At 70.4% G+C, this 56,326-nt stretch carries 51 protein-coding genes and 1 riboswitch (2 of these 52 running past the window's edge); of the genes, 33 read left to right on the plus strand and 18 right to left on the minus strand.

Translation table 11 applies throughout. The features are described 5' to 3' along the window. Positions 1-904: the 3' portion of a cyclic dehypoxanthinyl futalosine synthase gene (gene mqnC / locus ACZ3KP_RS23315; protein ID WP_467501584.1), read on the plus strand. Its footprint begins 311 nt before the window's first position; only the last 904 of its 1,215 coding nucleotides appear in the window; its start codon lies beyond the left edge, outside the window; its stop codon occupies positions 902-904. Positions 905-911: 7 nt separating this feature from the next. Continuing rightward, positions 912-1,361, plus strand: a complete 450-nt coding sequence (locus tag ACZ3KP_RS23320; RefSeq protein WP_132890287.1) for an imidazolonepropionase-like domain-containing protein — start codon at positions 912-914, stop codon at positions 1,359-1,361. Between the two features lie 60 nt (positions 1,362-1,421). On the opposite strand, the gene ACZ3KP_RS23325 is transcribed toward ACZ3KP_RS23320, so the two are convergent. Next, a complete protein-coding gene (locus tag ACZ3KP_RS23325; protein WP_467501585.1) occupies positions 1,422-2,378 on the minus strand; it encodes a chitinase in 957 nt (318 codons plus the stop codon). 305 nt (positions 2,379-2,683) lie between these two features. Here ACZ3KP_RS23325 and ACZ3KP_RS23330 point away from each other — a divergent pair, with 305 nt between their 5' ends. The 4 genes from ACZ3KP_RS23330 to ACZ3KP_RS23345 are packed head-to-tail and all read left to right on the plus strand — an operon-like array spanning position 2,684 to position 7,233. Beyond that, positions 2,684-3,055: a hypothetical protein gene (locus tag ACZ3KP_RS23330; RefSeq protein WP_467501586.1), complete on the plus strand. Its 372-nt coding sequence runs from the start codon at positions 2,684-2,686 to the stop codon at positions 3,053-3,055. A gap of 21 nt (positions 3,056-3,076) precedes the next feature. Next, entirely contained in the window at positions 3,077-5,323 is a 2,247-nt protein-coding gene (locus tag ACZ3KP_RS23335; RefSeq protein ID WP_467501587.1) for a bifunctional polysaccharide deacetylase/glycosyltransferase family 2 protein, read from the plus strand. Next, positions 5,323-6,513, plus strand: coding sequence for an acyltransferase family protein (locus ACZ3KP_RS23340; RefSeq protein ID WP_467501588.1), 1,191 nt, complete (start codon positions 5,323-5,325; stop codon positions 6,511-6,513). Before ACZ3KP_RS23335 ends, ACZ3KP_RS23340 begins: the two co-directional genes overlap by 1 nt. A 24-nt stretch (positions 6,514-6,537) precedes the next feature. Next, complete coding sequence (locus tag ACZ3KP_RS23345) at positions 6,538-7,233, plus strand: demethylmenaquinone methyltransferase (RefSeq protein ID WP_467501589.1); 696 nt, start codon at positions 6,538-6,540, stop codon at positions 7,231-7,233. Positions 7,234-7,248: 15 nt separating this feature from the next. Here ACZ3KP_RS23345 and ACZ3KP_RS23350 read toward each other — a convergent pair whose 3' ends face one another. Together ACZ3KP_RS23350 and ACZ3KP_RS23355 are read right to left on the minus strand one after the other, a co-directional pair. Continuing rightward, on the minus strand, positions 7,249-7,557 hold the full coding sequence (locus tag ACZ3KP_RS23350; RefSeq protein ID WP_132890283.1) for a PASTA domain-containing protein: 309 nt from the start codon (positions 7,555-7,557) through the stop codon (positions 7,249-7,251). A gap of 120 nt (positions 7,558-7,677) precedes the next feature. Then, positions 7,678-8,205, minus strand: coding sequence for a GNAT family N-acetyltransferase (locus ACZ3KP_RS23355; RefSeq protein WP_467501590.1), 528 nt, complete (start codon positions 8,203-8,205; stop codon positions 7,678-7,680). Positions 8,206-8,253: 48 nt separating this feature from the next. Here ACZ3KP_RS23355 and ACZ3KP_RS23360 point away from each other — a divergent pair, with 48 nt between their 5' ends. Next, positions 8,254-9,588 carry a geranylgeranyl reductase family protein gene (locus ACZ3KP_RS23360; RefSeq protein ID WP_358981252.1) on the plus strand — a complete coding sequence of 445 codons (1,335 nt, stop codon included), beginning with the start codon at positions 8,254-8,256 and terminating at the stop codon, positions 9,586-9,588. Positions 9,589-9,594: 6 nt separating this feature from the next. On the opposite strand, the gene def is transcribed toward ACZ3KP_RS23360, so the two are convergent. Together def and ACZ3KP_RS23370 are read right to left on the minus strand one after the other, a co-directional pair. After that, the gene (gene def / locus ACZ3KP_RS23365) at positions 9,595-10,221 is read right to left on the minus strand and encodes a peptide deformylase (protein ID WP_467501591.1); all 627 of its coding nucleotides are present in this window, start codon (positions 10,219-10,221) and stop codon (positions 9,595-9,597) included. A 230-nt stretch (positions 10,222-10,451) separates the two neighbouring features. After that, positions 10,452-11,258 carry a C40 family peptidase gene (locus tag ACZ3KP_RS23370; protein WP_358981254.1) on the minus strand — a complete coding sequence of 269 codons (807 nt, stop codon included), beginning with the start codon at positions 11,256-11,258 and terminating at the stop codon, positions 10,452-10,454. A 766-nt stretch (positions 11,259-12,024) separates the two neighbouring features. Between ACZ3KP_RS23370 and ACZ3KP_RS23375 the strand changes: the two genes are divergently transcribed. The 14 genes from ACZ3KP_RS23375 to nuoN are packed head-to-tail and all read left to right on the plus strand — an operon-like array spanning position 12,025 to position 28,038. After that, positions 12,025-12,384: an NADH-quinone oxidoreductase subunit A gene (locus ACZ3KP_RS23375; protein ID WP_007383963.1), complete on the plus strand. Its 360-nt coding sequence runs from the start codon at positions 12,025-12,027 to the stop codon at positions 12,382-12,384. Between the two features lie 13 nt (positions 12,385-12,397). Next, positions 12,398-12,952 (plus strand): NuoB/complex I 20 kDa subunit family protein, encoded by a 555-nt coding sequence (locus tag ACZ3KP_RS23380; protein ID WP_055635348.1) that lies wholly within the window; start codon positions 12,398-12,400, stop codon positions 12,950-12,952. Then, positions 12,949-13,692: an NADH-quinone oxidoreductase subunit C gene (locus tag ACZ3KP_RS23385; protein ID WP_467501592.1), complete on the plus strand. Its 744-nt coding sequence runs from the start codon at positions 12,949-12,951 to the stop codon at positions 13,690-13,692. Before ACZ3KP_RS23380 ends, ACZ3KP_RS23385 begins: the two co-directional genes overlap by 4 nt. After that, entirely contained in the window at positions 13,689-15,011 is a 1,323-nt protein-coding gene (locus ACZ3KP_RS23390) for an NADH-quinone oxidoreductase subunit D (protein WP_467501593.1), read from the plus strand. The genes ACZ3KP_RS23385 and ACZ3KP_RS23390 overlap by 4 nt, the downstream gene beginning before the upstream one ends. After that, positions 15,008-15,874 carry an NADH-quinone oxidoreductase subunit NuoE gene (gene nuoE, locus ACZ3KP_RS23395; protein WP_467501594.1) on the plus strand — a complete coding sequence of 289 codons (867 nt, stop codon included), beginning with the start codon at positions 15,008-15,010 and terminating at the stop codon, positions 15,872-15,874. Before ACZ3KP_RS23390 ends, nuoE begins: the two co-directional genes overlap by 4 nt. After that, positions 15,874-17,220 carry an NADH-quinone oxidoreductase subunit NuoF gene (gene nuoF / locus ACZ3KP_RS23400; protein ID WP_132890275.1) on the plus strand — a complete coding sequence of 449 codons (1,347 nt, stop codon included), beginning with the start codon at positions 15,874-15,876 and terminating at the stop codon, positions 17,218-17,220. The genes nuoE and nuoF overlap by 1 nt, the downstream gene beginning before the upstream one ends. After that, positions 17,217-19,721 carry an NADH-quinone oxidoreductase subunit G gene (locus tag ACZ3KP_RS23405; protein WP_467501595.1) on the plus strand — a complete coding sequence of 835 codons (2,505 nt, stop codon included), beginning with the start codon at positions 17,217-17,219 and terminating at the stop codon, positions 19,719-19,721. The genes nuoF and ACZ3KP_RS23405 overlap by 4 nt, the downstream gene beginning before the upstream one ends. After that, on the plus strand, positions 19,718-21,082 hold the full coding sequence (gene nuoH / locus ACZ3KP_RS23410) for an NADH-quinone oxidoreductase subunit NuoH (protein ID WP_467501596.1): 1,365 nt from the start codon (positions 19,718-19,720) through the stop codon (positions 21,080-21,082). Before ACZ3KP_RS23405 ends, nuoH begins: the two co-directional genes overlap by 4 nt. After that, positions 21,075-21,716: an NADH-quinone oxidoreductase subunit NuoI gene (nuoI, locus tag ACZ3KP_RS23415; RefSeq protein ID WP_132890272.1), complete on the plus strand. Its 642-nt coding sequence runs from the start codon at positions 21,075-21,077 to the stop codon at positions 21,714-21,716. The genes nuoH and nuoI overlap by 8 nt, the downstream gene beginning before the upstream one ends. Next, positions 21,713-22,558 carry an NADH-quinone oxidoreductase subunit J gene (locus ACZ3KP_RS23420; protein WP_467501597.1) on the plus strand — a complete coding sequence of 282 codons (846 nt, stop codon included), beginning with the start codon at positions 21,713-21,715 and terminating at the stop codon, positions 22,556-22,558. The genes nuoI and ACZ3KP_RS23420 overlap by 4 nt, the downstream gene beginning before the upstream one ends. Next, positions 22,555-22,854: an NADH-quinone oxidoreductase subunit NuoK gene (gene nuoK, locus ACZ3KP_RS23425; protein ID WP_046726439.1), complete on the plus strand. Its 300-nt coding sequence runs from the start codon at positions 22,555-22,557 to the stop codon at positions 22,852-22,854. The genes ACZ3KP_RS23420 and nuoK overlap by 4 nt, the downstream gene beginning before the upstream one ends. A gap of 14 nt (positions 22,855-22,868) precedes the next feature. Beyond that, positions 22,869-24,815, plus strand: a complete 1,947-nt coding sequence (nuoL, locus tag ACZ3KP_RS23430; RefSeq protein WP_358981260.1) for an NADH-quinone oxidoreductase subunit L — start codon at positions 22,869-22,871, stop codon at positions 24,813-24,815. Positions 24,816-24,820: 5 nt separating this feature from the next. Beyond that, positions 24,821-26,392 (plus strand): NADH-quinone oxidoreductase subunit M, encoded by a 1,572-nt coding sequence (locus tag ACZ3KP_RS23435; RefSeq protein ID WP_467501598.1) that lies wholly within the window; start codon positions 24,821-24,823, stop codon positions 26,390-26,392. Continuing rightward, positions 26,389-28,038: an NADH-quinone oxidoreductase subunit NuoN gene (gene nuoN, locus ACZ3KP_RS23440; RefSeq protein ID WP_467501599.1), complete on the plus strand. Its 1,650-nt coding sequence runs from the start codon at positions 26,389-26,391 to the stop codon at positions 28,036-28,038. Before ACZ3KP_RS23435 ends, nuoN begins: the two co-directional genes overlap by 4 nt. Positions 28,039-28,128: 90 nt before the next feature. On the opposite strand, the gene ACZ3KP_RS23445 is transcribed toward nuoN, so the two are convergent. Next, on the minus strand, positions 28,129-28,647 hold the full coding sequence (locus tag ACZ3KP_RS23445; protein WP_467501600.1) for a hypothetical protein: 519 nt from the start codon (positions 28,645-28,647) through the stop codon (positions 28,129-28,131). Positions 28,648-28,915: 268 nt separating this feature from the next. Between ACZ3KP_RS23445 and recQ the strand changes: the two genes are divergently transcribed. Next, complete coding sequence (gene recQ / locus ACZ3KP_RS23450) at positions 28,916-30,949, plus strand: DNA helicase RecQ (RefSeq protein WP_467501743.1); 2,034 nt, start codon at positions 28,916-28,918, stop codon at positions 30,947-30,949. Between the two features lie 52 nt (positions 30,950-31,001). Here the strand turns inward: recQ and ACZ3KP_RS23455 are convergent, their stop codons facing one another. Both ACZ3KP_RS23455 and fahA read right to left on the minus strand, forming a co-directional pair. Beyond that, positions 31,002-31,940 carry a M56 family metallopeptidase gene (locus ACZ3KP_RS23455; protein ID WP_467501601.1) on the minus strand — a complete coding sequence of 313 codons (939 nt, stop codon included), beginning with the start codon at positions 31,938-31,940 and terminating at the stop codon, positions 31,002-31,004. A gap of 315 nt (positions 31,941-32,255) precedes the next feature. Further along, entirely contained in the window at positions 32,256-33,467 is a 1,212-nt protein-coding gene (gene fahA, locus ACZ3KP_RS23460) for a fumarylacetoacetase (RefSeq protein ID WP_358981300.1), read from the minus strand. Positions 33,468-33,742: 275 nt separating this feature from the next. Here fahA and ACZ3KP_RS23465 point away from each other — a divergent pair, with 275 nt between their 5' ends. After that, positions 33,743-34,987: a carboxylate--amine ligase gene (locus ACZ3KP_RS23465; protein ID WP_467501744.1), complete on the plus strand. Its 1,245-nt coding sequence runs from the start codon at positions 33,743-33,745 to the stop codon at positions 34,985-34,987. Positions 34,988-35,353: 366 nt separating this feature from the next. Further along, positions 35,354-36,160: an HAD family hydrolase gene (locus tag ACZ3KP_RS23470; protein ID WP_467501602.1), complete on the plus strand. Its 807-nt coding sequence runs from the start codon at positions 35,354-35,356 to the stop codon at positions 36,158-36,160. Between the two features lie 15 nt (positions 36,161-36,175). On the opposite strand, the gene ACZ3KP_RS23475 is transcribed toward ACZ3KP_RS23470, so the two are convergent. Next, complete coding sequence (locus ACZ3KP_RS23475) at positions 36,176-36,658, minus strand: transglycosylase SLT domain-containing protein (RefSeq protein ID WP_467501603.1); 483 nt, start codon at positions 36,656-36,658, stop codon at positions 36,176-36,178. Positions 36,659-36,661: 3 nt separating this feature from the next. Next, a riboswitch (cyclic di-AMP (ydaO/yuaA leader) is annotated at positions 36,662-36,859 on the minus strand. Positions 36,860-37,541: 682 nt separating this feature from the next. On the opposite strand from ACZ3KP_RS23475, the gene ACZ3KP_RS23480 reads away from it, so the two are divergent. The 4 genes from ACZ3KP_RS23480 (at position 37,542) to ACZ3KP_RS23495 (ending at position 42,158) form a co-directional block, all read left to right on the plus strand. Further along, on the plus strand, positions 37,542-38,552 hold the full coding sequence (locus ACZ3KP_RS23480; protein WP_358981269.1) for a polyprenyl synthetase family protein: 1,011 nt from the start codon (positions 37,542-37,544) through the stop codon (positions 38,550-38,552). A gap of 353 nt (positions 38,553-38,905) precedes the next feature. Continuing rightward, positions 38,906-40,162, plus strand: a complete 1,257-nt coding sequence (locus tag ACZ3KP_RS23485; protein WP_467501604.1) for a LolA family protein — start codon at positions 38,906-38,908, stop codon at positions 40,160-40,162. Positions 40,163-40,225: 63 nt separating this feature from the next. Beyond that, positions 40,226-41,239, plus strand: coding sequence for an ABC transporter ATP-binding protein (locus ACZ3KP_RS23490; RefSeq protein ID WP_467501605.1), 1,014 nt, complete (start codon positions 40,226-40,228; stop codon positions 41,237-41,239). Further along, positions 41,226-42,158: an ABC transporter permease gene (locus ACZ3KP_RS23495; RefSeq protein WP_467501606.1), complete on the plus strand. Its 933-nt coding sequence runs from the start codon at positions 41,226-41,228 to the stop codon at positions 42,156-42,158. Before ACZ3KP_RS23490 ends, ACZ3KP_RS23495 begins: the two co-directional genes overlap by 14 nt. A 22-nt stretch (positions 42,159-42,180) precedes the next feature. Here ACZ3KP_RS23495 and ACZ3KP_RS23500 read toward each other — a convergent pair whose 3' ends face one another. Further along, positions 42,181-42,768 carry a flavodoxin family protein gene (locus ACZ3KP_RS23500; RefSeq protein WP_467501607.1) on the minus strand — a complete coding sequence of 196 codons (588 nt, stop codon included), beginning with the start codon at positions 42,766-42,768 and terminating at the stop codon, positions 42,181-42,183. A gap of 213 nt (positions 42,769-42,981) precedes the next feature. On the opposite strand from ACZ3KP_RS23500, the gene ACZ3KP_RS23505 reads away from it, so the two are divergent. Then, positions 42,982-44,148 (plus strand): tetratricopeptide repeat protein, encoded by a 1,167-nt coding sequence (locus ACZ3KP_RS23505; RefSeq protein ID WP_467501608.1) that lies wholly within the window; start codon positions 42,982-42,984, stop codon positions 44,146-44,148. 26 nt (positions 44,149-44,174) lie between these two features. On the opposite strand, the gene ACZ3KP_RS23510 is transcribed toward ACZ3KP_RS23505, so the two are convergent. From ACZ3KP_RS23510 to ACZ3KP_RS23520, 3 genes are all read right to left on the minus strand, one after another. Beyond that, positions 44,175-44,639: a VOC family protein gene (locus ACZ3KP_RS23510; RefSeq protein WP_467501609.1), complete on the minus strand. Its 465-nt coding sequence runs from the start codon at positions 44,637-44,639 to the stop codon at positions 44,175-44,177. A 31-nt stretch (positions 44,640-44,670) separates the two neighbouring features. Continuing rightward, positions 44,671-45,573: an EamA family transporter RarD gene (rarD, locus tag ACZ3KP_RS23515; RefSeq protein ID WP_467501745.1), complete on the minus strand. Its 903-nt coding sequence runs from the start codon at positions 45,571-45,573 to the stop codon at positions 44,671-44,673. A 211-nt stretch (positions 45,574-45,784) separates the two neighbouring features. Next, the gene (locus ACZ3KP_RS23520; RefSeq protein ID WP_467501610.1) at positions 45,785-46,639 is read right to left on the minus strand and encodes an SDR family oxidoreductase; all 855 of its coding nucleotides are present in this window, start codon (positions 46,637-46,639) and stop codon (positions 45,785-45,787) included. Between the two features lie 92 nt (positions 46,640-46,731). Here ACZ3KP_RS23520 and ACZ3KP_RS23525 point away from each other — a divergent pair, with 92 nt between their 5' ends. Beyond that, positions 46,732-47,100 carry a winged helix-turn-helix transcriptional regulator gene (locus tag ACZ3KP_RS23525; RefSeq protein ID WP_467501611.1) on the plus strand — a complete coding sequence of 123 codons (369 nt, stop codon included), beginning with the start codon at positions 46,732-46,734 and terminating at the stop codon, positions 47,098-47,100. 61 nt (positions 47,101-47,161) lie between these two features. Here ACZ3KP_RS23525 and ACZ3KP_RS23530 read toward each other — a convergent pair whose 3' ends face one another. The 5 genes from ACZ3KP_RS23530 to ACZ3KP_RS23550 form a co-directional block, all read right to left on the minus strand. Beyond that, a complete protein-coding gene (locus ACZ3KP_RS23530) occupies positions 47,162-48,223 on the minus strand; it encodes a 2-oxoacid:ferredoxin oxidoreductase subunit beta (protein WP_467501612.1) in 1,062 nt (353 codons plus the stop codon). Beyond that, positions 48,216-50,156: a 2-oxoacid:acceptor oxidoreductase subunit alpha gene (locus ACZ3KP_RS23535; RefSeq protein WP_467501613.1), complete on the minus strand. Its 1,941-nt coding sequence runs from the start codon at positions 50,154-50,156 to the stop codon at positions 48,216-48,218. The genes ACZ3KP_RS23530 and ACZ3KP_RS23535 overlap by 8 nt, the downstream gene beginning before the upstream one ends. Before the next feature lie 199 nt (positions 50,157-50,355). Beyond that, a complete protein-coding gene (locus tag ACZ3KP_RS23540) occupies positions 50,356-51,063 on the minus strand; it encodes a LuxR C-terminal-related transcriptional regulator (protein ID WP_360562959.1) in 708 nt (235 codons plus the stop codon). Positions 51,064-51,228: 165 nt separating this feature from the next. Continuing rightward, positions 51,229-52,635, minus strand: a complete 1,407-nt coding sequence (locus tag ACZ3KP_RS23545; protein ID WP_467501614.1) for a sensor histidine kinase — start codon at positions 52,633-52,635, stop codon at positions 51,229-51,231. A 153-nt stretch (positions 52,636-52,788) separates the two neighbouring features. Beyond that, on the minus strand, positions 52,789-53,979 hold the full coding sequence (locus tag ACZ3KP_RS23550; protein ID WP_467501615.1) for a sensor histidine kinase: 1,191 nt from the start codon (positions 53,977-53,979) through the stop codon (positions 52,789-52,791). 253 nt (positions 53,980-54,232) lie between these two features. Here ACZ3KP_RS23550 and ACZ3KP_RS23555 point away from each other — a divergent pair, with 253 nt between their 5' ends. The 3 genes in view from ACZ3KP_RS23555 to ACZ3KP_RS23565 are tightly spaced (each overlapping or abutting the next) and all read left to right on the plus strand, a layout consistent with a single transcriptional unit that may run on beyond the window. After that, complete coding sequence (locus tag ACZ3KP_RS23555; RefSeq protein ID WP_467501616.1) at positions 54,233-54,643, plus strand: NADH-quinone oxidoreductase subunit A; 411 nt, start codon at positions 54,233-54,235, stop codon at positions 54,641-54,643. Then, positions 54,634-55,287 carry an NADH-quinone oxidoreductase subunit B gene (locus ACZ3KP_RS23560; RefSeq protein WP_467501617.1) on the plus strand — a complete coding sequence of 218 codons (654 nt, stop codon included), beginning with the start codon at positions 54,634-54,636 and terminating at the stop codon, positions 55,285-55,287. Before ACZ3KP_RS23555 ends, ACZ3KP_RS23560 begins: the two co-directional genes overlap by 10 nt. After that, positions 55,284-56,326 carry the 5' portion of an NADH-quinone oxidoreductase subunit C gene (locus ACZ3KP_RS23565; RefSeq protein ID WP_467501618.1) on the plus strand. 427 nt of this gene lie beyond the right edge of the window, so only the first 1,043 of its 1,470 coding nucleotides appear in the window; it begins with the start codon at positions 55,284-55,286; its stop codon lies off the right edge, out of view. Before ACZ3KP_RS23560 ends, ACZ3KP_RS23565 begins: the two co-directional genes overlap by 4 nt.

Genomic DNA, 56,326 nt, shown 5'->3' on the forward strand with positions numbered 1-56,326 from the left:
CCGCTGCGCGGAGACGGTCGAGCTGGGCGGCACCCAGATCATGTTCCAGGGCGGCCACCACCCGGACTACGGCGTCGAGTACTACGAGAAGCACTTCAGGGCGATCAAGGACGCGTTCCCGCAGCTGGTCATCCACTCCCTCGGCGCGTCCGAGGTCGAGCACATGGCCCGGATCTCCGGCGTCTCCGTCGAGGAGGCCATCACCCGGATCCACGAGGCGGGCCTGGACTCCTTCGCGGGCGCCGGCGCGGAACTCCTCCCCGCCCGCCCCCGCAAGGCCATCGCGCCCCTCAAGGAGTCCGGCGAGCGCTGGCTGGAGATCATGGAGACGGCGCACGGGCTGGGCGTGGAGTCGACCTCGACCATGCTGATGGGCACCGGGGAGACCAACGCCGAGCGCATCGAGCACCTGCGCATGATCCGGGACGTCCAGGACCGCACCGGCGGCTTCCGGGCCTTCATCCCGTACACCTACCAGCCCGAGAACAACCACCTGAAGGGCCGCACCCAGGCCACCCTGTTCGAGTACCTGCGGATGATCGCGATCGCCCGCCTCTTCCTCGACAACGTCCAGCACATCCAGGGCTCCTGGCTGACCACCGGCAAGGAGGTCGGCCAGCTCTCCCTGCACTACGGCGCGGACGACCTCGGCTCGATCATGCTGGAGGAGAACGTCGTCTCGTCGGCGGGTGCCAAGCACCGCTCCAACCGCCTGGAGATCATCGACCTGATCCGCAAGGCGGGCCGGGTCCCGGCGCAGCGTGCCACGACGTACGAGCACCTCGTCGTCCACGACGACCCGGCGAACGACCCGGTCGACGAGCGCGTGATGTCGCACATCTCCTCGACGGCGATCGCGGGCGGCACGGCCCACCCCGAGCTGAAGCTGCTCAGCGCCAACTGACGCGGCCGTGCTGACGATCCACGCGGCGGACGAGGTCCGGCACGACTGGGACGGTGCCGCCCTGGAGGACGGCGCCGTCGTCGTCGAGGGCGGCCGGATCGCCGCGGTGGGGACCCTGGCGGACCTGCGGGACCGCTTCCCGACCGCCCGGGTGCGGAACTGGCCCGGCGTACTCGGCCCGGCCCGCGTCCACGACGGCCCCCTCCCGGCCGCCCCCAGCCCGCGCGAACGCGTGCACGAGGTACTGAAGCTGGGAGCCACGGCGGTCCTGGAACGGTACGCCGACTCGCCCGACCTGCGAACGGCGGCGGAACGCAACGACGTGGCGGTGCTGCGGGGGACGGCCGGGACACCGGCGCTCGTGGCGGCGGGCCGGGCCGACCTGGCGGTGTTCGACGAGACGGGCGCGTGCATCGCGACGGTGTGCGCGGGCCGCCTCGTCCACAGACGCAGGTGAAGCGCGCAGGTGAAGCGCCGTCAGGGGCTCGGCAGACCCCCACCGGCCCGCAGACGACACTCAGCCGGCGAACGCCTTCCCGAACGCCCCCGAACTCTGCGCAACCCCACTGCAGTTCGTCGCGGCGTCCTGCGCAGCCGAACCACGCGCACACGGCACGTCCCGAAACGTCGACCACATCGACACCCACGCCACCCCCTTCTCCTCCGCGAACGCCCGCACCTCCTCGGCGTCGGCGAGCGTCAGCGTCTCCCCGTCCACGTCGTTCACCCCGATCATCGAAGTCAGCGCCAACCCGCCCCACGCGCCCGCGTCCGACAGCCCGAACACCTGCTTCAGCTGCTTGTGCGTGGCCTTCGCCGAGGTGACCGCGTAGTCGCCCATGTCCCCGTCGTAGGACTCGCTGTAGTTCATGGTCATGATGTTGACCGTCGAGACCTGCACGTCGTACTTGTTCGCGGACTCCAGCAGCGCGAGGCCGGCGGAGTCGAGCCCCGACGGCATCACGGGCAGCGTGAAGGTGACCTCCAGGTCCGGCCGTCGCTTCTGGAGCAACGCGATCGCCGCGGAGCGCAGGGCGACCGAGCCCGAGTCGGTCAGCGTGGTGCCCTCGATGTCGAAGTCGGCCTGGCTGGACCCCGCGGCGTCCAGGGCGGCGCCGTACGCCGCGGCCAGCTCGGTCACGCTGGAGCAGGTCGTCGCCAGTTCCTTCCCGGAGGCCCCGCCGAAGGACACCCGGACCGTCGCGCCGCCCTCCGTCAGCTTCGAGATCCGTGACGCGACGGCCGAACTCCCCACCGCTGCGGTCCCGTTCCACTTCGGCGTACAGGAACCGCCACCGGCGATCACGAAGGCCAGGTTGTACGTCGACGGTGACCCCGAGCCGTCGGTGGCGGCGGCCTCCGTCGCGCTGACGTAGGGCGCGTAGGACGTGCCGGACGCGCTCGTGGAGCATCCTGTGACTGCCATGGCAAACAGGAGAGTGAACCAGATCGTCGGCCTCAGGAAACCCCGCATGAAGACGCACCCGCTTTCGTGATGTGTGTCTCAGGCTCGAAACAAAGCCTGATTCGAAAGGGCAACGTCTCACGCGCACGTGGTGTTCAACGAATCGGCCTATACATGGAAAACTCATGGAAGGAAACACGCGAACCGTGCGAATGGGACTCCACAAAAGGGGTTTTGAGGGACTTTGCGCTCCCCATCGCCCTCCGCGGGTTTTCATGGAATCTCTCAGTGAAATGACAGTCGAAGGCGTTTCTCATGGGCGTTTCACAAGAACCCTGAAGGCGATCACATAAAGCCTCCCTAATATCCGGGGAATGCAATCCGAGCCTGTCATCGAAAGCCGCACCGCCGGGCGCGGTCGCCGCCGCAAACAGGGCAACGGGTCCCCCGAGGGGCCCGTGTTCGTCGATTTCTCCGGACGCCGGTCCAGGGTGCTGCGCCGTGTCGGCCTTCTCCTCGGTGCCGTGTGCCTCGCCTACGCGGGAGTGCTCGGTGCCGCCTTCATGGGCTGGGGGACCTCGCTCACCCCCTCGCTGATCCCCGACTTCGCACGCGGCGCCGACGCCCCCGGCGGCGAACGCCCGCAGGGTGGCGTCGGCCGTCAGGTCGGCGCACCACCCACCGGACGCCCCTCGGCGCTGCCCTCCGCCTCCGCCTCTGCCTCTGCCTCCGCCACCGCCGACTGACCGGAACACAGGCCTCTCCCCATGACCACACCGACGCCCGTACGCGGCCGCAGGCGCGCCCCCTCCCGTATCGACCGGGCGGCGGGCAGGGCAGCGGCGCTGCAGAAACCACGTGTCATCCTCGCCCTGCTGCTCCTGCTGGCGCTGACCTGCGTGATGCTGCTCGACGGCTATCTGCGCGCAGAGGTCGGCGGCGACCAGCGGGTCCGCACCGACGCCGACGCGAGCAAGGTGCCCGACAGGATCCTCGACGGTGGGCCGATCCTCACCTTCCGGGGCGGCCGGGCGACCACCGTCTCGGTCCCCTCCAGGACGATCGCGCTCACCTTCGACGACGGCCCGAACCCCACCTGGACCCCGCAGGTCCTCAAGATCCTCGACCAGTACGACGTACCGGGCACGTTCTTCCTGGTCGGCTCGATGGTGTCGCGCTATCCGGGCATCGTGAAGTCGATGGTGGAGCAGGGCGACGAGGTCGGCATCCACACCTTCACGCACGTCGACCTGTCGTACCAGGGTGACTCCCGGGTCGACCGGGAGATGCGGCAGACCCAGCTCGCCCTGGCGGGCGCGGCCGGCATCACGACGACGCTCTTCCGCGCGCCGTACTCCTCGGAGACGGACGCCATCGACAACTACAGCTGGCCGGTCTACCAGAGGCTCGGCAAGGAGGGCTACACCAGCGTCTTCGTCGACACCGACAGCGACGACTGGAAGAAGCCGGGCGTCTCGAAGATCATCAAGTGGGCCACGCCGAGGAAGGACAAGGGCGCGTCGGTCCTGTTCCACGACGCGGGTGGCGAGCGCTCGCAGACGATCAAGGCGCTGCCGGCGTACATCGAGAAGATGAAGGCGAAGGGCTACACCTTCACCACCATCAGCGGTGTGATCGAGAAGCAGAACGCCGCGAACCGTGCGGCTGCCGACGAGAGTGCCTCGAACACCGCCGTCCGGCCCCTCCAGGCTGCCCATCGCACGGCCACCGGCATGACCCTCTACGAGGGCGAGGCGCTCATCGTGGCCGTCGCGATCGCCGAATGGGCCCTGCCCGTCCTCTCCTACCTGCTCCTCGTCGTCGGCATGGCGGTGCTGGGCCGCTTCGGGATGATGCTGCTCATCGCCCGGCGCCACCACAGACAGCGCAACAAACGCCGCTTCAGCTGGGGTGCGGCGGTCAACGCGCCGGTGAGCGTGATCGTCCCGGCGTACAACGAGAAGGAGTGCATCGCCAACACCCTGGAGTCGCTGGCGCAGAGCACCCACCCGATCGAGATCCTCGTCGTCGACGACGGTTCCACGGACGGCACCTCCGAGATCGCCCGTGCCGCCGCCGACAAACTGGGCATGACCAACGTCCGGGTCCTCCGCCAGGAGAACGCGGGCAAGCCCGCCGCCCTCAACAACGGCGTCCGCAACGCGACGTACGACATCGTCATCATGATGGACGGGGACACCGTCTTCGAGCCGGACGCGGTGCACCAGTTGGTGCAGCCCTTCGCCGACCCCGAGGTCGGCGCGGTCGCGGGCAACGCCAAGGTCGGCAACCGCGGCACGATCATCGGCGCCTGGCAGCACATCGAGTACGTGATGGGATTCAACCTGGACCGCCGGATGTACGACCTGCTGCGCTGCATGCCGACGATCCCCGGCGCGATCGGGGCGTTCCGCCGGGACGCGGTCCTCCAGGTCGGCGGCATGAGCGAGGACACCCTCGCCGAGGACACCGACATCACCATCGCCATGCACCGCGCGGGCTGGCGGGTCGTCTACCAGGAGCACGCCAAGGCCTGGACGGAGGCGCCGGGTTCGCTGAAGCAGCTGTGGTCCCAGCGCTACCGCTGGTCGTACGGCACCATGCAGGCCCTGTGGAAGCACCGCAAGTCCCTGACGGACAAGGGGCCGTCGGGTCGCTTCGGCCGGGTCGGCATGCCCCTGGTGGTGCTCTTCCAGATCGTCACCCCGGTCTTCGCCCCCCTCATCGACGTGTTCACGGTCTACTCCATGATCTTCGTCGACTTCCAGGCGGCCCTGCTGGCCTGGCTCGCCGTCCTCGGCATCCAACTGGCCTGCGCCGCCTACGCGTTCCGCCTGGACAAGGAGCGGTACCGCTACCTCCTGATGATGCCGCTCCAGCAGATTGCCTACCGTCAGATGATGTACCTGGTCCTTATCCACTCCTGCGTCACGGCCCTCACCGGCGGCCGCCTGCGCTGGCAGAAACTCAAGCGCACGGGCGAGGTCGGCACCCCGGCGGGGGCGAGCGGCTGATGACCTGGGACCAGCGGAACCCGTACCAGCAGAACCCGTACCAGCAGGGCTACGGCTACACCCCCCTCGTGGAACCGGAACCGGTCGCCACCGCTGTGCCCACCGCGCCGGGCACCGAAGCGACAGACGCCAGGGACACCGCCCCTCGGCCCGAGCCCCCCGCAAGGGACCGCTACTTCGACACCCTCCGCGCCGTCGCCCTCGTCCGCGTGGTCACCTACCACACCTTCGGCTGGGCCTGGTGCGGCATGGTGTTCCCCTCCATGGGCGTCATGTTCGGCCTCGCCGGCACCCTGATGGCGAAGTCCCTGGAACGCCCGGCGCCCAGGGTGGTGAAGAGCCGCCTGCGCCGCCTGCTGCCCCCGTTCTGGTTCTGGGGTCTCTTCGTCGTCCTGGCGATGCTGATTCACGACTGGATGCCCGGCTGGGAGATCGTCTACTGGATCGTGCCGCTCGGCGACCCGCCGGGCAACGCGTGGGGCGAGCAGGCCTGGGAGATCCTCTGGTACCTGAGGACGTACCTCTGGTTCGTCCTCCTCTCCCCGGCCCTGCTGTGGATCTTCCGCAAGGCCCCGGTCCCGGTGCTGCTGGCCTCGTCGGCCCCGATCCTGGTCCTGAACTTCATGTGGGCCGGCCCCGACAACCGCTTCGGCAGCGCCCTGTGGGACCTGTCGACGTACCTCTTCTGCTGGATCCTCGGCTTCGCGCACCGCGACGGCGTGCTCCAGCGGATGAAGCCGGCCCCGGTGGTCGTCGGCGCGCTCGCCGCGCTCGGCTACGGCGGCTGGTACGCCTTCTCGCACCAGGCCGACTTCGGCACCTACGACCTGGACGAGAACCCCCTCGCGCAGGCCTTCTGGTCGGCCGGTTTCGTGCTGCTGCTGATGTGGGCGAAGGCGTACTTCCGCATCGACTTCGCCTGGCTGACCCGTTTCAGGCGGCTCGACCGCACCGTCAGCGTCTTCAACGCGCGCGCGGTGACGATCTACCTCTGGCACGAGATCGCCCTGATCCTCGCGGTCCCGCTGATCGACCAGATGTGGAACGTGCCCGCGTTCGAGAAGTGGCTCCCGTTGGACAGCCAGTGGTTCATGTTCGGCGTCGGCTGGATCCTGATCGCTGTCTTCGTCCTGCTGTGCGGCTGGGTGGAGGACGTGGCCGCGAAGAAGAAGCCGAAGCTCCTCCCGTAGGGGTGTGCTGCAAGAATGGCGGGCGTGACCCGCGCCTCCCTGAACAAGCAGCCGCACGAAGTCGCCTCGATGTTCGACGACGTGGCGGAACGGTACGACCTGACCAACGACGTCCTGTCGCTCGGCCAGGACCGGCACTGGCGGAAGGAGGTCGCCAGGGCCGTCGACGCACGGCCCGCGCAGAAGGTCCTGGACCTGGCGGCCGGCACGGGCACCTCCTCCCAGCCGTTCGCCCGGGCCGGTGCCTACGTCGTGCCCTGCGACTTCTCACTGGGGATGCTCCAGGTCGGCAAGAAGCGCACCGGCTGGATGCCCTTCACCGCCGGGGACGCGACCCGGCTGCCGTTCAAGGACGGCAGCTTCGACGCCGTGACGATCTCCTTCGGGCTGCGCAACGTCCAGGACACCGACGCGGCCCTGCGCGAGATGTACCGGGTGACCCGGCCCGGCGGACGGGTGGTGATCTGCGAGTTCTCGCACCCGACCTGGGCGCCCTTCCGGACCGTCTACACCGAGTACCTGATGCGCGCGCTGCCGCCGGTGGCCCGCGCGGTCTCCTCCAACCCCGAGGCCTACGTCTACCTCGCCGAATCCATCCGTGCCTGGCCCGACCAGCCCGCGCTGGCCGCCCGGCTGCGGGGGGCGGGCTGGTCGAAGGTGGCCTGGCGCAACCTCACCGGCGGGATCGTCGCCCTGCACCGGGGCTTCAAGGAGGCCTGAGCCGCGGCCGGTGACTCAGGGGCTGCTCACCTCGAAGGCGTCCCCCGGCCGGTCCAGCTCCCGTTGCAGCCCGCCGCTCGGCGGCCGTGGCACGCGTGGCTCGCGCACGCCCCCGCCGCCCTCGCCCTCACCGAAGTCGAACCACACGTACACCATCGAGTCCCGCGGCACCTCGGCACCGGGCTGCGGGAACTGGCGCACGACGTAGTCGACGACCGTGAGATGGAAGTCCGGCCGGTCCGGCGCGTGGAGGGACAGCCCCCGCGCCTGGGCGGTCTCGCGCGCGTCCACGGCCATCAGGCCGACCAGCCGTGGCACACGCACTTCGGGTGTTTTGCGCGTTATGTGCACAGATGTCACCCCCAGCGGTACTGGAAGGGTAACTCCCTTCTCGCGACCGCCGGAAGCGGTAAGTGTCTTTCTGTGACAGATCGTTACTCTGTGTTACGGCTTTTGTGGTGTCGTCCGCAGGTCGAGCCGGAAGCAGAGCGCGTCCTCCGGCAGCCGGGGATGCGGGTACGACCCGGCAGGCTCCATCCCGAGGCGCCGGGTGACCGCGACCGACCGCTCGTTGCCCGGCCGCACCATCGCCACCACCCTCGGCACACCGGCCGCCCGCAGCCGCTCCAGGGTCAGCAGCGCCGCCGCCGTCGCGTACCCCTTCCCCCAGTGGGCCCGCCCGAGCCGCCAGCCGATCTCGATCTCGCCCCTCGGTCCCCAGCCGGGCGCCCACGGCTGCGCACCGGTGAAGCCGATGACCTCTCCCGCCTCGCCGGTCAGCGTCCACAGGCAGAAACCCAGTTCCGCGTCGTGCCGGCGCTGGCGCGCGGTGAGCTCCTCGTAGACGGACAGCTCCGCGGACCTGCCGCCGTGGAACTCCATGACCTCCGGGTCGTCGAAGGCCCGGTGCCAGGCGAACGCGTCCTCGTGCGTGGGTACACGCAGCCGTACCGCGGGGAGAGCTCGGTTCACAGGGGCAGCCCTTCAGCCGGGTGATCAGTTCCGCTGAATAGACTGCCCATGTCCAGTGCCCGTCGGCACGCAGATTTCGAGCCTTGGGGAGACCCCGTCGTGACCGAGCCCCTCTCCGAAAACACCGCCGATGTCATCGTCGTCGGCGCGGGGCCAGCCGGCTCCACGACGGCCTACCACCTCGCCAAGTCCGGCCTCGACGTCCTCCTGCTGGAGAAGACCGAGTTCCCGCGCGAGAAGGTGTGCGGCGACGGACTCACCCCGCGCGCGGTGAAGCAACTCGTCGCCATGGGCATCGACATCTCCGAGGAGGCCGGCTGGCTGCGCAACAAGGGCCTGCGCATCATCGGCGGCGGCACCCGCCTCCAGCTGGACTGGCCGGATCTCGCCTCCTTCCCCGACTACGGCCTGGTGCGCAAGCGCGACGACTTCGACGAACAGCTCGCCCGCCAGGCCCAGAAGGCCGGTGCCCGGCTCTTCGAGCGCTGCAACGTCGGCGCCCCGATCGTCGACGACCGCACCGGCCGGATCACCGGGGTGCACGCCAAGCTCGGCGAGGAGAAGCGCGAAGTCACCTTCCACGCCCCCCTCGTGGTGGCCGCCGACGGCAACTCCACCCGGCTCTCCCTGGCGATGGGCCTGCACCGCCGCGAGGACCGCCCGATGGGCGTGGCCGTCCGGACCTACTTCACCTCCCCCCGTCACGACGACGACTACCTGGAGTCCTGGCTGGAGCTCTGGGACCGCCGCGGCCCCCAGGACCGCCTCCTTCCCGGCTACGGCTGGATCTTCGGTATGGGCGACGGCACCTCCAACGTCGGCCTCGGTGTCCTGAACACCTCCGACTCCTTCAAGGAACTGGACTGGCGCGAGGTCCTCAAGGCCTGGTGCGCCTCCATGCCCGAGGACTGGGGCTACACCCCGGAGAACATGACCGGCCCCATCCGCGGCGCCGCGCTCCCCATGGCCTTCAACCGCCAGCCCCACTACACGCGCGGCCTGCTGCTCGTCGGCGACGCCGGCGGCCTGGTGAACCCCTTCAACGGCGAGGGCATCGCCTACGCCATGGAGTCCGGCCAGATCGCCGCCGACGTCATCGTCCAGGCCCACGCGCGGGCCACGCCCGGCGGGCGCGAACTCGCCCTCCAGCGCTACCCGCGCGTCCTCAAGGACACCTACGGCGGCTACTACACGCTCGGCCGCGCCTTCGTGAAGCTCATCGGCAACCCGAAGGTCATGCAGATCGCGGCCCAGCGCGGCCTGACCCACCCGCTGCTGATGAAGTTCACCCTGAAGCTCCTGGCGAACCTCACCGACCCGACCGGCGGCGATGCGATGGACCGCATCATCAACGGCCTGAGCAAGGTGGCCCCGAAGGCCTGACCGCTCCTAGGAGCCGATCGCCTCGATGTTGGCGGCCCGGCGGGCGTAGACGTCCTCCCGCCGGTCCGCCACCTGCCGCAGTGCTTCCTTCCGCTCCCGCTTGGAGAGCCGGTCGAGGTACACGCGTCCGTTCACATGGTCGGTCTCGTGCGCGAGACAACGGGCGAAATACCCCGTTCCCGCAATGGTGAGCGGATTGCCGTCCTTGTCCTGCCCGTGCACGACCGCCCGGTCCGGCCGGGGCACCTCCATGACGGCGCCCGGCACCGACAGGCACCCCTCGCTGTCGTCCAGCAGTCGCCGTTCGGCCGGGTCCTGGGCCTCCAGGACGGGATTGACGATGTGTCCGACATGCCGGACACCATCGTCGTCGGGGCAGTCGTACACGAACAGCCGCAGGTCGACTCCGACCTGGTTGGCGGCGAGCCCTGCTCCGTCGGCGACGTACATCGTGAGGAACATGTCGTCGACGAGCGCGGCGAGGTCGGGACCGAACTCGGTGACGTCCCGGCACGGCTTGTGCAGGACGTCCTCACCGGTCTCGGTGATCCGGCGCACCGAACCGCGCCGGGCCTCGGGTGCGTGCCGGGGGTAGTGGTCCACGGGGTTGCCCTGGACGAAGACGCGTGGCATCGCGGTGTCTCCTTCTCGGATCTCGGGGCCGCCGCTCCGTGCGGGCGGCCTGCACCGAGCATCCCAGGAGGCACCGGATCACGGGCCCGCCTGTGGAAAACCCTCGCGGCGACCTGTGGCCTGTGGAAAACCGGGAGAAGGGCGGGCACGCCGGAAGGGCCGCTGCCCCCGATCGGCTGCGGCCCTACCGTGCTTGTGTGATGCCTGAGTTGTCCTGGTTGCCCGGGTTGTCAGAGCACCCGCACCGCACCGGTCGGCGGGTCGTACGACAGCGGGTGCTCGCCGACGCCGCTGGAGGGGTTCTGCGCGCCGACGAACATGCCGTCGCCGACGTACACCGCCACGTGGTACGCGCTGCCGGCGCTGCCCCAGTAGAGGATGTCGCCGGGCTGCAGGTTGCTCAGCGAGACCTGGGTGCCCTGCGTCGACTGGTCCTGGGAGACGCGCGGCAGGCTGACGCCGACCGACTTGAAGGCGGCCTGCACGAGACCCGAGCAGTCCCACGAGTTGGGGCCCGTGCCGCCGGAGACGTAGGCGTCGCCGATCTGCGCCTTCACGAAGGCGACCACGGCGGCGGCCGAACCGGTCGCCGTGGACGTGCTCGTGGAGCTGCTGGAGCTCACGGAGGTGGCGCTGAGGGTGGTCCGCTCGGCACTGCGCGAAACGGCCTGCTCGGCGGCGGCCTTGCGGGCCTCCTCGGCCTTCTTCTTGGCCTCGGCCTTCTTCTTCGCGTCGGCGAGGTCCGCCTTGGCCTGCTTCGCGGCCTTCGCGGCGGCCGCGTCACGCTCGGCCTGGAGGGAGTAGTTCGCGGCTGCCTGCTGCGTGGCGTCGGCGGACTGGGCCACCTGGGTGGCCACGTCGGCCGTCAGGATGGGCAGTTCGAGCGTCTGCGTCACGGGCTCGGCGGCACTCGCCGAAGCCGCGCCCGCCGCTGCCATGCCCAGGACGCCACTGGCAACTCCGGCGCGCACGGCGATGTTCGTCGTCGCGCTGCGGCGGGGCTTCCGGTGGCTGCGTATGTGAGCGGTGTGGGACATGGGAACAACCGGTATCAGGGGCTCCTTCATATCTACAAGAAACGTGTGGTGCGCCACAGTTGTTCAATCAGGGCCCTAAATCCCCTGCGTGTCCTTCCTTATTGACGCCGTAACGGACATTGCGGACGTCCATGATCAGGCCTGTGATCACGTTCTTTCGTCATTACGCCCGAATTGCCCGCGACCTACCATCGGTTGGGGTCGTTGGCCAACCCCCGTTCTCAGCCGCCTCTCATCGATGTGGCGGAGGTCACGGAACGGTCACCGGGAGGGGCGCGTCTCGCGCGGGGAACGGGGCAGGAGTGATGCCCGCCCGAGTTCGTGAACGCGCGCACGCGTCCACACCGGGCCCCCTCCCTCCCTCCGATGTGTGAATGCGGCCCTCTATCAGGACGCTCCGCCCATCGCCAATTTGCATGCAGGGGAACTCTCTTGATATAGAGACGCCCGCTTCGGACCCCCTCCCGCCTGCACCGACGGGCGAAAATGTCACTTCTGGTGATCAGGTGAACGCTTCGGGTGTGAAGATCACTACTCATCCGACTTCATGATCGATCGTCAGGTGGTGGAGATCACAAAGCTTGTGCAATACCCCGTGTCGCAGATCACAGAGCGTCGGGCATAAGATGCGAGGCAGTTGGGCTTGTGACCTGCTTCACATGTTCGCGATCTTCGCCCGGGACGTGCGGGGTTCGTGTGACGGACGGGGCAGGTGAGCCCAGCCGAACCGCCACCAGTCAGTGCCGACTGAGAGGAGCGAGGAGCGGTGAACGCCTATGCGCCCATCCTCGTACTGGGAGCCCTCGGGGCAGGCTTTGCGATCTTCTCCGTGGTCATGGCCACGCTGATCGGTCCGAAGCGGTACAACCGCGCCAAGCTCGAAGCCTACGAGTGCGGTATCGAACCGACCCCCACGCCGGCCGGCGGCGGGCGTTTCCCGATCAAGTACTACCTGACGGCGATGCTCTTCATCGTCTTCGACATCGAGATCGTCTTCCTCTACCCGTGGGCCGTCACCTTCGACGCCCTGGGTGTTTTCGGGCTCGTGGAGATGCTGCTCTTCGTGCTCACCGTCTTCGTCGCGTACGCGTACGTATGGCGGCGCGGCGGCCTGGAATGGGACTGAGGGGCCTTTAGACATGGGACTCGAAGAAAAGCTGCCGAGCGGATTCCTGCTGACCACCGTCGAGCAGGCCGCGGGCTGGGTGCGCAAGGCTTCCGTCTTCCCCGCCACCTTCGGCCTCGCCTGCTGCGCCATCGAGATGATGACCACCGGCGCCGGCCGCTACGACCTGGCCCGCTTCGGCATGGAGGTCTTCCGCGGATCACCCCGCCAGGCCGACCTCATGATCGTCGCCGGCCGGGTCAGCCAGAAGATGGCACCGGTACTGAGGCAGGTCTACGACCAGATGCCCAACCCCAAGTGGGTGATCTCCATGGGCGTCTGCGCCTCCTCGGGCGGCATGTTCAACAACTACGCGATCGTCCAGGGCGTCGACCACATCGTCCCCGTGGACATCTACCTCCCCGGCTGCCCGCCGCGCCCCGAGATGCTGATGGACGCCATCCTCAAGCTCCATCACAAGATCCAGAACTCCAAGCTCGGCGTCAACGCCGAGGAAGCGGCCCGCGAGGCGGAGGAGGCGGCGCTCAAGGCCCTGCCCACGATCGAGATGAAGGGGCTGCTGCGGTGAGCGACGCCAACGGCCACAACGGGGTCAACCCCGAGAGGGACCTGGCCGCCGACAACCTCCCCGGCCGGCGGGGGCAGGGCGGTGAGGAGATCCGCGTCCAGCGCGGCATGTTCGGCGCCAACAACGGCGGCGACACCTCCGGCTACGGCGGACTGGTCCGCTCGATCCGCCTTCCCGGACCGGCGAGCCGTCCCTACGGCGGCTGGTTCGACGAGGTCGCCGACGAGCTGGAGGGCGCCCTGGAGGAGCAGGGCCTGCTCCCCGACAACGCCGTCGAGAAGACCGTCGTCGACCGCGGTGAGATCACCTTCCACATCGAACGCGAGCACCTGGTCCGTGTCGCCCGCACCCTGCGCGACGACCCGGCGCTCCGCTTCGAGCTGTGCACCGGTGTCAGCGGCGTCCACTACCCCCACGACAAGGGCCGCGAGCTGCACGCCGTCTACCACCTGCGGTCGATCACCCACAACCGGCTGATCCGGCTCGAGGTCAGCGCCCCCGACGCCGACCCGCACGTCCCGTCCCTGGTCTCCGTGTACCCGACCAACGACTGGCACGAGCGCGAGACCTACGACTTCTTCGGGATCGTCTTCGACGGTCACCCGGCCCTGACGCGGATCATGATGCCGGACGACTGGCAGGGCCATCCGCAGCGCAAGGACTACCCCCTCGGCGGCATCCCCGTCGAGTACAAGGGCGCCCAGATCCCGGCTCCGGACCAGCGGAGGTCGTACTCGTGAGCACGTCACACGCTTCCCCTCGCGAGACCACCGAGGGCACCGTATACACGGTCACCGGCGGCGACTGGGACGAGGTCGTCCAGTCCGCGGCCCGCGCGGACGACGAACGCATCGTCGTCAACATGGGTCCCCAGCACCCGTCCACCCATGGAGTGCTCCGGCTCATCCTGGAGATCGACGGCGAGACGGTCACCGAAGCCCGCTGCGGCATCGGCTACCTCCACACCGGAATCGAGAAGAACCTCGAATTCCGCACCTGGACGCAGGGCACCACGTTCGTGACCCGCATGGACTACCTGACGTCCTTCTTCAACGAGACCGCCTACTGTCTCGCCGTCGAGAAGCTCCTCGGCATCGAGGACGAGATCACCGAGCGCGCCAAGGTCATCCGGGTGCTCCTCATGGAGCTGAACCGGCTCTCCTCCCACCTGGTGTGCATCGCCACCGGAGGCATGGAACTCGGCGCCACCACGATCATGATCTACGGATTCCGTGATCGTGAAATGATTCTCGACCTCTACGAACTCATCACCGGCCTGCGCATGAACCACGCGTACATCCGCCCCGGCGGACTCGCCCAGGACCTGCCGCCCGGCGCCGTGGACCAGATCCGCGAGTTCGTGAAGAAGATGAGGAAGAACCTCCCGGAGTACGACAAGCTCGCCACCGGGAACCCCATCTTCAAGGCCCGTATGCAGGACGTCGGCTACCTGGACCTGTCCGGCTGCATGGCCCTCGGCGCCACCGGCCCGATCCTGCGCTCCACCGGCCTCCCGCACGACCTGCGCAAGGCCCAGCCCTACTGCGGCTACGAGACCTACGACTTCGAGGTCGCCGTCGCCGACACCTGCGACTCCTACGGCCGCTTCCTGGTCCGCCTGGAGGAGATGCGCCAGTCGCTCAGGATCATCGAACAGTGCCTGGACCGGCTGCAGCCCGGACCGGTCATGGTCGCCGACAAGAAGATCGCCTGGCCCGCCCAGCTCGCCCTCGGCCCCGACGGGCTCGGCAACTCCCTCGACCACATCAAGAAGATCATGGGCACCTCCATGGAGGCCCTGATCCACCACTTCAAACTGGTCACCGAGGGCTTCCGGGTGCCGCCCGGGCAGGCCTACGCGGCCGTCGAGTCCCCCAAGGGCGAACTCGGCGTGCACGCCGTCTCCGACGGCGGCACCCGCCCCTTCCGGGTCCACTTCCGCGACCCGTCCTTCACCAACCTGCAGGCCATGGCGGCGATGTGCGAGGGCGGCCAGGTCGCCGACGTCATCGTCGCCGTCGCGTCCATCGACCCCGTGATGGGAGGCGTCGACCGGTGACCACCTCTTCCTCGGAGCGCGGCATCAGCCTCGGCATGCCCGAGCTGCCCGCCCCCGCGTACCCGGACGACGTCCGGACCCGGCTGGAGGCCGACGCGCGCGACGTCATCGCCCGCTACCCCGACTCCCGGTCCGCCCTGCTGCCGCTGCTGCACCTCGTGCAGTCGCAGGAGGGACACGTCACCCGCACCGGGATGCAGTTCTGCGCGGACCTGCTGAACCTCACCACCGCCGAGGTCACCGCCGTCGCCACCTTCTACACCATGTACCGGCGCCGGCCCTCCGGCGACTACCAGGTCGGCGTCTGCACCAACACACTGTGCGCGGTCATGGGCGGCGACGCGATCTTCGAGACCCTCCAGGAGCACCTGGGCGTCGGCAACGGCGAGACCACCGACGACGGCAAGGTCACCCTGGAGCACATCGAGTGCAACGCGGCCTGCGACTTCGCGCCGGTCGTCATGGTCAACTGGGAGTTCTTCGACAACCAGACCCCCGCCAGCGCCAAGCGCCTCGTCGACGACCTGCGCGCGGGACGGGACGTCGAACCCACGCGCGGTGCCCGGCTCTGCACCTTCAAGGAGACCGCCCGGATCCTGGCCGGCTTCCCCGACGAGCGGCCCGGTGCCGTCGAGGAGAGCGGCAGCGCGGGGCCCGCGTCGCTGGTGGGCCTCCGTCTGGCAAGGGGAGAGACCGCGCCCGCGCGCGTGGTCCACCCGCGCGGAGGTTCCAAGGAGGTGCAGGACCGGACGGTGCACGAGCCGTCCCCGACCGAGCACCTCAGCTCCCACGACGCACCGCAGGAGACCTCGGCCTCCGACCCGTCGCACCCGGCAGGGCCTGCCGCCGAGGAGGGGGAGTGATGACGGTGGTACCCGACCTCAAGGACACCAGCCCCGAGAAGCTGCTCGCACCCGTGCTGTCGGCCTTCTGGGACGAGGACCGGTCGTGGACGCTCGACGTCTACCGCAGGCACGAAGGCTACGAGGGCCTCCGCAAGGCGCTCGCCATGTCACCGGACGACCTGATCGCCTACGTCAAGGAGTCCGGACTGCGCGGCCGCGGCGGCGCGGGCTTCCCCACCGGGATGAAGTGGCAGTTCATCCCGCAGGGAGACGGCAAACCGCACTATCTCGTTGTCAACGCCGACGAATCGGAGCCCGGGACCTGCAAGGACATCCCGCTCCTCTTCGCGAACCCGCACAGCCTCATCGAGGGCATCGTGATCGCGTGCTACGCCATCCGGTCGTCGCATGCCTTCATCTATCTGCGGGGTGAGGTCGTCCCCGTCCTGCGGCGGTTGCACGAGGCCGTGCGCGAGGCCTACGCGGCCGGCTATCTCGGCGAGAACATCCTCGGCAGCGGCCTCGACCTCACCCTCACCGTGCACGCCGGCGCCGGCGCGTACATCTGCGGTGAGGAGACCGCACTGCTCGACTCGCTCGAAGGCCGCCGCGGCCAACCGCGGCTGCGTCCCCCCTTCCCCGCCGTCGAAGGGCTCTATGCCTGCCCGACTGTGGTGAACAACGTCGAGTCCATCGCCTCGGTTCCCGCCATCCTGCACAAGGGCAAGGAATGGTTCAGGTCGATGGGGAGCGAGAAGTCACCCGGCTTCACGCTCTACTCCCTCAGCGGTCATGTCGCGAGCCCCGGCCAGTACGAGGCACCGCTCGGCATCACCCTGCGTCAGCTCCTCGACATGAGCGGCGGCATGCGCACCGGCCACCGCCTCAAGTTCTGGACGCCCGGCGGCTCCTCGACGCCCATGTTCACAGACGAGCACCTCGACGTCCCCCTCGACTACGAAGGCGTCGGCGCCGCGGGTTCCATGCTGGGCACCAAGGCCCTGCAGTGCTTCGACGAGACCACCTGCGTGGTGCGCGCCGTCACCCGCTGGACCGAGTTCTACGCCCACGAGTCCTGCGGCAAGTGCACCCCCTGCCGTGAAGGCACCTACTGGCTCGTGCAGCTGCTGCGTGACATCGAGGCCGGCAAGGGCGTCATGTCCGACCTCGACAAGCTGAACGACATCGCCGACAACATCAACGGCAAGTCCTTCTGCGCCCTCGGCGACGGCGCAGCGTCCCCGATCTTCTCCTCGCTGAAGTACTTCCGCGAGGAGTACGAACAGCACATCACGGGCCGGGGCTGCCCCTTCGACCCGGCCAAGTCGACGGCCTGGGCGGACCGCCCGGAGGTGAACGCATGACCGTGACCACGAGTTCCCCCTCCTCGGGGGGAACGGCGGCGGTCCCGCCGGAGGACCTCGTCACGCTGACGATCGACGGCGTGGAGATCAGCGTGCCCAAGGGCACCCTCGTCATCCGCGCCGCCGAACAGCTCGGCATCGAGATCCCCCGCTTCTGCGACCACCCCCTGCTGGACCCGGCCGGCGCCTGCCGACAGTGCATCGTCGAGGTCGAGGGCCAGCGCAAGCCCATGGCGTCCTGCACGATCACCTGCACGGACGGCATGGTCGTGAAGACCCACCTCACCTCGCCCGTGGCCGAGAAGGCCCAGCACGGGGTGATGGAGCTGCTGCTCATCAACCACCCGCTGGACTGCCCGGTCTGCGACAAGGGCGGCGAGTGCCCGCTGCAGAACCAGGCGATGTCGCACGGCAACGCCGAGTCCCGCTTCGACGGCAGGAAGCGCACCTACGAGAAGCCCGTCCCGATCTCCACCCAGGTGCTGCTCGACCGCGAACGCTGCGTGCTGTGCGCGCGCTGCACCCGGTTCTCCAACCAGGTCGCCGGCGACCCCATGATCGAGCTCCTGGAACGCGGTGCGCTCCAGCAGGTCGGCACCGGCGAGGGGGACCCGTTCGAGTCGTACTTCTCCGGGAACACCATCCAGATCTGCCCGGTCGGCGCGCTGACCTCGGCGGCGTACCGCTTCCGCTCCCGCCCCTTCGACCTGATCTCCTCGCCGTCCGTGTGCGAGCACTGTGCGGGTGGCTGCGCCACCCGCACCGACCACCGGCGCGGCAAGGTCATGCGGCGGCTCGCCGCCAACGACCCCGAGGTCAACGAGGAGTGGATCTGCGACAAGGGACGCTTCGCGTTCCGGTACGCGCAGCAGAAGGACCGCCTGGAGACCCCGCTGGTCCGAGGTGCCGAGGGCGTCCTCGAACCCGCTTCCTGGCCGGAGGCCCTCGAAGCCGCCGCGCGGGGCCTGGCCGCCGCCCGCTCCCGGGCCGGCGTCCTCATCGGCGGCCGGCTGACCGTCGAGGACGCGTACGCGTACAGCAAGTTCGCGCGCGTGGCGCTCGGTACCAACGACATCGACTTCCGCGCGCGCGTGCACAGCGGCGAGGAGGCCGACTTCCTGGCCGCGCACGTCGCGGGCCGCGGCCGGGACCTCGACGGCACCGGCGTCACCTACACCACTCTGGAGAAGGCGCCCGCCGTCCTGCTGGTCGGCTTCGAGTCGGAGGAGGAGGCGCCCGGCGTCTTCCTGCGGCTGCGCAAGGCCTGGCGCAAGCACAAGCAGAAGGTGTACGCGCTCGCCACGCACGCCACGCGCGGCCTGCAGAAGGCCGGCGGCACCCTGCTGCCGTCCGCACCCGGCACCGAGACCGAGTGGCTGGACGCCCTCGCCGGCGGCGTCGGCCTGCAGGAGGCCGGCATCCTGGCCGCGGAGGCGCTGCGCACCGACGGCGCGGTCATCGTCGTGGGAGAGCGGCTGGCGTCGGTCGCCGGCGGACTCACCGCCGCCGTACGGGCCGCCGCGGCCACCGGCGCCCAGCTGGTGTGGATCCCGCGCCGGGCCGGGGAGCGCGGCGCGATCGAGGCGGGCGCGCTGCCGTCGCTGCTGCCGGGCGGCCGCCCGGCCACCGACCCGCGCGCGCGTGAGGAGGTCGCCGCCGCCTGGAGCATGCCGGAACTCCCGCCCGGCCACGGCCGGGACACCGGCCAGATCATCGAGTCCGCCGCCCGCGGCGAACTCTCGGCCCTGCTGGTGGCCGGTGTCGAGGTCGCCGACCTGCCCGACCCGGCACGCGCGCGTGAGGCGCTCGAAGCCGTCGGCTTCCTGGTCTCCCTGGAGCTGCGGCCCAGCGAGGTCACCGAACACGCCGACGTCGTCCTGCCGGTCGCCGCGGTCGCCGAGAAGGCCGGTACCTTCCTCAACTGGGAGGGACGGGCCCGCCTCTTCGAGGCCGCCGTCAAGCCCGACCAGATGACCCGGCGGCTCGCACCCACCGACGCGCGCGTGCTGCAGATGCTCGCCGACGCCATGGACGTCCACCTCGGTCTGCCCGACCTGCGCACCACGCGCGCGGAGCTGGACCGGCTCGGCGGCTGGGACGGGCCGAAGGCCTCCGCACCGCTGGAGAGCGGCGCCCCGCTGCCGCGGCCGGCCGCCGGGGAGGCCGTGCTCGCCGGACACCGGCTCCTCCTCGACCAGGGCGTCCTCCAGGACGGCGACGAGGCGCTGGCCGGCACCCGGCACGCGGCCCACGCGCGTCTGTCCGCCGCGACGGCCGCCGAGGCGGGCGTGGCGGACGGCGCTCTCCTCGCCGTCACCGGGCCCTCCGGCACCGTCGAACTCCCCCTCCGGATCACGGAGATGCCCGACCGTGTGGTCTGGCTCCCGCTGAACTCGGTGGGCGGCGGTGTCGCCTCCGACACCGGCACGCGGCCCGGCTCCCTCGTCCGTATCGGCCCGGCGGCCACCGCCGGTGAGGCACCCAAGGAGGTGGAGGCATGAGCCCGTTCCTCGCCGCTGAAGACCTCTCCATGTTCGGCCGCGACCCGTGGTGGCTGGTCGTCATCAAGGCCGTCTTCTGCTTCGCCTTCCTGATGGTGACCGTACTGATCTCCATCGTCATGGAGCGCAAGGTCGTCGCCTGGATGCAGCTGCGCGTCGGCCCCAACCGGCACGGTCCCTGGGGCATGCTCCAGTCGCTCGCCGACGGCATCAAGCTGATGCTCAAGGAAGACGTCGTCGTCAAACGCGCCGACAAGGCCGTGTACGTCCTGGCGCCGATCGTCGCGGCCATCCCGGCGTTCATGGCCATCGCGGTCATCCCGTTCGGCCCCGCCGACAACGAGGTGTCGATCTTCGGCCACCGCACCACGATGCAGCTCACCGACCTGCCGATCGCGATGCTCTACATCCTCGCGGTCGCCTCCGTCGGCATCTACGGCATCGTCCTCGCCGGCTGGAGCTCCGGATCGACCTACCCGCTCCTCGGCGGCCTGCGCTCCTGCGCGCAGATGATCTCCTACGAGATCGCCATGGGCGCCGCGTTCGCCTCCGTGTTCCTGTACTCCGGGTCGATGTCGACGTCCACGATCGTCGACCAGCAGCAGGGCCGCTGGTACATCCTGCTGCTGCCGGTCTCGTTCCTGCTCTACGTCGTGACCATGATCGGCGAGACCAACCGCGCCCCCTTCGACATGCCGGAGTCCGAGGGCGACCTGGTCGGCGGCTTCAACACCGAGTACTCGTCGATCAAGTTCGCGATGTTCATGCTCGCCGAGTACGTCAACATGGTGACGGTCTCCGCCGTGTCGACGACGCTGTTCCTCGGCGGCTGGCGGGCCCCCTGGCCGATCAGCACCGTCTGGGCGGGCGCCAACCACGGCTGGTGGCCGATGCTCTGGTTCGTCGCCAAGGTCGTCGTGCTGCTGTTCGTCTTCGTCTGGGTACGCGGCACCCTCCCGCGCGTGCGCTACGACCAGCTGATGAAGCTCGGCTGGAAGGTCCTCATCCCGGTCTCGGTCGTCTGGCTGATGCTCGTCGCGACCGTACGGACCCTGCGCAACGAGAACTACGGCTTCGCCGACATCGCCCTCTACGTCGGCGGTGGACTCCTCACCCTGCTGGTCCTGTCCTTCGTCGTCGACCTCTTCCGCGACAAGGGCAAGGAGGCCGGGCAGCCCGCCGCGGAGCCGGCCGGCTTCGACCCGATGGCGGGTGGGTTCCCGGTACCGCCGCTGCCCGGACAGGAGCTGCCGCCGGTGCCCCGGCGCCGTCCCCGCCGGGAGCGGGAGCTGATTGTCAGTGGCGGCACGGACACTGTCAGTGACGGATCTTCGGATGGAAAGGAGGCGTCCGATGGCTGAGGAGCCCAAGGAGAGCAAGCCCGGTTTCCTGAACCCCGCGGCCGGCTTCGGCGTGACCTTCAAGGCCATGTTCAAGAAGCGGCTGACCGAGCAGTACCCGGAGCAGAAGAAGACCACGGCCCCGCGGTTCCACGGACGGCACCAGCTCAACCGCCATCCGGACGGCCTGGAGAAGTGCGTCGGCTGCGAACTGTGCGCCTGGGCCTGCCCCGCCGACGCCATCTACGTGGAGGGCGCCGACAACACCGACGAGGAGCGCTACTCGCCGGGCGAGCGGTACGGCCGCGTCTACCAGATCAACTACGCCCGCTGCATCCTGTGCGGGCTGTGCATCGAGGCGTGCCCCACGCGCGCGCTGACGATGACCAACGAGTTCGAACTGGCCGACAGCAGCCGCGCCAACCTGATCTACACCAAGGAACAGCTGCTCGCCGGCCTCGAAGAGGGCATGGTCGACACCCCGCACGCGATCTTCCCGGGGACCGACGAACAGGACTACTACCGGGGCCTGGTCACCGAGGCCGCGCCCGGGACCGTACGCCAGGTCGCCGTCTCCAAGGGCGAGGTCCCCCAGGAGGCCGAGTCCACCTTCGGCCCGGACGAACCCGCCTCGCAGGAGGTGATCGGCCGATGAACCCGCAGCAGCTCGCCGCGTACGCCACCTCCACCGGTGAGGCCTTCCAGTTCTGGGTCCTCGGCACCGTCGCCGTGATCGGCGCTCTGTGCACCGTCTTCATGAGGAAGGCCGTGCACAGCGCGCTGTGCCTCGCCGGCACCATGATCGTCCTGGCGGTGTTCTACCTCGCCAACGGCGCCTACTTCCTCGGGATCGTGCAGATCGTCGTCTACACCGGCGCGATCATGATGCTGTTCCTCTTCGTGGTGATGCTGGTCGGCGTGACCGCCGCCGACTCCCTGAAGGAGACCATCAAGGGCCAGCGCTGGCTGGCCCTGCTGTGCGGGGTCGGCTTCGGTGTCCTGCTCTTCGCGGGCATCGCCAACGCCTCCCTGAAGCAGTTCAACGGCACCGGCCAGGCCAACGCCAACGGCAATGTGCAGGGCCTGGCCGCCCTCATCTTCACCAAGTACGTGTTCGCCTTCGAGATCACCGGCGCCCTGCTCATCACCGCGGCCGTCGGCGCCATGGTGCTCACCCACCGCGAGCGCACCGAACGTCCCAGGACCCAGCGCGAGCTGGCGGAGCAGCGGGTCCGCGAGGGCAAGCACGTGCCGCCGCTGCCCGCCCCCGGCGTCTACGCCCGGCACAACGCCGTGGACATCGCCGGCCTGCTGCCCGACGGCACCCCCTCGGAGCTCACGGTCAGCAAGACACTGCGCGACCGCGGCCAGATCCGCGACGTGTCGACGCAGGCACTCAACGACCTGCGGGCCCTGGAACAGCGCGCCGAGGAACGGCTGGAGCGCACCCCGGTCGAACCCGCCCACCCCAAGCGGAGCGAGGAGGCGTCGAAGTGAACCCCGTCTACTACCTCTACCTCGCCGCCCTGTTGTTCACGATCGGCGCCACCGGTGTGCTGATCAGACGAAACGCGATCGTCGTCTTCATGTGCATCGAGCTGATGCTCAACGCCTGCAACCTCGCGTTCGTCGTCTTCTCCCGCATGCACGGCAATCTCGACGGCCAGATCATCGCCTTCTTCACGATGGTCGTCGCCGCCGCGGAGGTCGTGGTCGGGCTCGCGATCATCGTGTCGCTGTTCCGTACCCGCCACTCGGCCTCGGTCGACGACGCCAGCCTGATGAAGCTGTAAGGGGTCGCTGAATCGTGGAGAACCTCATCGCGCTGCTGATCGCGGCGCCTCTGCTCGGAGCGGTCGTCCTCCTGGTCGGCGGCCGCCGCCTGGACGGCGTGGGGCACTGGATCGGCACCCTCCTGTCGACGGCCTCCTTCGTGTTCGGCGTGCTCCTCTTCGCCGACCTGCTGGGCAAGAACGCCGAACACCGCACGCTCACCCAGCACCTGTGGACGTGGATCTCCGTCGGCAGCTTCCAGGCGGACGTCACCTTCCGCCTCGACCAGCTGTCGATGACCTTCGTCCTGCTGATCACCGGCGTCGGCTCGCTCATCCACGTGTACTCGATCGGGTACATGGAGCACGACGAGCGCCGCCGCCGCTTCTTCGGCTACCTCAACCTGTTCCTCGCGGCGATGCTGCTGCTCGTCCTCGCCGACAACTACCTGCTGCTGTACGTCGGCTGGGAGGGTGTCGGTCTCGCCTCCTACCTGCTGATCGGTTTCTGGCAGCACAAGCCCAGCGCGGCGACCGCGGCGAAGAAGGCCTTCCTGGTCAACCGCGTCGGCGACATGGGCCTGTCGATCGCGATCATGCTGATGTTCACGACGTTCGGCACCTTCGCCTTCGGACCGGTGTTCAGCCACGTCGGCGACGCCTCCCAGGGCAGGCTCACCGCGATCGGCCTGATGCTGCTGCTCGCCGCCTGCGGCAAGTCCGCACAGGTACCGCTGCAGTCCTGGCTCGGGGACGCCATGGAGGGCCCCACCCCGGTCTCCGCCCTCATCCACGCGGCGACCATGGTGACCGCGGGCGTCTACCTCGTCGTCCGCTCGGGAGCGATCTTCAACGCCGCCCCGGACGCCCAGCTGGCCGTCACCGTCGTCGGCGCCGTCACGCTCCTGTTCGGTGCGATCGTCGGTTGCGCCAAGGACGACATCAAGAAGGCGCTCGCCGGCTCGACCATGTCGCAGATCGGCTACATGGTCCTCGCCGCCGGCCTCGGCCCCATCGGCTACGTCTTCGCGATCATGCACCTGGTGACGCACGGCTTCTTCAAGGCCGGTCTCTTCCTCGGCGCCGGTTCCGTCATGCACGGCATGAACGACGAGGTCGACATGCGCAAGTACGGCGGCCTGCGCAAGTACATGCCGGTCACCTTCATCACCTTCGGCCTCGGCTACCTCGCCATCATCGGTTTCCCGGGCCTGTCCGGCTTCTTCTCCAAGGACAAGATCATCGAGGCGGCGTTCGCCAAGGGCGGCACCGAGGGCTGGATCCTCGGCGCCTGCGCCCTGCTGGGCGCCGCGATCACCGCCTTCTACATGACGCGTGTGATGCTGATGACGTTCTTCGGCGAGGAACGCTGGCGCAACCAGCCCACCCGCTCCCCGCAGGCGCCCAGCGCCGAACCGGCCGCCGAACACCACGGCGAGCACGCGGAACCGCACCCGCACGAGTCCCCGAAGGTCATGACCATCCCCATGGTCGTGCTGGCCGTCGGATCGGTGTTCGGCGGCGCCTTCTTCAGCATCGGCGACCGCTTCCTGCACTGGCTGGAACCGGTCACCGGCCACAGCGAGGGCGACTCCCCGCTCAGCGCGGCCACCGTCACCGGCGCCACCATGGTCTGCCTGGTCATCGGCGTCGGCATCGCCTACCTGCAGTACGGCCGCCGGCCCGTCCCCGCCGTCGCCCCGCGCGGCTCGCTGCTCACCCGCGCGGCCCGCCGCGACCTCCTCCAGGACGACTTCAACCACGTCGTCCTGGTCCGCGGCGGCGAACACCTCACGCGCTCCCTGGTGTACGTCGACCACACCCTGGTCGACGGGGTCGTCAACGGTACGGCGGCGGGCTTCGGCGGCCTCTCCGGCCGGCTGCGCAGGCTCCAGAACGGCTACGCGCGCTCGTACGCGGTCTCGATGTTCGGCGGCGCGGCCCTCCTGGTCGCCGCGACCCTGCTGATGAGGGCGGTCTGATACCGATGTCCTTTCCTCTGCTGACAGCGACAGCGGCCCTCCCGGCCGTCGGCGCGATCGCCACGGCCGCCGTACCGGCCGCCCGGCGCACCGCCGCCAAATGGCTCGCGCTGCTGGTCTCGCTCGCCACCCTGGTCCTCGCGGTCGTCATCCTGGTCCGCTTCGACCCGGGCGGCGCCCGCTACCAGCTCACCGAGTCCCACGCCTGGATCGCGGACTTCGGAGTCAGGTACGACCTGGGCGTGGACGGCATCGCCGCCGTCCTCATCGCCCTGACCGCCCTGCTGATCCCGTTCATCGTGCTGGCCGGCTGGCACGATGCCGACCCGCTGGAGACCGGCAGCAAGCGGTGGCGCCCGACGCAGGGCTTCTTCGCCCTGATCCTGGCCGTCGAGGCGATGGTCGTCATCTCCTTCGAGTCCACCGACGTCTTTTTGTTCTACATCTTCTTCGAAGCCATGCTGATCCCGATGTACTTCCTCATCGGCGGCTTCGGCGACCGCGCCCACGAGCACGGCGAGGAAGCGGCGTCCACGCAACGGTCGTACGCCGCCGTGAAGTTCCTGCTGTACAACCTGGTCGGCGGTCTGATCATGCTGGCCGCGGTCATCGGCCTCTACGTGGTCGCCGGGAACTTCTCCCTGACGGAGATCGCCCAGGCCCGGGCGAACGGCTCGCTGCACATGGCGACCAGCACCGAACGCTGGCTGTTCCTCGGCTTCTTCTTCGCCTTCGCCGTGAAGGCGCCGCTGTGGCCATTGCACACCTGGCTGCCCAACGCCATGCAGGAGTCCACCGCCCCCGTCGCCGTCCTCATCACCGCGGTCGTCGACAAGGTCGGCACGTTCGCGATGCTCCGCTACTGCCTCCAGCTGTTCCCCGAGGCGTCGAAGTGGGCGACACCCGTCATCCTCGTCCTCGCCGTGATCGGCATCATCTACGGCGCACTGCTCGCGGTCGGCCAGCGCGACATCAAACGACTGGTCGCCTACGCGTCGATCTCGCACTTCGGCTTCATCATCCTGGGCATCTTCGCGATGACCAGCCAGGGCCAGTCCGGCGCCACCCTGTACATGGTCAACCACGGCATCTCCACGGCCGCGCTGATGCTGGTCGCCGGCTTCCTGATCTCCCGCCGCGGCTCGCGCCTCATCGCGGACTACGGCGGCGTGCAGAAGGTCGCCCCGGTGCTCGCCGGCACGTTCCTGATCGGCGGCCTGGCGACCCTGTCCCTGCCGGGTCTCGCCCCCTTCGTGAGTGAATTCCTCGTCCTGGTCGGCACGTTCACGCGCTACCCGGCCATCGGGATCGTCGCCACCTTCGGCATCGTCCTCGCCGCGCTCTACACCCTCGTCCTCTACCAGCGGACGATGACGGGCCCGGTGAAACCGGAGGTCTCCGCCATGCCCGACCTACGCGCGCGTGAGCTCGTGGTCGTCGCCCCGCTGATCGTTCTGCTGATCTTCCTGGGCGTCTACCCGAAACCCGTCACGGACATCGTCAATCCGGCGGTCAGACAGACCATGTCGGACGTACACAAGACCGACCCCAAGCCCGAGGCGGAGGCGGCGAAGTGAGCGCAGCAGCCGTCCACAGCCTGTGGACAACCGCGGCCGAACCGATCTCGAAGATCGGCGCGCCGAAGATCGAATACGGACAACTGTCACCCACCCTGATCGTCGTCGGCGCGGCGGTCGTCGGGGTGCTCGTCGAGGCGTTCGTCCCTCGTAAATCCCGCTACTACGCGCAGGTCTTCGTCTCCGCCGTCGCCCTGTGCGCGGCCTTCGCGGCGGTCGTCGCCCTCGCCGCGGACGGCTACGGCACCACGAAGGCACACATCGCCGCCATGGGCGCGATCGCCGTCGACGGACCGTCCCTGTTCCTCCAGGGCACCATCCTGCTGGCCGGACTGGTCGGCCTGTTCACCTTCGCCGAACGCCGGCTCGACCCCGCCGCCCACGGCAACCGCGTCGACTCCTTCGCCGCCCAGGCCGCTTCGGTCCCCGGCAGCGACAGCGAACAGGCCGCCGTCAAGGCCGGGTTCACCACCACCGAGGTCTTCCCGCTGCTCCTCTTCGCGGTCGCCGGCATGCTGGTGTTCCCCTCGGCCAACGACCTGCTGACGCTCTTCGTGGCCCTGGAGGTCTTCTCCCTGCCGCTCTACCTGATGTGCGCCCTGGCCCGCCGCAAGCGCCTCATGTCGCAGGAAGCCGCCGTCAAGTACTTCCTGCTCGGCGCCTTCGCCTCCGCGTTCACCCTGTTCGGCATCGCCATGCTGTACGGCTACGCCGGCTCGGTGTCGTACGCCACCATCGCCCAGGTCGTCGACGGCACCGTCACCAACGTCGACCCCGCCCTCGCCGGCACCATGGGCAACGACGCGCTGCTCCTCATCGGCTCCGCCATGATCGTCATGGGGCTGCTCTTCAAGGTCGGCGCCGTCCCCTTCCACATGTGGACGCCCGACGTCTACCAGGGCGCACCCACCCCGGTGACCGGCTTCATGGCCGCCGCCACCAAGGTCGCCGCGTTCGGCGCGCTGCTGCGCCTGCTGTACGTCGTGCTCCCCGGCATGCGCTGGGACTGGCGGCCGGTCATGTGGGGCGTCGCGATCGTCACCATGCTGGGCGGCGCGATCGTCGCGATCACCCAGACCGACATCAAACGACTGCTCGCCTACTCGTCGATCGCCCACGCCGGATTCATCCTCGCCGGTGTCATCGCGACCTCGAAGGACGGCGTGTCGTCCGTCCTCTTCTACCTCGCCGCGTACTCCTTCGTCACCATCGGCGCCTTCGCCGTGGTCACGCTGGTGCGCGACGCGGGCGGCGAGGCGACCCACCTGTCCAAGTGGGCGGGGCTCGGCCGACGGTCCCCCCTGGTGGCCGCCGTCTTCGCGGTCTTCCTGCTGGCCTTCGCCGGCATCCCGCTGACCTCGGGCTTCGCCGGGAAGTTCGCCGTGTTCAAGGCGGCGGCCGAAGGCGGAGCGGTCCCCCTGGTCGTCATCGGTGTGATCTCGTCGGCGATCGCCGCGTTCTTCTACATCCGCGTGATCGTCCTGATGTTCTTCAGCGAACCGAGGCCCGAGGGCCCCACCGTCGCCGTACCGTCGCCGCTCACCATGGCGGCCATCGGCGTGGGCGTCGCGGTCACCCTCGTGCTCGGCGTGGCACCCCAGTACTTCCTCGACCTGGCCAGTCAGGCGGGAGTCTTCGTGCGCTGACCCCTCCGCAACGGTCCCGGGCCCCGGTTCCTCGCGCGGGAACCGGGGCCCGGGCGCGTCCCAGGCCGGCGGCCACCGGCCGTCGACCGGCTAGCCGCACGCCACCGCCGGGTTCCACGGCGCGAACAGACCGCTCGGATTGTCCTTCCAGATCCACGCCCGCAGCGTGTACACCGGCCCCTTGACCCCCGGCACCGTCGTCGGCCCCCGGAACGTCTGACCGAACAGCGTCGGCGGGGTCGTACCGCTGCCGGCCCGCACGATCCACTCCACCCCGACCAGCGCCCGTCCGCCGTCGCCGTCTCTCTCGTACAGCAGAGCCGCCGGCTCGGACGGGTCGAGACTGCCGACACCGGCGGACCTGACGTAGTGGTAACCCGCCCCTCCCTGGCCGGTCCGTGCGTCGCACGCGGCGGCCGGGGCGAACCCGTCCGTGACGGCGAACGGCTCGTACTCGTAGTCCGCCGTCGCCGTGTAGGCCGGGGTCAGATCCGTCCACACGAACGGATCGGCGGTGGGGACGGGAGCCGCGTCGGCGGGGACCGCGGCCAGAGCGAACGGCACGGCCAGCGCCATCGCGACGCCGGCCGTGCGGGACCTGAGAGACATCCTGAAGCTCCTCGGGGCGGAAGAGGCCCGCGGACGCGGCGCCTCCGTTACGACGCGGGCCTCCCCGGTCCCGCCCGTGCAGCATGGCCCGCGCCGTGCCCGGGCCGCCATGCGGAGTCCGCCAAAGGACTGAGGGCACCGCCGGACGGGTGACCCCGGTCACCGCCGCCCCTCCCGGGCGGCCGGCCTGTGGACAACTCCGGCGCTGTCGGTCCGGACCCCTATCGTGGAGGCAGTGGTCGAGGGACGACGTACGGGGGACACGACGATGGGTGGGACGGGCGGGACCGACGAGATGCCAGGGACGACCGAGACGCCGCAGGCGCCGCACAGGCCCGGACCGGCGGACAGCGAGGCACTGGCCACGCTGCACCGGGTCTTCGGGTACGACGCCTTCCGCGGCGAGCAGGAAGCGATCATCGAGCATGTGGTGGCGGGCGGCGACGCCGTCGTCCTCATGCCGACCGGCGGCGGAAAGTCACTGTGTTACCAGATCCCCGCCCTGGTCAGACCAGGTACGGGCGTCGTGGTCTCGCCGCTCATCGCCCTCATGCAGGACCAGGTGGACGCCCTGCGCGCCCTCGGCGTGAACGCCGGCTTCATCAACTCCACCCAGGACTTCGACGAGCGACGCGTGGTCGAGGCCCAGTTCCTCGCCGGTGAACTCGACCTGCTCTACCTGGCCCCCGAACGGCTCCGCCTGGACGCCACGCTCGACCTGCTCGGCCGCGGCAAGATCGCCGTCTTCGCGATCGACGAGGCGCACTGCGTCTCCCAGTGGGGCCACGACTTCCGCCCCGACTACCTCGCCCTCTCCCTCCTCGGCGAGCGCTGGCCGGACGTCCCGCGCATCGCGCTCACGGCGACCGCCACCCGCGCCACCCACCAGGAGATCACCCAGCGGCTCCGCATGCCGGCCGCCCGGCACTTCGAAGCCAGTTTCGACCGGCCCAACATCCAGTACCGGATCGTCCCCAAGGCCGACCCGAAGAAGCAGCTCCTCGCCTTCCTGCGCCAGGAGCACGAGGGCGACGCGGGCATCGTCTACTGCCTCTCCCGCAAGTCGGTCGAAGCCACCGCGGAATTCCTCAGCCGCAACGGCATCGAGGCCGTGCCCTACCACGCGGGCCTCGACGCCGGCACCCGCGCCGCCCACCAGTCCCGCTTCCTGCGCGAAGAAGGCCTGGTCGTGGTCGCCACCATCGCCTTCGGCATGGGCATCGACAAACCCGACGTCCGCTTCGTCGCCCACCTGGACCTGCCCAAGTCCGTCGAGGGCTACTACCAGGAGACCGGACGCGCGGGCCGTGACGGACTGCCCTCCACCGCATGGATGGCCTACGGCCTCAACGACGTCATACAGCAGCGCAAGCTCATCCAGTCCGGTGAGGGCGACGAGGCCTTCCGCCGCCGCGCCCAGGCCCACCTCGACTCGATGCTCGCCCTGTGCGAGACCGCCCAGTGCCGACGCGGGCAGCTCCTGAACTACTTCGGCCAGGAACCGGACCCCGCCGGCTGCGGCAACTGCGACACCTGCCTCACCCCGCCCGAGACCTGGGACGGCACCGTCGCCGCCCAGAAGGTCCTCTCCACAGTGGTGCGCCTGCAGCGGGAGCGCGGCCAGAAGTTCGGCGCCGTCCAGATCGTCGACATCCTGCTCGGCAAGCGCACCGCCAAGGTCATCCAGTTCGACCACGACCAGCTGTCCGTCTTCGGTATCGGCACCGACCTCGAAGAAGGCGAATGGCGGGGCGTCGTGAGGCAGCTGCTCGCCCAGGGGCTCCTCGCGGTCGAGGGCGAGTACGGCACCCTCGTGCTCACCGAGGCCAGCGGAGCGGTACTGCGACGGGAACGCGACGTCCCGCTGCGCAAGGAGCCCAAGAAGCCGGTGGTCCCGCGCTCCGCGTCCGCCGGCGCATCCGGGTCCGCGGGCAGGAGCAAGGCGAAGGCGGCGGTGGCGGAGCTGCCCGAGAACCTGCTCCCCGCCTTCGAGGCGCTGCGCACCTGGCGTGCCGAACAGGCCCGTGAACAGGGCGTACCGGCCTATGTGATCTTCCACGACGCCACCCTGCGGGAGATCGTCAGCCGTCGGCCCGAATCGATCGCCGAACTCGCCACCGTCGGCGGTGTCGGCGAGAAGAAACTGATGACGTACGGCGAAGGCGTACTCGGCGTACTGGCCTCCCTGAACGCGCCGGAGCCGTCGGCGGCGCCCCCGGTTCCCGCGACGGCGGAAGCCGGGGACGAGGACCACTGGCCCGAGCCGGACATGGAGCCCGAGCCGGAGGAGGACTGGGCATAGACCCACGGGCGTCGGCGGGGGCCGACATCCACCCCCGCCCCGGACAGCACACCTAGCCGAGTGCCGTGAGGCCGGGTGCGAACGTGATCAGCAGGGGCACCAGCGGGATCAGGGCGGCCACGGTGGTCGTCAGGGCCCGCTGGCGCCTCAGCAGCCGTGGGGGCGGTTCCAGGAGCCGGTCGACGCGCTCGCCCAGCAGGCGGCGGCTCGACGCGCAGGAGAGCACTCCGCGGTGCTGGTTCAGTTCGATCAGGGCCAGCGCGGTCGTGAGGTGGCCGCAGCGGCGGGATGCGATGTCGTCGGCGGCGAGTTCGACGAGCCGGTGGGTCTGGTCGCAGAAGTGGGCGAACAGCGGCACCCGGGGGAATCCCGTGGCGAGGGCGCTGGACAGGTGGAGGAGCCAGTCGTGGTGGGCGCGGGCGTGTCCCCGTTCGTGGGTGAGGACCGCGTCGAGCTGGTGGTCGGTGAGGCGGTGCAGCGCCCCTGTCGTCACCACGAGCTGCGGCGGGTGCCCGGGCATCCACCAGGCGTCCGGGTACTCGTCCTCCAGCACCAGCATCGGCCCACGTGCCGCCGGCAGCCCGGCCGGCAGTTCCGGCGCGCGCTCCCGCAGGTGTGCGCGGGTGCGGTCGCGGCCCCGCCGGGCCTCGACCAGTTCACGGACGAGCATCGCCGTCGTCCACGCTGCCCCGCACGCCAGCAACACCGTGAGGGCGACCGCCCACAGGGGCGCGACGGAGAGGTCGTACGCCGCGGTGACCGCCGGTGGCGCCGGAGCGAACACCCGGTCGCGCACGGTGTGGAAGACGGCTGCGGCGCCCAGGACCAGCGCGGCCAGGCAGCACATCAGGACCGTGGCGACCAGGCACTGCCACACCCACAGGGCGACCACCGGTTCGCGCTCCGGCCACAGCGCCTGCACCAGTGCGCGCGGCGCCGGAACCGCGGCCGTCAGGGCCACGGCGGTCAGCAGGAGCAGGCAGACGGTCATGCCGCGGCTCCGTTTCCTGATCGGAGAGGTGTGCGGGTGGCGGGGCGGTGGTGCGGAAGCTGCGCCGTGGTGCTGCGGGTTGTGCTGTGGGGCGCGTACGCCGGGGCATCGCGCCGTGCGGGCGCCGCCGTCACGCGTGGTGCACGCTGGCGGCGCATCGCATGGTGCGCGGTGGCGGCGCATCGCATGGTGCGTGTTACGCCAGTATGACGGTGCGCGCCGGTCGCGTCAGGTGTCCACGACGATTCCGCCCGCCTTCCGCTGGGCCCCGAAGCTCCCGCTCGCCGCTCCCGGTCCAGGGGCGCCGTCCACCCCTCACCCCGCCACGATCCGCCCGCTGACGTCCCCGAGCCCGACCCGGCTCCCGCCCGGCCCCGGAGCCCATGCCGACAACGTCACCACGTCACCGTCCTCCAGGTAGGTCCGCTTTCCGTCGCGGAGTTCGAGCGGCTCCTGTCCGTTCCAGGTCAGCTCCAGCAGCGAGCCGCGTTCCCCGGGCTCCGCGCCGCTCACCGTGCCGGAGCCGTACAGGTCCCCGGTGCGCAGCGAGGCGCCGTTGACGGTCAGGTGGGCGAGTTGCTGGGCGGCGGTCCAGTACATGGTGGAGAACGGCGGCTCGGACACCGTCTGCCCGTTGATCGCGATCGAGATCCGCAGGTCGTAGCCGGCGGGCTCCTCCGTCGCGTCGTCGAGGTACGGAAGCAGCGGATGCGTCCGCCGGGGCGGTGGGACCCGCGCCTCCTCCAGCGCTTCCAGGGGAGTGATCCACGCCGAGATCGAGGTGGCGAACGACTTGCCGAGGAACGGGCCGAGCGGGACGTACTCCCACGCCTGGATGTCGCGTGCCGACCAGTCGTTGAGGAGCGTGAGCCCGAACACGTGGTCCCGGAAGTCACCCAGCGCGACCGGCTCTCCCTGCCGCGACGGCGCGCCGACGACGAAGCCGACCTCGGCCTCGATGTCCAGCCGCACGGACGGGCCGAACACCGGTTCGGGGTCCGACGGCGCCTTGCGCTGGCCCGACGGCCGTACGACGTCCGTGCCCGACACCACGACCGTGCCCGCCCGGCCGTGGTAACCGATCGGCAGGTGTTTCCAGTTAGGGGTGAGCGGTTCGGCGGCGTCGGGGCGGAAGATGCGGCCGGCGTTGCGGGCGTGGTTCTCGGAGGCGTAGAAGTCGACGTAGTCGGCGACCTCGAAGGGCAGGTGCAGGGTCACCGCGGACAGCGGGTGGAAGAGCGGTTCCAGCGTCGCGCGGTGCGCGGGGACGCTCACCCACGCGGTCAGTGCGCGTCGTACGTCCGACCAGGTGGTCCGACCGGCCGCCAGCAGCGGGTTCAGGGTCGGGCGGGCGAGCAGGGAGGCGTAGGGGGAGCCGAGGGCGAGGGCCGCGGCGCCGGCGTCGAGGACGTGGTCACCGAGGCGGACGCCGACCCTCCGCTCCGTACTCCCGGAGGTCGAGAACACGCCATACGGAAGGTTGTGCGGGCCGAAGGGGTCGCCCTCGGGGACCTCGAAGGGGGGCAAGGGGGGCATGGGGTGGCTGCCTCGCTCTCATCCGTGTCGTGCGTGGCCCGGCCCTGGGGGGACATCGTCGGGACGGCGCACGGCGTGCCATGTGGTCGCGCCACACGTTACGGGTGAGTTGGCTGTCGTGGCAGTGTCTAAAGAGTTCGCAATGTCCGAATAGGCCTTGTCGGAGGGGGCAATTCCGGCTTAGCGTCCTTTGGGGACACGGACGGGGTGGGTCCGGTCCGTAGGGGGGACACGTGGGGGGACCCGTGGCCAGGAATGCCGTCGGCGTGCCGTTCGAGGCGGCCCGCGACGTGCCGGGCCTGATCGTCAAGTTCGGCGACTATCCGCTGCACCACGGCGGGGTCGGCGCGATACGCAGTCTGGGCCGCCTCGGCGTGCCCATGTACGCGATCACCGAGGATCCGTACACACCCGCGGCCTCCTCCCGGTATCTCAAACGGGCGTTCGTGTGGCCGACGACAGGCGCCGAGGAACCGGATCACCTCGTCGAGGGACTGCTGCGCATCGGCCGCCGTATCGGCCGTCCGACCGTGCTGATCCCCACCGACGAGGAGGCCGCCGTCCTGATCGCCGAGCACCAGGACGCGCTCGGCGACCGGTTCCTCTTCCCGCGCGTGGAGCCCGGACTGCCGCGTCGGCTGGCCAGCAAGCAGGGCCTGCACGACCTGTGCGTGGAACACGGCGTTCCCAGTCCGGAGGCCGCCTTCCCGCAGTCGTACGACGAGATCGTCGACTTCGCGGAGAAGGCGCGGTTCCCGATCGTGGCCAAGAACCGCGAGGCGTTCGTCCGGCGCAAACGACCCGCCGTCAACGGCACGACACGGATCACCACTCGTGAGGGACTGCTCGCCCTCGCCCGTGACTGGGGCCCCCGTCCGGGTGTCATCCTCCAGGAGTACCTGCCGCGGGAGGAGGCCGAGGACTGGATCGTGCACGCCTACTTCGACGCCGACTCCACCCCGCGCGCGCTGTTCACCGGGGTGAAGGTGCGTTCCTGGCCACCGCACGCGGGCATGACCGCGAACGCGTACGTCGTGGACAACCCGGAACTCGCCGACCTCGCCGCGCGTTTCATCAAACAGATCGGCTTCACCGGCGTCATCGACCTCGACCTGCGCTTCGACCGTCGCGACGGGCAGTACAAGCTGCTCGACTTCAACCCGCGCATGGGCGCCCAGTTCCGGCTCTTCGAGAGCGACACGGGTGTGGACGTGGTCCGCGCCATGCACCTGGATCTGACCGGTCGCCGCGTCCCGGAGGGGGAACAGCGCGCCGGCCACCGGTACGTCGTGGAGAACATCGACCTGCCCGCCCTCCTGGCCTACCGCCGCAGCGGCTATACGACGCCGCACGCACCCGGACGGCCCAGCGGCACCGAGCTGGCCTGGCTGGCGGGTGACGACCCGCTGCCGTTCGTCACGATGCTCGCGCGGTTCGTGCGTCCTGGGGCGAAGCACCTCTACCAGATGTGGCGGACCAACCGGCGCGGCTCCGGCACCTCCCGGAGGTAGGCGCCACGTTTCGGCGCCGGGCCGGACGCCCGTCCGTGACGCTCGCCGCGCCGACGTCCAGTACGGCGGCGTCACCGTCCCCGTCGAACCAGAGTCCTATCCGCGAGCACGCCCTGCCCCGATCCGCCAGGCGCCTTTCGGCCCGGTCCTGCCGCTCGGCGTTGTGACAGGTCGCCACGTCAAGGCGGTGATCGTCGGCGTCGGCCGCCGGAAACCTCTCCGGCCCCCGGCCGGCGCTTCCCGCAGCCGCGCCCACGCCGACGTCACCGGCCCCACTGACGGCACCTCATCACCGAGGCGGCGGAAGCCACTTGAGGCCGAAACGCACCGTGAGTCCCATGGGCGTGCCGTCCGTATTCTCTGATCATGGTCGCACCTTCCCCGTACTCGCTGATCGCCACCGACCTGGACGGCACGCTGCTGCGTGCCGACGACACCCTGTCGGACCGGTCGCTCGCCGCCCTGGCGCGGGCCGGCCGGGCCGGCGCCACGCACCTCGTGGTGACCGGCCGCCCCGCGCCGAGAGTGCGCCCGCTCCTCGACGATCTCGGCTGCACCGGGCTCGCGGTCTGCGGCCAGGGCGCACAGGTGTACGACGCCGGCACGCACCGTCTGCTGTGGTCGGTCACGCTGGACCGGGAACTGGCGGAGACCGCGCTCGGCAAGGTCGAGGCCGAGGTCGGCCAGGTGTACGCGGCGGTCGACCAGGACGGCGTGGACGGGCTCACGCTCATCGAACCGGGCTACCTGATGCCCCACCCCACGCTGCCCGCCCTGCGCGTGGACCGGCGTGACGACCTGTGGTGCGCGCCCATCAGCAAGGTGCTGCTGCGCCACCACACCTTGTCCGACGACGAACTGGCGGCGACCGCCCGCGCGGTGGTGGGGTCGCTGGCGACGGTCACCATGTCGGGACCGGGGACGGTGGAGCTCCAGCCGTGCGGGGTGACCAAGGCGACCGGGCTGGCGCTGGCCGCCGACCACCTGGGGCTGTGCCCCGAACGGGCCATCGCCTTCGGTGACATGCCCAACGACATCCCGATGTTCGACTGGGCGGCCCACGGAGTGGCCATGGCCAACGCGCACCCCGAGCTCCGGGCGAGGGCCGATGAGATCACCACGTCGAACGAGGACGACGGCATCGCCGTCGTCCTCGAAAGACTCTTCGTCTGATGCGGGGTGCGCCGGTCAGTACGCGCCGTGGACGTTGTCGATCGAGCCGTACCGCGCGGCGGCGTAGTTGCAGGCGGCGGTGATGTTCGCGACCGGGTCGTAGATGTCGAAGGACGTGCCCGCCACGTGGTAGGCGTTGAACGTCGGGTCGATCACCTGGAGCAGGCCCTTGGACGGGATGCCGGCGGCCGCGTTGGAGTCCCAGAGGTTGATGGCCCGCGGGTTGCCGGACGACTCGCGGATCACGTTGCGGTAGATGCCGTTGTAGGAGCCCGGGATGCCCTTCTGGGCCATGATCGCGAGCGACTCGCGGATCCAGCCGTCGAGGTTGTTCGGGTACCCGGCGGGCGTCGTCGAGGCCGTGACGGAGGTTGCGGGGGTGGCGGCGGAGGCGTCGGCCGCGCCGATGAGCGGAAGGGCGAGTACGGCGGCGCCGGTACCGACGGCGGCGAGCGTGCGGGCGATGCGGGTGCGGCGGGGCTGGGCGGCAGCAGGCATGGCGAAGTTCCTCTCCGTCGCCTGCGAGGTGAGCTGTCGGGTTCGGGCTCGGGGAGTGCCCGGTCGCGTCACCCGAAGGCGATGCGACTTCACCCCTAGCCGGTCCGGGACGGCGTCCGTCGATGACGGCGGCCGCCCGGTCCGGCGACTTACCTGGTTCCCCCGCTCCTGCCGTGCGAATGAACTCGTCGATGGGTTAGGACGGGCGGCGGCAGGATTCGGCGTCCGCCCGGCGAGCGGGAACGTATGCGAGAGCACATGTCCGGAACAAGTGGTGGATTCACATAACGCGCCGATTGACCTTGATCTGAGGCGTATGAGGTACTTGATCCTTTGCGGTCGCCAAGCCTCAACTGGCGCACAGGGAAAGGCGAGGGAGGGCGTCGTGCGGCGTGCGGGACACGGGGGTCCGAGTGACCTACTTCACGAAACCGCAATCACGGCAAAAAGGGCATGAGGGATTAGTTGAATCCGCCCGCGTCGCCCAGGGATTCGGTGATTGTCCTAATTGTCTTATTGAATGGAATTGCGGCTCTAGGGGGTGAATGAGTCATTCGGGCGTCATTCGTCGAGCGTGGTCGACGTGTTGACGGCCGATTGCGTCAAGGCCGCGCGGAGTGCCGGGAATTCCCGAGGGGTGGCGTGCGTGATCCTGGTCACCCGGGGAGAGTGCGTCCAGGTGGGTGACATCGGCCAAGTCGGTGGATGTCATGTCTTATCATCTGATCAAAAACATACCGGTCGTGATCCGATGGTGCCCGGGGTGTAACCGTGGGCGCCCTCGGTGATCGAAACCTGACCGGATACGCTGACTTGAGTGATGGCAGCGACCTATCGACAAACCGTGTAATCGCCAGTGGACACCAGCAGACAGGAGACCCTCGTGACCGTCGTCGGGCCGTTCGGGCTGAGCGTGCGGGACCAGGCTCTGGAAGCCGATGTCCAGGCTGGATTGGCGGCTGTCGAGGAAGGCCTGCTAGAGGCCACCAAGAGCGAGGTCCCCTTCATCACGGAGGCCGCGCAGCACCTCGTACGGGCCGGCGGCAAGCGGTTCCGGCCGCTGCTGGTGATGCTCGCCGCGCAGTTCGGCGACCCCTACGCACCGGGTGTCGTGCCGTCGGCCGTCGTCGTCGAGCTGACCCACCTCGCCACCCTGTACCACGACGACGTCATGGACGAGGCCTCCGTGCGGCGCGGTGTGGACAGCGCCAACACCCGCTGGGGCAACTCCGTCGCCGTTCTCACCGGCGACTTCCTGTTCGCGCGCGCCTCGCAGATCCTCGCCGACCTCGGGCCCGAGGCGGTCCGCGTCCAGGCCCTCGCGTTCGAGCGGCTGGTGACCGGCCAGATCCTGGAGACGGCGGGGCCTTCGGACGGGCGCGACCCGGTCGACCACTACCTCGACGTCCTCGGCGGCAAGACGGGCTCGCTGGTGGCGGTCTCCTGCCGTTTCGGCGCGATGATGTCCGGCGCCGACGAGACGGTCGTGGACGTCCTCACCCAGTACGGCGAACGCCTCGGGGTCGCCTTCCAGCTCGCCGACGACGTCCTCGACATCGCCTCCGACTCGCACGAGTCCGGCAAGACCCCGGGCACGGACCTCCGCGAGGGCGTTCCCACCCTTCCCGTGCTGCGGCTGCGGGAGCGGGCGGCCCGGCTGGGGCTGGCCGAGGACATCGCGCTGTGCGAGCTGCTGGACTCCGACCTCACCGACGACGCCCGGCACGCGCAGGCGCTCGCCGCGCTGCGGGTGAACCCGGCGCTGGAAGAGGCGCGCCGGGACGCCGTCCGGTACGCGGAGGAGGCGCGGGCCGCGCTCGCACCGCTGCCCGAGTGCGACCCGAAGGCGACGCTGGTGGAGCTGTGCAACGCGGTGGTGCACCGGGCCGGCTAGGCCCGGCACCCTGCCGACCGTGCGGACCCTTCGGTTCTGCCCGAGGGCCGGGCCGGCCTGCGACGCGACGGCGCCTGCCGCCGCCTGTCACCCCCTGTGACGCACCGGACTCCGGCATCCCGCAGGAGGCGTCCGCACCGTTCGACCCCTACGGGTCGGTGGAGGCGTCGGCCCCCTCATGTCATACCGGAGGCGTACGCGGAGTTGGCTCCCCGGTCTGACGCTTGAACGCCTCCGATTTGGTGAGATGGAAACCACGGAAATCACCACCGCTCACCGATTCGGGTGAGAATGGCGGCTCAGGGTGGGACACGTGCGAGACGGCCGCCGCCGACGACGGAGGTAAGGCACACATGGCACCGTACGAATCCGACGACAGCGCGGGGATCGCGCAGGCCGACGACGAGCGGCGCGCCGAACGGCGGCGCAAGGCCACGCGGTACGTCGTGCCGGTCACGGTGGTGGGGGTGGCCGCGGCCACGATCGGCCTGGTCCCGGCGCTCGCCGACTCCGGTGACCCCAACCTGCCGAAGATCAGCGCGCAGGAACTCATCAACAAGATCGCAAAGTCGGACGTGCAGCAGCTGTCCGGCACCGTGAAGATCAGCACCGACCTCGGCCTGCCCGACCTCGGCGGCCTGGAGAGCAGCCTGATGTCCGGCGCCACCCAGCGCGGCGGCGCCGGCTCCTCCGCCGACCCCACCGCCAAGCTCACCGAACTGGCCACCGGCACGCACACCCTGCGCGTGGCCGCCGACGGACCCGAGAAGCAGAAGGTGTCGCTGCTGGAGAGCGGCGCCGAGTACAGCCTCATCCACAACGGCACGGACGTCTGGGGCTACGACAGCAAGTCCGACGAGGTCTACCACTCCACCGTCGCGGACTCCGGCAAGGAGCGCCACGCAGCCCCGGCCACGCCCAAGGACTTCGCCGACGAGGTGCTCAAGTCGGTCGACGACACCACGTCGGTGAAGGTCGACGGCACCGCCCAGGTGGCCGGCCGGGACGCCTACCGCCTGGTCATCAAGCCCAAGCAGTCCGGTACGACGGTCGGCGCGATCAGCATCGCCGTGGACGCCAAGACCGGCACGCCGCTGAAGTTCACGCTCACCCCGTCGAGCGGCGGCGCGGCCGTCGTGGACGCCGGCTACACACAGGTCAGCTTCGCGAAGCCGGCGGCCTCGACCTTCGACTTCACCCCGCCCAAGGGCGCCAAGGTCACCGAGGGCGACAAGGCCGACAGGGCGGCCGGATCAGACCGGCACGGCGACGGCGGCGAGAGCGGCAAGGCCACCGGGACGCCCGGCAAGGGCGCGCCCAAGCACCTGGAGAAGGGCGGCTTCGACGTCCTCGGCAAGGGCTGGAACTCCATAGCCGTCCTGGACTCCGGCAGCAAGGGCGGCCTGCCCACGGGCTCCGGCTCCGCCTCCGGCAAGGCGGGCGACCTGAGCGGCTTCCTCGGCTCGCTCGGAGACCCGGTCTCCGGAAAGTTCGGCAAGGGCACCGTCTTCTCCACCCGGCTGATCAACGCCCTGATCACGGACAACGGCAAGGTGTACGTCGGTGCGGTGGACAAGGCGGCCCTGGTGAAGGCGGCGAACGCGGGTTAGCCGGGGGCGGCGCGGGAAGTGTACGTACCCCGTGCCGCGAGGCAGGACGAAACGAGGGAGCCGATGGACCGACCGTCCGCCAGGGAGCGGGAGCCGGAGAACCCGGGCGCGGAGGGCGGCACCGCCGAGGCCGACGCCCCGGCGGGCGGGAGCGTCATCGACACCCGCGGCCTCACGAAGCGCTACCGCGGCGGACAGCTCGCCGTGGACGGTCTCGACCTGACCGTCCCGGCGGGCAGCGTCTTCGGCTTCCTCGGTCCGAACGGCTCCGGCAAGACCACCACCATCCGCATGCTGATGGGCCTGATCACACCCACCTCGGGCACGGCCCGCGTCCTGGGCCGCCCGATGCCGGGCGCCTCCCGCGTCGTACTGCCCCAGGTCGGGGCCCTCATCGAGGGCCCGGCGCTGTACGGCTTCCTGTCGGGCCGTGACAACCTGCTCCGTTACGACGCCGCCGACCCGACCGCCGATCCGCGCACCCGGCGTGCCCGCGTCGGGGCCGCGCTGGACCGGGTGGGCCTGACGGCCGCGGCGGCGAAGAAGGCAAGGGCCTACTCCCTGGGCATGAAACAGCGCCTCGGGCTCGCCGCCGCGCTGCTCCAGCCCCGCAAGCTGCTGGTCCTGGACGAGCCGACCAACGGTCTCGACCCGCAGGGCATGCGCGAGATCCGCTCGCTGGTACGGGAGCTGGCCGGGGACGGCACGACCGTCTTCCTCTCCTCCCACCTCCTCGACGAGATCGAGCAGGTCTGCACCCACGCGGCCGTGATGGCACAGGGCCGGCTGATCACCCAGGGCGCGGTCGCCGATCTGGCGGCCGGGGCCCGCAGCCGGCTCGTGGTGACCACCCCGGACCCCGGGGAAGCGGCCCGCGTGCTCAAGGAACTGGGCGTCGCCGACGTGGTCGTGACCGAGGACCGGGTGACCGGCGAACCACCCGAGCGCGACCTGGCCGAGGTGAACGCGGCGCTCGTCTCGGCGGGCGTCAGGGTCCGGGGCTTCCTGGTCGAACGGGCCTCGCTGGAGGATGCGTTCGTGGCGCTGACCGGGGAGGGCTTCGATGTCGCGGGCTGACATGACGACCGTACCGGGACCGGTCGGGCCGGGACCGGCCGCCTCGGGAGCAGCCCCCTCGGGTCCGGCCGTACGGCCGAACCCGCTGTGGACCCTCGGGTTGCTGCGCAGCGAGCTGGTCACCACGCTGCGGCGCTGGCGCACTCTCGCGCTGCTGGGGGTACTGGCGGCGGTGCCGATCCTGGTCGGCATCTCCGTGAAGATCGAGACGAGTGGTGACGGCCAGGTCGGCCGGGGCGGCGGCGAAGGCCCCGCGTTCATCTCGCAGGTCACCAACAACGGCCTGTTCCTGGTGTTCACGGCGCTGGCCGCGACCCTCCCGTTCTTCCTGCCGATGGCCGTCGGGGTGGTGGCCGGCGACGCGATCGCGGGCGAGGCCAACGCGGGCACCCTGCGCTACCTGCTGGTCGCCCCCGCCGGCCGTACCCGTCTGCTGCTCGCCAAGTACACGACGACGATGGCGTTCTGCCTGCTGGCCACCCTGGTGGTGGCGGCCTCCGCCCTCGCCGTCGGCGCGCTCCTCTTCCCGCTCGGCGACCTGACGACCATCTCGGGCACCCGGATCTCCTTCGCCGATGGCCTCGGCCGCGCCCTGCTGATCGCCCTCGTGGTCGCGGCCTCCCTGACCGGTGTCGCCGCCCTCGGGTTGTTCGTGTCCACCCTCACCAACAGCGGCATCGCGGCGATGGCGACGACGGTCGGCCTGCTCATCACCGTCCAGATCCTCGACCAGATACCCCAGCTGCACGCGCTCCAGCCGTACTTCTTCTCGCACTACTGGCTGTCCTTCGCGGACCTGGTGCGTGATCCCGTCTACTGGCACGACCTGATCAGAAACCTCGAACTGCAGGCCCTGTACGTGGCGGTGTTCGGTTCGGCGGCCTGGGCGCGCTTCACGACGAGGGACATCACCGCGTAGACCGCCGGGCAGCGCCCGGCGCTCAGGCCGGCGTGTGGGGGAACCTGGCCGGCGGCGCCTGAGTGGCGAAGAACTCCTTGGCCCGGGCCAGCGCCCCGGCGTCCCCGAGCACGTCACCGCGCGCGCTGCCGTTGCCGAGCAGTACCCCGCCGAAGCGCATGCCCATGTAGGCGGCCGAGTTGTTGAGCATGCCGACGTAGGGGTCGGCGACCGACGGCTCCTGGCCCGCCAGCACGGCGACCCCCCACAGGGTGCGCCCCGCCAGGGTGCCCCGGAAATCGATGCCGGGCGTGCGCAGCCAGCCCGCCCAGTGGTCCAGGTAGCGCTTGGTGAGGCCGGACACCGAGTACCAGTACACCGGTGAGGCGATCACGATGTCCGTCGCCGCGAGCGTGGCGTCGAGCAACAGACCGGCGGCGGTGTCCGAAGGCGGGCGCGCGTGGTCGCTGTCGCGTCGCAGGTCCACGAAGTCCGGCAGTGGGTGCTCGGCCAGGCTGATCCACTGCTGCTCGACGTCGGCGGGCAGCTGGTCGGCGGCACGGCGTGCCAGGAGCTCGGTGTTGCCGTCCGCACGGGCGCTGCCCAGCACGAACAGGAATCGGCGTGTCATGAGATCCCCCAAATGAACGGCGCACGGGAAATAGAGGCGTGTGCATCTTATGTGCATGCATGAAATTCCGCCAGCCCGTACGGCGCAGCCCGTGCGGCGCCCTTCCTGATGCGAGGCTGTGACGTCGTGGTGACGCGTGAGCCGAGGCGAGCGGCCAGACTGGACGGTACGCACGGGTACGACCGGACGGTGACGCCGGGGGAATGAGGGCCGATGTCCCGACTCAGCCGCGAGACGAAGCGGGAAGCTCAGCAGGACGCCGAGCCGGGGGAACCGGTCGAGGTCCGTGTGACGGGCGCCGCCGCGACCGTGGACGGCGTACCGCTGTTCCCGGCGCCCGGCGAGGAACCGCAGCAGACGGTCCTGAACCACCTGCAGCGGCTCGCCCGCGCCACCGGCCGTCCCGTCCTCGCCACCGTCCACGACGCCCGGATCGGGTTCGTCGTCCGCCTCCGGGTGAACCTGGACGGCTCCAGCAGCTTCACCGGCGACCCGGTACGGATGGCCGCGCCCGCGGAGGCGCACACGGCCGCGTCCGTGCAGCCCGAGTCGGCGGACCGGCAGCCCCGCGCGGACCGGGGGACCCCGTTTCCGCGGGCCGTCGACGCTCCCGCGGTCACCACGCCCGCGGACCCGGTGGCCCTCGGCACGGTCCGGCCGCCGACCGGGGTCTTCGGCCCGCCGCCCGCCATGGACGGGACGCCGAGCGCCGGGGAAGTGACGCCCGCCCCGGCAGTCGCACCGACGCAGGCCGCCGTCACCGAACTCCTGCCGGCACCTCGCCCCGAACCCCTCCTGGCTCCCGACGTCGTCCGTGCCCTCGACCCCGACCCCGGCCACACCCCCGCCCGCGGGTTCGACGCGGTCGCCGAGGAGGTGCTCGGGGACGAACCCGTGACCGTGACGGTGGAGGGGGCCGCGCTGCTCACCGCATCGGTGGCGCGGATCAACGAGGCCGTCAGGACGGGCCGTATCGAGAGGGCCGCCGAACTCGCCGAGCACACCGTCGCCGAGGCCCGGGCGGCGTTCGGCGACGGCCACACCGAGGTGCTGCACCTGCGCGGCCTGACCGCGTACATCGCCTACCTGGCGGGCGACCCGGAGCGCGCCTTCCACCTCTCCCTCGACGTGGCCCGGCAGCACCGGCGCGCGGGTGACGCCGAGGGGGCGTACGGCAACGTGCGCAGCGCGGCGACCGCCTGGCGCGCGGTGCGCGACCCCGAGCAGGGGCTGCGCCTCGGCCGTGACCTGATCGACCTGTGGGCGCAGCTCACCACCGAGGAGGGCCCGGCGGCCGGTGACATCGAGGAACTGGACTCGGCCCGCACCCGGATGGGCCGCCTGACGGAACGCGCCCGCCGCGCGGCGGAGAACGCCTGAGCCGCGTCAGGCCCGGGGCGCTCGGGTCAGTGGACGCAGAACTCGTTGCCCTCCGGGTCGGCCATCACGGTCCACGCGCCGGCCGGCTCGGAGACGTGCCGCAGTACGGTCGCGCCCAGCGCCTCCAGCCGTGCCACCTCCTGCGACCGCCTCCCCTGCGCGGCGTGCAGATCGATGTGGAGCCGGTTCTTGCCGGACTTCGTCTCCGGCACCCGCTGGAAGAGCAGGCGCCGCCCCAGGCCGGTCCCGCGCTGCTCGTCGTACGGGTCGTCCGGGTGCCGTACGGCGATGAGGTCGCGGAAGGCCGGGCGCCCGTGGTGCTCCACGGCGGCCGCGCCGGGCAGCGCGCCCAGCTCGAGGAGGTGTGCGACGAGCGCGCTGTTGTCCTCGGTCACGTAGTGCAGCGCGGCGGCCCAGAAGTCGGCCTGCGCGTGCGGGTCGCGGGCGTCGACGACGAGCTTCCAGTGCAGGGGTGTGGGCGTCTGCGTCATGCCGCTCACTTATAGCCGACAGCCGTGGGGCTCACACCGGAGTCGCGGGAGTCTCCGCCGGCGGTGCGGTGGGTCGTGGTACGGAGGCCGCGGCGAGAGCGCGGGCGGCCTGGCGGGCGGTGCGCAGCGCGTCCCAGGTGAGCAGGGAGAGGGCGAGCCAGACCAGGGCGAAGCCGGCCCAGCGCGCCGCGGGCATGGCCTCGTGGAAGTAGAGGATGCCGCAGAGGAACTGGAAGACCGGCGCCAGGTACTGGAGCAGGCCCAGCGTGGAGAGCGGGACGCGGATCGCGGCGGCGCCGAAGCAGACCAGCGGGACGGCGGTGACGATGCCGGTGGAGGCGAGCAGGGCCGCGTGCCCGGTGCCGTCGTTCAGGAAGCTGGACTCGCCGTGGCCGGCCAGCCACAGCAGATAGCCGAGCGCGGGCAGGAACTGGATGGCGGTCTCCGCCGCGAGTGACTCGACGCCGCCGAGGTTGACCTTCTTCTTGACCAGACCGTAGGTCGCGAAGGAGAAGGCGAGGACGAGGGAGATCCACGGCGGTTGTCCGTAGCCGACGGTCAGGACGGCGACCGCGGCGAAGCCGACGCCCACGGCCGCCCACTGCGCGGGCCGCAGCCGTTCCTTCAGCAGCAGCACGCCCATGGCGATGGTGACCAGGGGGTTGATGAAGTAGCCCAGGGAGGCCTCGACGACGTGGCCGGCGTTCACGGCCCAGATGTAGACGCCCCAGTTGACGGTGATCACGGCAGCGGCCACCGCCACCAGGGCCAGCCGACGCGGCTGCCGCAGCAGTTGGCCGGCCCAGGCCCAGCGCCGTACGAACGCCAGGGCGGCGGCGACGAAGGCCAGGGACCACACCATCCGGTGGGCGAGGATCTCCACCGATCCGGCGGGCTTCAGCAGCGGCCAGAACAGGGGGACCAGGCCCCACATCCCGTAGGCCGCGATGCCGTTCAGCAGTCCCGCCCGCTGTTCGCCCTTCGATTCACCCCTGGATGTCTCGACGCCCTCCGATATCCCGGCCACCGGTCCTCCTCGTCCCCTGGTTCAGCACACCTGGACGAAGGTAACGCCGGGCACCCCGGTCTGTCATGGCCGTATCGGCATACGGTCATGACAGACCGGGGTGGCGTCGCGGGGCGGATCAACCCTTGAGCGCGGCGGCGAGGGTCTCCGCGAGCGGGGTGGTCGGGCGGCCGGCCAGCCGGGAGAGGTCGCCGGAGTCGACGACCAGCTCGCCCTTGGCGATCGACTCGTCGACGTCGACCAGGATCCCCGCGAAGAACTCGGGCACGCCGGCGCCGGTGAGGATGGACTGGAGCACCTCGCCGGGCACGGAGTTGTAGACGATCTCCTTGCCGGTCTGCTCGGCGATCAGGGCCGCGTACTCGGCGAAGCTCCAGGCGGCGTCGCCGCCCAGCTCGTACGTCTGGTTCTCGTGGCCCTCGCCGGTCAGCACGGCGGCCGCGGCCGCCGCGTAGTCCGCGCGGGAGGCCGAGGAGACCCGGCCCTCACCGGCGGCCGCGACGACGGCGTTGTGCTCCAGGACCGGGGCGAGGTTCTCGGTGTAGTTCTCGTGGTACCAGCCGTTGCGCAGCAGGGTGTACGGCAGGCCGGAGGCGAGCAGCGCCTTCTCGGTGGCCCGGTGGTCGTCCACCAGGCGGGCCTTCAGGCTGCCCGGGGCGCTGGTGTACGCGAGCAGGGCCACGCCGGCCGCCTTGGCGGCGTCGATGACGACCTGGTGCTGGGCCGGGCGGCCCTTGTCGAACTCGTTGCCGGAGATCAGCAGCACCTTGTCGCCGGCGGCGAACAGGCCGTCGAAGGTCTCCGGGGCGTTGTAGTCCGCGACAGCGATCTTCACGCCCTTGGCGGCGAAGTCGGCGGCCTTGGCCTCGTCGCGCACGACGGCGGTGATCTGCTCGGCCGGGACCTTCTCCAGCAGCTGGTTCACGACGTGGCGGCCGAGCTGTCCGGTGGCTCCGGTGACAACGATGCTCATGGTGTGCCATCTCCTTGTGGGGTTCCGTTGTCACTAACCCTAGGGCGTGCGCTAACCAAAAGAAAGTACCCACTTTGAAGTAAGGTACTTGCATGACCGTAAGTCCCCGTGTCCGCGAGGCGATGTGCCCTCACCGGCTGGTCCTGGAGCATGTCACCAGCCGCTGGGGCGTCCTGGTCCTCATCGAACTCCTCGACCGCCCGCACCGCTTCAGCGAGCTGCGCCGTGCGATCGGCCAGGTCAGCGAGAAGATGCTCACCCAGACCCTCCAGACGCTGGAACGCGACGGCCTCGTCCACCGGGACGCGCACCCCGTGATCCCGCCCCGCGTCGACTACTCCCTCACCGACCTCGGCCGCGAGGCGGCCCGGCAGGTACGGGACCTGGCCCTGTGGACCGAGCGCCGGATGGCTGACGTGGAACGCGCGCGCGAGGCCTACGACGAGGCGAAGAAGGCCTGAGCCTGCAACGCGCCGCGGGGTCCGGACGCGCCGTCCGGACCCCGCTCGCAGCCGGTCGGGATCAGCCGACGACCGTCCAGGTGTCGCCGCCGGCCAGCAGCGCCGCGAGGTCGCCCTTGCCGTGCTGCTCGACCGCGGTGTCCAACTGCTCGGACATCTGAACGTCGTAGACCGGCCGCGTCACCGAGCGGAAGACGCCGACGGGCGTGTTGTGCAGGGTGTCGGGGTCGGCCAGCCGGGACAGCGCGAAGGCCGTGGTGGGGGACGGGGAGTGGGCGTCGTGGACGAGGATCTCTGACTCGTTGTCCGCGGTCACGTCGACCACCTTCAGGTCGCCGGTGATCCGGTCCCGTACGACCCCGCGCCCGCCGTCCGCGCCGAAGCGGACGGGACGGCCGTGCTCCAGCCGGATCACCGCCTCCTCGGCCGACTGCTTGTCCTTGAGGGCGTCGAAGGCGCCGTCGTTGAAGATGTTGCAGTTCTGGTAGATCTCGATCAGGGCCGTGCCCGGGTGGGCGGCGGCCGCCCGCAGCACCTCGGTCAGGTGCTTGCGGTCGGAGTCGATGGTGCGGGCGACGAAGGACGCCTCGGCGCCGATCGCCAGCGACACCGGGTTGAACGGGGCGTCCAGCGAACCCATCGGTGTCGACTTGGTGACCTTGCCGACCTCGGAGGTGGGGGAGTACTGGCCCTTCGTCAACCCGTAGATGCGGTTGTTGAAGAGGAGGATCTTCAGGTTGACGTTGCGGCGCAGCGCGTGGATGAGGTGGTTGCCGCCGATGGACAGGGCATCACCGTCACCGGTGACCACCCACACCGACAGGTCCCGCCGGCTGGTGGCGAGTCCGGTGGCGATCGCCGGGGCCCGGCCGTGGATGGAGTGCATCCCGTAGGTGTTCATGTAGTACGGGAACCGGGAGGAGCAGCCGATCCCGGAGACGAAGACGATGTTCTCCCGCGCCAGCCCCAGCTCCGGCATGAAGCCCTGCACGGCCGCCAGGATCGCGTAGTCACCGCAGCCCGGGCACCAGCGCACCTCCTGGTCGGACTTGAAGTCCTTCATGGACTGTCTGGCCTCGGCCTTGGGCACGAGCTGGAGCAGTCCGTCGGTGACGTCAGTCATGGATGGCCTCCTTGAGCGCCGCGGCGAGCTGCTCGGCCTTGAACGGCATGCCGTTGACCTGGTTGTACGAGTGCGCGTCCACCAGGTATCTCGCCCGGATGAGGGTGGCGAGCTGGCCGAGGTTCATCTCGGGGATCACCACCTTGTCGTAGGCCTCCAGCACGGTGGCGAGATTCTTCGGGAACGGGTTCAGGTGCCGCAGGTGCGCCTGCGCGATCGGCTCACCGGCCGTCCGCAGCCGTCGTACCGCGGCCGTGATCGGTCCGTACGTCGAACCCCAGCCCAGCACCAGCGTGCGCGCGCCGTCCGGGTCGTCGACCTCGATGTCGGGGACCGTGATGCCGTCGATCTTGGCCTGCCGGGTGCGGACCATGAAGTCGTGGTTGGCCGGGTCGTAGGAGATGTTGCCGGTGCCGTCCTGCTTCTCGATGCCGCCGATACGGTGTTCGAGACCGGGCGTGCCGGGGACGGCCCAGGGGCGGGCGAGGGTCTGGGGGTCGCGCTTGTACGGCCAGAAGACCTCGGTGCCGTCGTCCAGGGTGTGGTTGGGTCCGCTCGCGAACCGCACCCGCAGATCGGGCAGCTCGGTCAGTTCCGGGATCCGCCAGGGCTCGCTGCCGTTGGCCAGGTAGCCGTCCGACAGGAGCATCACGGGCGTGCGGTACGTCAGCGCGATCCGGGCCGCCTCCAGCGCCGCGTCGAAGCAGTCGGCGGGGGTGCGCGGGGCGATCACCGGGACCGGCGCCTCGCCGTTGCGGCCGTACATCGCCTGGAGCAGGTCCGCCTGCTCGGTCTTGGTCGGCAGCCCGGTGGACGGCCCGCCGCGCTGGATGTCGACGACCAGCAGCGGCAGCTCCAGGGAGACCGCGAGCCCGACCGTCTCCGCCTTCAGCGCCACCCCGGGACCGGACGTCGTCGTCACCGCGAGCGAACCGCCGAAGGCCGCCCCCAGCGCCGCGCCGATACCGGCGATCTCGTCCTCGGCCTGGAAGGTCCGCACGCCGAAGTTCTTGTGCTTGGACAGCTCGTGCAGGATGTCGGAGGCCGGGGTGATCGGGTACGACCCGAGGAACAGCGGCAGCTCCGCCTGCCTGCTCGCCGTGACCAGGCCGTAGGCCAGGGCCAGGTTCCCGGAGATGTTCCGGTAGGTGCCGACCGGGAACGCGGTCGTCGCCGGCGCGATCTCGTAGGAGACCGCGAAGTCCTCCGTCGTCTCGCCGAAGTTCCAGCCCGCGCGGAAGGCCGCCAGGTTGGCGTTCATCACCTCGGGCTTGCGGGCGAACTTCTGCTTGAGGAACTTCTCCGTGCCCTCGGTCGGCCGGTGGTACATCCATGACAAGAGGCCGAGCGCGAACATGTTCTTGCTGCGCTCGGCCTCTTTGCGGGTGAGGTCGAATTCCTTCAGTGCCTCCACTGTCAGCGTGGTCAGCGGCACCGGATGGAGGCTGTAACCGTCCAGTGAGCCGTCATCCAGGGGCGAGGTGTCGTAGCCGACCTTCTGCATCGCCCGTTTGGTGAACTCGTCCGTGTTGACGATGATCTCCGCGCCCCGCGGCAGATCGCCGATGTTGGCCTTCAGCGCGGCCGGGTTCATCGCGACCAGCACGTTCGGCGCGTCACCCGGGGTGAGGATGTCGTGGTCGGCGAAGTGCAACTGGAAGGACGACACCCCGGGCAGCGTGCCTGCCGGGGCCCGGATCTCGGCCGGGAAGTTGGGGAGGGTCGAAAGGTCGTTGCCGAAGGACGCCGTCTCCGACGTGAACCGGTCGCCGGTGAGCTGCATACCGTCGCCCGAGTCCCCCGCGAACCGGATGATCACCCGGTCCAGGCGCCGGACGGACTTCACGCCGCCCGGCCTGCGCTGCTCTCCGACGACGGTCCCGTCGGCGGTTCCATCGGCCTGTTCCATTGTCCTGCTGACCTGGCTGGTCACTGAACTGGACCTCCTTCGAGGCGGCTGCCGGGGCCTGGCCGTCCCACGGACCATCCCACCTTCAACCCTACGTCGGTTAGGGTCGCCTTCCCGTGCCTGATCGCATGCTGGACGGCACTTCGAGACGACCTTTCGCCCTGACTTGTCACGATTTTCCCTCCCCCTGGCTGCCTTCCGGCGCCGACACGGTGTCCGCCCGTCAGGAGTTCAGATAGGTCAGAACGGCCAGAACACGCCGGTGGTCACCGTCGCTCTGGGAGAGGCCGAGCTTGAGGAAGATGTTGCTGACATGCTTCTCGACGGCTCCGTCGCTGACGACCAGCTGCCGCGCGATCGCCGAGTTCGTCCGTCCCTCGGCCATCAGCCCCAGCACCTCCCGCTCCCGCGGGGTCAGCCCGGTCAGCACGTCCTGCTTCCGGCTGCGCCCGAGCAACTGCGCCACCACCTCCGGGTCGAGCGCCGTACCCCCGTCGGCGACCCGCACCACCGCGTCGACGAACTCCCGCACCTCCGCCACCCGGTCCTTCAGGAGGTATCCCACGCCCCGGCTGGACCCGGCCAGCAGTTCGGTGGCGTAGCGCTCCTCGACGTACTGCGACAGCACCAGCACCCCGAGCCCGGGATGAGCCTTGCGCAGCTGTACGGCGGCCCGCACCCCCTCGTCGGTGTGCGTCGGCGGCATCCGGACGTCCGCCACGACGACGTCCGGCAGCGCGCCCTGCGCGTCCAGCTCGGCGATGGTCTTGACCAGTGCCTCCGCGTCTCCGACGCCGGCGACGACGTCATGCCCCCGGTCGGTCAACAGCCGGGTCAGCCCCTCCCTGAGCAGCACGGAATCCTCGGCGATGACCACCCGCACCCTGTCCTCCACGATCTCGCGGCCCCCCACACCCCGTCCGGCGTACATGCCTGCCCTGTCCGAAAGTCCAGCATTCCAGCATTCGGATCGCCGTGCCTGCGGGTAGGGGCGGACGCGAGCCAAAATCGAGTGTCGGCGACGCAGGCCTGAGGGGGCCGATCCCCAGGAGCACGGGGACGCCGAGGGGAGGGGCGGCGGGGCGGAGCCGCGCCCTCAGCGCCGCCAGGGCAGCTCGGCCGTCACCCGGGTGGGCCCGCCCGCCGGAGAGTCCACCACCAGGATCCCGTCGACGGCGTCCAGCCGCTCGGCCAGCCCGGCCAGCCCCGATCCCCCGGTCGGGTCCGCACCCCCCACCCCGTCGTCCACGACCTGCAGCATCAACCGGTCCTCGCTGCGCCACACATCCACGGTCGCCCCACTCGCGCGCGCGTGCTTGCTGACGTTCTGCAGCAGCTCGGACACCGTGAAGTAGGCGATCCCCTCGATGGCCGCCGCAGGCCGCTCCACCAGGTCGACCTCCACCCGCACCGGCACCGTGCAGCGCGAGGCGACCGCGGACAGCGCCGCGTCCAGCCCCCGGTCGGTCAGCACCGCCGGATGAATCCCACGGGCCAGATCCCGCAGCTCCTGCAACGCGGTCTTCACCTCACCGTGCGCCTCGTCCACCATCCGCGCCGCGGCCTGCGGATCCTCCCGCACCTTCTCCTTCGCCAGCCCCAGATCCATGGCCAGCGCCACCAGCCGCGCCTGCGCCCCGTCGTGCAGATCCCGCTCGATCCGCCGCAGGTCGGCGGCGGCCGTGTCGACGACCACCCCCCGGTCCGACTCCAGCTCCACCACCCGCGAAGCCAGCTTCGACGGCCCCAGCAGCCCGTGCACCATCACCCGGTCCACCATCGTCAGCGCCCGTACGATCCACGGAGTGGCCAGCGTGAACAGCAGCCCCACCAGCACCGTCACGGTGATCTCGAACGGGTTGTCCACGTAGACGCTGTGATGCGCGTCGCCGTACAGCTGGATCCCGCCCTGCCCGGCGTACACCGGGAACACCCAGAACCACAGCGGATACGTCAACAGGGCCCAGCCGTACACCCAGAGGTTGAGCGCGACGACGAACGAGAACATCGACCAGGGGAACTGCAGCACCGCGTACAGCAGATGACGCCAGGACGTGCCGCTCTTCAGCACCGCGCCCGTCCAGGCGAAGAACCCCGGCTTGCGCATCCGCAACGGCTCCGGGTCCGCCACCTCCAGTCTCAGCAGCCCACGCGCGCGTGCCCGCTCCAGCGCCCCGAGACCCCGGCACCCGGCGAGGGCCACCGCCAGCAGCGGGATGCCGATGAAGGTCACCAGCAGCCCGACACCGAGGGACAGCATCGTCACGGTCCACACGAACAGCGCGACACCGACCGGAAGGCCCGACAGCACGTAGCCGAACTCACGCAGGCTGCGCGCCTCGAACGGCGCCCGCAGCACGGCGGGCACCCGGCGCCGACGCTCCTCGTAGGGCTCGTAGGGCTCGTAGGGCTCGTAGGGCTCGTAGGGCTCGTACGGCCCGTGGCCGTGGCCGTACTCGCGCTCCTGCCCGTACCCGTGTCCCTGTCCGTACTCCGTGGCCATCGCCGCCGTCCCGTCCTGTCCCAGTCGCCTCGGCCCTGTCCCGCCGTACCTCCACCCTGCTGCGCCGCGGGCGCACGGACCATGGAGTCCGTCGGCGTCTTGGACCGGGGGTTTTCCCCACCCCCGGTCCGCTCCGTGACCGGCCCGTCCGCACTACGACCGGTCGCGCCAGGGCAGCTCGGCGGTGACCGTCGTGGGGCCGCCGTCCGGCGACACGACGACGAACAGGCCGTCGACCGCGCCCAGCCGGTCCGCGAGCCCCCGCATCCCGGAGCCACGGTCCAGGCTCGCCCCGCCCCGCCCGTCGTCCCGTACCTGGATCAGCAACCGGTCGTCGGTGCGCCACACGTCGACCGAGGCGCTGCGCGCCCCACTGTGCTTGCTGATGTTCTGCAGCAGCTCGGAGACGGTGAAGTAGGCGATGCCCTCGATCGCGGGCGCCGGTCTGGCCGGCAGATCGGCGGTCACCTGCACCGGCACCGTGCACCGCGAGGCGACCGAGGACAGCGCCGCGTCCAGCCCCCGGTCGGTCAGCACCGCCGGGTGGATGCCCCGGGCCAGGTCCCGGAGCTCCTGGAGAGCCAGCTTCACCTCGCCGTGCGCCTCCTCGACCATCGCGGCGGCCGCGTCCGGATCCTCCAGCAGCTTCTCCTTCGCCAGGCCGAGCCCCATCGCCAGGTTGACCAGCCGGGCCTGCGCGCCGTCGTGCAGATCCCGCTCGATCCGCCGCAGATCGGCGGCCGCCGCGTCCACGACCACCCCCCGGTCGGACTCCAGTTCGGCGATCCGGCGTTCCAGTTCGTCGGACGGCGACAGCAGGCCGCGGACCATCGCCCGGTCCACGTTCGCCAACCCGCGCGCGATGAAAGGCAGCACCGGCCACAGCACGAACAGCGAGGTCAGCGTCACAGCGAAGGTGAGCACGCCCCAGGGCAGCCGGATGAAGTCGTACAACAGCGTCCGCCAGCCCACCGGGTCCTTGAGCGTCATCCAGAGCCGCTGCGAGCCCGCGCCGCGTTTCCCCCACGGCAACGGCGTCGGCTCCTCGACCCGCACCCCCAGCAGCGCACGCGCGCGTGCGCGCTCCAGCTTCCCCAGCTGCCGGGCGCCCAGCAGGGTGGCGGCGAGCAGTGGGATGCCGATCACCGTGATCGTCAGGATGCCGCTCGCCCACAGCGTCGTCATCACGTAGACGAAGCCGAACAGCGACATCGGCAGGTTCAGCAGAAGGTGCGCGATCTCCTTCCAGGTGTGACCGTCGAAGGCGAAGCGCACGGGCGGCAGCCGCTCAGGGGCCTCTCCGCCGTCGACGGAGCTGAGGGATCGGGGCACGGGTGCGGTCATACGCGCCAGCGTGCCGTGTGCCGTCACCCCGCGCCATGGAGTTCGCCGCCCCGGTCACCCTGGGGAAAACCCCACCAGTGGCCCCACGCAACGGGTCCCACGGTGCGACGGGGCTGCTTACCGTCCCTTTATCAGGGCCTAGACTCCCGTGCGTACAGATCGTCGAATCAGGAGTTGACCGAGGTCACGCACCGAGGTCGGGACAACGGGCCGGACCGGGTCCGCTGTCTGTCGAGGGAGTGAGGGGCGGACGATGCGGGAGACGGTGGGTGGTGAGCCGACCGTGGCCGTCGCGGCGGGCTACTTCGCGTCCTACTCGGTCGTGGGGTTGCTGACAGTCGTCGGCGTGCTCTTCGTCGCGGTCGCCTTCGGGGCCGGCCGGCTGCTGCGCCCGGTGGTCCCCACCCCCGAGAAACTCCTCACCTACGAGTGCGGCGTCGACCCCGTCGGCGAGGGCTGGGCCCACACCCAGATCCGCTACTACGTCTACGCCTTCCTCTACGTCATCTTCGCCGTCGACTCGATCTTCCTGTTCCCCTGGGCGACGGTCTTCGCCGCCCCCGGCTACGGCGTGGCCACGCTCGTGGAGATGTTCATCTTCCTCGGCTTCCTCACCGTCGGCCTGCTGTACGCATACAAGAAGGGCGTCCTGACATGGACGTGACTCCGGAGCCCGTCCTGCTGCCGGAACCCGCTGTTCCCCCCGCGGAAGGCAGAGGGAAACTGGGCGCGCTCGCCCGCCTCGCCCCCGAGCCCATGAAGGTCGTCCTCAACTGGGGCCGCCGCTATTCGCTCTGGGTCTTCAACTTCGGCCTCGCCTGCTGCGCGATCGAGTTCATCGCCGCGTCGATGGCCCGCCACGACTTCATCCGCCTCGGCGTGATCCCCTTCGCGCCGGGCCCCCGCCAGGCCGACCTGATGGTGGTCTCGGGTACGGTCACGGACAAGATGGCCCCGGCGGTCAAGCGCCTGTACGAGCAGATGCCCGAGCCGAAGTACGTCATCTCCTTCGGCGCCTGCTCGAACTGCGGCGGCCCCTACTGGGACTCCTACTCCGTCACCAAGGGCGTCGACCAGATCATCCCGGTCGACGTCTACGTCCCGGGCTGCCCGCCCCGCCCCGAGGCCCTCCTCCAGGGCATCCTGAAACTCCAGGAGAAGATCGCGGCCGAGTCCCTCCGCGACCGTTACGGCACCCAGCGCCCCTCCGCCGCGGCCCTCCAGAGCGGCCTGGTGCACCCGCCCGCCCCGGGGACGGAGACGGAGACGGAGACGGAGACGAGGATGGGGGAGGGGGACACCCGATGACCCCCACGACCGGCTGGCTGCCGGTACCCGTCGAGGAACTCTTCGGCCCGGACGCGACGGCCGAGGAGTCCTACGGGGTCCTCACGGTCGACGTTCCGCCGTCCTCCTGGCCGGCCGCCCTGGAAGTCGCCCGTACGACCCTCTCCTGCACCTACTTCGACTGGCTGAGCGCGGTCGACGAACCCGGCACCGGATTCCGCGTCTGTGCCCATGTCGTCGCCCTCGCCCCGGCGCGCCGTCTCCTGCTGCGCACGACCGTGCCGCACGCCGACCCGGAACTCCCGTCCGCCGTCGGCGTCTACGCGGGCGCCCGCTGGCACGAACGCGAGACCCACGAGATGTTCGGCGTCCGCTTCACCGGCCACCCCGGCCTCGACCACCTCCTCCTCCCGGAAACCTTCGAAGGCCACCCCCTCCGCAAGGACTTCGTCCTGGCCGCCCGGGTCGCCAAGGCCTGGCCCGGTGCCAAGGAACCGGGCGAGTCCGACCACGGCGGCCCCAAGCGCCGCCAGATGCTCCCCCCGGGCGTCCCCGACCCCAACGAGTGGGGCCCTCTGAAGGGCCAGCTCCCACCCGCCCCCGCGCGCCCGGCCCGAACCGCCGGCACCCGCCCGCCCGCCGCGGCCGGCGACCGCCCGGTACGACGCGCACGCACGGCGGCCGGGGGCTCGGCGAGCCTGCCGACCGAGCCACCCACGGGGACGGGCGCGGCCGGGCAGGCGACGGGGACGGGCGTGGCCAGGCAGGCCACGGCGGCAGGGCCGACGCCGTCCGAACCCCGGCCGGCGACCACTCCACGCCGCTCGCGCACGGCGAGCGCCGGGTCCGCTTCCCAGCGGGCCGCGGGGGAGGCGGAGACGGCTGTGGAGCAGACCTCTGCGGAGGAGACCTCCGGGGTGCAGGCGTCCCCGGAGCAGTCCTCCGTGGAGGAGACCGCTCCGGCGCCCGAGCGGTCGGCGGCTCCCCGGGGACCGCGCCGAGCGCGTACCGCCTCGGGCGGTTCCGCTTCGCAGCGCGCGCAGGAGTCGGCCCCGTCGAC

Source organism: Streptomyces sp. NPDC020958, from assembly GCF_055562175.1.

Bases quoted from the DNA above. Each gene is read 5' to 3' on its own strand.
- ACZ3KP_RS23510 (WP_467501609.1), bottom strand. From the start codon at position 44,639: ATGACGCAGACGCCCACACCCCTGCACTGGAAGCTCGTCGTCGACGCC.
- ACZ3KP_RS23530 (WP_467501612.1), bottom strand. From the start codon at position 48,223: ATGACTGACGTCACCGACGGACTGCTCCAGCTCGTGCCCAAGGCCGAG.
- ACZ3KP_RS23505 (WP_467501608.1), top strand. From the start codon at position 42,982: ATGTCCCGACTCAGCCGCGAGACGAAGCGGGAAGCTCAGCAGGACGCC.
- ACZ3KP_RS23500 (WP_467501607.1), bottom strand. From the start codon at position 42,768: ATGACACGCCGATTCCTGTTCGTGCTGGGCAGCGCCCGTGCGGACGGC.
- ACZ3KP_RS23490 (WP_467501605.1), top strand. From the start codon at position 40,226: ATGGACCGACCGTCCGCCAGGGAGCGGGAGCCGGAGAACCCGGGCGCG.
- ACZ3KP_RS23380 (WP_055635348.1), top strand. From the start codon at position 12,398: ATGGGACTCGAAGAAAAGCTGCCGAGCGGATTCCTGCTGACCACCGTC.
- ACZ3KP_RS23545 (WP_467501614.1), bottom strand. From the start codon at position 52,635: ATGGCCACGGAGTACGGACAGGGACACGGGTACGGGCAGGAGCGCGAG.
- ACZ3KP_RS23360 (WP_358981252.1), top strand. From the start codon at position 8,254: ATGTCCAGTGCCCGTCGGCACGCAGATTTCGAGCCTTGGGGAGACCCC.
- recQ (WP_467501743.1), top strand. From the start codon at position 28,916: ATGGGTGGGACGGGCGGGACCGACGAGATGCCAGGGACGACCGAGACG.
- ACZ3KP_RS23330 (WP_467501586.1), top strand. From the start codon at position 2,684: ATGCAATCCGAGCCTGTCATCGAAAGCCGCACCGCCGGGCGCGGTCGC.
- nuoF (WP_132890275.1), top strand. From the start codon at position 15,874: ATGACGGTGGTACCCGACCTCAAGGACACCAGCCCCGAGAAGCTGCTC.
- ACZ3KP_RS23325 (WP_467501585.1), bottom strand. From the start codon at position 2,378: ATGCGGGGTTTCCTGAGGCCGACGATCTGGTTCACTCTCCTGTTTGCC.
- ACZ3KP_RS23555 (WP_467501616.1), top strand. From the start codon at position 54,233: ATGCGGGAGACGGTGGGTGGTGAGCCGACCGTGGCCGTCGCGGCGGGC.
- ACZ3KP_RS23520 (WP_467501610.1), bottom strand. From the start codon at position 46,639: ATGAGCATCGTTGTCACCGGAGCCACCGGACAGCTCGGCCGCCACGTC.
- ACZ3KP_RS23335 (WP_467501587.1), top strand. From the start codon at position 3,077: ATGACCACACCGACGCCCGTACGCGGCCGCAGGCGCGCCCCCTCCCGT.
- ACZ3KP_RS23550 (WP_467501615.1), bottom strand. From the start codon at position 53,979: ATGACCGCACCCGTGCCCCGATCCCTCAGCTCCGTCGACGGCGGAGAG.
- ACZ3KP_RS23420 (WP_467501597.1), top strand. From the start codon at position 21,713: ATGAACCCGCAGCAGCTCGCCGCGTACGCCACCTCCACCGGTGAGGCC.
- nuoI (WP_132890272.1), top strand. From the start codon at position 21,075: ATGGCTGAGGAGCCCAAGGAGAGCAAGCCCGGTTTCCTGAACCCCGCG.
- ACZ3KP_RS23475 (WP_467501603.1), bottom strand. From the start codon at position 36,658: ATGCCTGCTGCCGCCCAGCCCCGCCGCACCCGCATCGCCCGCACGCTC.
- def (WP_467501591.1), bottom strand. From the start codon at position 10,221: ATGCCACGCGTCTTCGTCCAGGGCAACCCCGTGGACCACTACCCCCGG.
- ACZ3KP_RS23560 (WP_467501617.1), top strand. From the start codon at position 54,634: ATGGACGTGACTCCGGAGCCCGTCCTGCTGCCGGAACCCGCTGTTCCC.
- ACZ3KP_RS23455 (WP_467501601.1), bottom strand. From the start codon at position 31,940: ATGACCGTCTGCCTGCTCCTGCTGACCGCCGTGGCCCTGACGGCCGCG.
- rarD (WP_467501745.1), bottom strand. From the start codon at position 45,573: ATGTGGGGCCTGGTCCCCCTGTTCTGGCCGCTGCTGAAGCCCGCCGGA.
- ACZ3KP_RS23435 (WP_467501598.1), top strand. From the start codon at position 24,821: ATGTCCTTTCCTCTGCTGACAGCGACAGCGGCCCTCCCGGCCGTCGGC.
- nuoH (WP_467501596.1), top strand. From the start codon at position 19,718: ATGAGCCCGTTCCTCGCCGCTGAAGACCTCTCCATGTTCGGCCGCGAC.
- ACZ3KP_RS23445 (WP_467501600.1), bottom strand. From the start codon at position 28,647: ATGTCTCTCAGGTCCCGCACGGCCGGCGTCGCGATGGCGCTGGCCGTG.
- ACZ3KP_RS23405 (WP_467501595.1), top strand. From the start codon at position 17,217: ATGACCGTGACCACGAGTTCCCCCTCCTCGGGGGGAACGGCGGCGGTC.
- ACZ3KP_RS23370 (WP_358981254.1), bottom strand. From the start codon at position 11,258: ATGTCCCACACCGCTCACATACGCAGCCACCGGAAGCCCCGCCGCAGC.
- ACZ3KP_RS23470 (WP_467501602.1), top strand. From the start codon at position 35,354: ATGGTCGCACCTTCCCCGTACTCGCTGATCGCCACCGACCTGGACGGC.
- ACZ3KP_RS23540 (WP_360562959.1), bottom strand. From the start codon at position 51,063: ATGTACGCCGGACGGGGTGTGGGGGGCCGCGAGATCGTGGAGGACAGG.
- ACZ3KP_RS23340 (WP_467501588.1), top strand. From the start codon at position 5,323: ATGACCTGGGACCAGCGGAACCCGTACCAGCAGAACCCGTACCAGCAG.
- ACZ3KP_RS23485 (WP_467501604.1), top strand. From the start codon at position 38,906: ATGGCACCGTACGAATCCGACGACAGCGCGGGGATCGCGCAGGCCGAC.
- ACZ3KP_RS23495 (WP_467501606.1), top strand. From the start codon at position 41,226: ATGTCGCGGGCTGACATGACGACCGTACCGGGACCGGTCGGGCCGGGA.
- ACZ3KP_RS23525 (WP_467501611.1), top strand. From the start codon at position 46,732: ATGACCGTAAGTCCCCGTGTCCGCGAGGCGATGTGCCCTCACCGGCTG.